We start from the raw sequence: 55,696 nt of genomic DNA on the forward strand, positions 1-55,696 counted from the left end.
CCGGACTGTCTGCAAGGCTGTGCTGGAGGCGAAGGAGTGATTTACTGCGTAGGTAGCGGCAGCCCGAACGGCGGCCGGCCATCAGCGTAGATGACAGGACTTCAAGCATGTTTGTACAGGAAGCACAGGCGATCCTGCCTGAACTGGTGGCCCTGCGGCGGGAGCTGCACCGGGATCCGGAGACCGGAATCAACCTGCCCCGCACCCAGGAAAAGGTCCTCGCCGCCCTTGAGGGGCTGGGCCTGGAAATCACCCTGGGCGTGAAGACCACCTCCGTGGTCGCCGTGCTCCGCGGCGCCGAGCCCGGGCCCACCGTCCTGCTGCGCGGGGATATGGACGCGCTGCCGGTGAGCGAGCTGACCGATCTGGACTATGCCTCCACCAACGGCGCCATGCACGCCTGCGGCCATGACCTGCACGTCGCCGGCCTGGTCGGCGCTGCCCGGCTGCTCAGCGCCCAGCAGCAGGACCTCTCCGGCAACGTGATCTTTATGTTCCAGCCGGGGGAGGAGGGCCACGACGGCGCGAGCCTGATGATTGACGAGGGAGTGCTCGACGCCGCGGGGGAACGTCCCGTAGCCGCCTACGGCATCCACGTCCGGCCCGGCCCGCTGGGAGTCTTCCGCACCAAGCCCGGCACGCTGATGGCCGGCGCGAACGAACTGCGGATCACCGTGAAGGGCTCCGGCGGGCACAGCTCGCAGCCGCAGACGGCCATCGACCCCGTTCCGGCCCTCACCGAAATCGCCACGGCGCTGCAGACCATGGCCACCCGCCGGTTCTCCGCCTTCGACCCGATCGTGCTTACCGTGACCCAGCTTTCCGCAGGGGAAGCGATCAACGTCATCCCGGATACGGCCAGCCTCGGCGCCTCGGTCCGCACCCTCTCGGAGGAATCCCTGGACCGGGTGATTGTGGAATCCAAGGCGCTCGCCGAGGGCATCGCCGCCGCGCACGGCTGCAGCGCGGAGGTGGACTTCACCATCCGCTACCCCGTCACCTGCAACGATCCCGACCGGACCCGGGAAGCCGTCACCGGGCTGCGGCAGATCTTCGGCGAGGACCGGGTGCTGGAATCCCGCGATCCGCTGATGGGATCGGAGGACTTTTCGCTGGTGCTCAACGAGGTCCCCGGCACCTTCATCTTCCTCGGTGCGACCCCGCCGTCGGTCAATCCGGTCACCGCCGCCTGGAACCACTCCCCGCGGGTGGTTTTTGATGACGCGGTGCTGGGGGACCAGGCCGCCGCCCTGGCGCAGCTGGCTTACAACCGGCTCACCTAGGCGGCTGCGGTGCGCCCGGCTCCTGCGGGCGTTCGGGGCAGGGTGTAGCGTCGGGCACATGTCCGCCCTGAAGAAGGTCCTTGCCCTTGCCGCCCGCCCCGCGCCGCCGACGTCGAAACCACGCCGCTGGGCCGCCGTCGGACTTGGGACGTTCCTAGCCTTCGCCGGCACCTCGCACCTGACCTTTGCCCGGCAGGAATTCCAGGCGCAGGTGCCGGACTGGGTCCCGCTGAACGAGGACGCCGTGGTGCTGCTCTCCGGGGTGGCCGAAATCAGCCTCGGCGCAGCGTTGATCCTGCTGCCGAAGCGGCGGGTGCCGGTGGGCCTGGCTGCGGCTGCATTCTTCATCGCGATCTTTCCGGGCAACATTTCCCAGTACGTGACGCATACGGACGCGTTCGGTCTGGAGTCCGACGGCGCCCGACTGGCCCGGCTGTTCTTCCAGCCGCCGCTGGTGGTGTGGGCACTCTGGTCCACCGGTGCGTGGAAGGCGCTGCGGGCGGGGCTGAAGGGCTAGTAGTGCGAGGTTTTTTCCCAAATGACCTTCTGATCAACCTCGACGACTATCCAGGGTTCAAGCGGACCCTTTTCCTGAAGCCGGATCCGGCGTCTTTCAGCCCGGGGCAGTTTCCGGAGGCGCTTGCGTCTGGCACGGCGCACTTCCGCCTCCCGGTCGTCGCGCTCGTTGATCGGGTCCTCCCAGTCCCGGTACCACTGAGGCAGCAGGAGGGGCCGGAGGACCTTTGGGAGGAAAAAGACGTGCATCATCGCTATGGGCACGCACAACATAAAAGGAGCCAGGCCGAGATCCCTTGTCACGGAGGCGTCCACCCCCAGTGCCTCCAGTCCGAGGAGAACATCCATCACGGTCATCGGCGCGCCGGCCCAGAACATCATGAAACCCAGCCGGGAGTGCTTTGCCGTCGACTTGGGGCCGGAGGGGCCTACCCAAGACGTCCAGCGGCCGGAATATGCGAGAACACCCGGCACGAGCAGGGCGGGACCGATGCATATGACGAGGGCAGTGAACGCAATGAGGGCAATTTGGGGCGGCGAGTCCATGGCGATCACTCTAGGGGACGGGGGCGGGCCAACCGGGATTGGTGGGCCGGAATCTGTACACTCCTGGTTCAGGAAAGACGGAGGGCAGGGGGGGGGCAGACGCGGGCGGGCAAGCTGATGGCCCGCAATCGCCGGCACCACCCAATTTCCCGGCTCCGCGCTATGGACATGGTCCTGTGGATGCGAGGCCGGGAAGCGGCGTAGCCCGGAAGCCAGCGGAGACGAAGCAATTTGCGCGTGCAGACGGTCTACTGAGTAGATAACGGGCGTATCCGCGCGGAATAACCCCGTTACCTGCTCAGTAGATGCCGCTGGCCCCCGTTATTCTTTGGCGCTCTGCATCGTCCCCGCGACACTTCTATTCATTGGACGAGGATTTCTTCGACACCTGGGCCGGGGGTAGATGGCGCTTCTGTATACGCCCATGTACATGGGACGAAGCTTCATTAGAGCGGTTTTGACTTTCCTGGCGGACGGGGTCGGAAGGCTGCGGGCCCTTCGGCCGATCTTGGAACCCATCTCCCAGTAAACCCATCGAGTACGTCCTCCGGGCCAGGCAAACTCCATCCAGAAACCGTTGCGAAACCGTTCCGCTTTGGTGTCTCTGCGGTGGTGAAGGATGTGACGGCAGGGGTTGCTTGGTGGGTTCCGGCCGCCCGCGATCAACGAGTTGCCCGCAGCATCCCGCCGCTGCTGCAGTCGCAGACATTCATGGCTGGAGGGAGAAGAGGCTTGGGCGCCGCCGGGTGGGGGTATTGCGCATTAGGCTACTGGTCGGTACAGTGCAGAAACCGATAATGTCTGGTGTCTTTCGCAGGCAATGCTGCCCCTGTGCACAAGGAGATTCAATGAAGAATACTCGCGCCCTCACAATCGCAGGCACCGCGCTCGCGGTCAGCCTGTTGACCCTTCCCGGATGCGCCGCATCCGAGGAAGCGGCTGCCGAGCCCGCCGGTTCCGCCGGAGCGGAGTCGAAGGGAGAGATTGCCTTCTTCACTCCGTCCTCCCAGATCGACGTCGTCGCGGCGCTAGCTGACGGCGTGGTCGAGTACTTCGAGGGTGAGGGTTATACCGTCACCATCCAGGACGCGGGCTTCGACGCGGTGAAGCAGGCCCAGCAGATCCAGCAGGCCATCGACACGCGCAGCATCGTGGGGGCGTGGATCATGCCCGTGGCGCCTGAGACCGCCGCTCAGAGCCTCGCGGCGCTGCAGGCGGCGAAGATTCCCGTGGTTGTGGAGGGTCCGCCCATGTCGGTCGGATTGGAGGGACCTCAGCCGGGAATTGCGTTCGACGAGCCGGACTTCATGAAGTACGGGACGATGATCGGCGACACCGCAGCGAAGTGCGCCGTTGACGGCGAAGGGCGCGAGGCGCTGTTCCTGATGCCGCCTGATGCCGCCGGCGGCACAGAGCAGGTCATCGGTGCCATCGAGAATTCCTTTGCAGCCGGAGCCCCGGACGTCCCCATCGTCGCGACCGGCGAGGCTGCGGACATTTCGAGTGCACAGACCACCGTCTCGCAGCTCCTCATCGCCAACCCTGATGCGAACGTCATCATTGCGGCGAGCGACGAGACCGCGCTCGGTGCGGCGGGTGCCTTCAAGGCTGCCAACAAGACTCCGGCCTGCATCGTGGCCGGCGGCGGCGGTGACGGGGCCGTGGCCGCGCAGGAGGCCGGAGACATCACGGCTGTCGTCAGCTGGGACTACTCCAGCGCCGTTGACGAGGCCGGAGCAGACCTCATTCGCCTGATCTCTGACCCCACATCCCAGGGCGGGATCATCGAGACTCCGGTTAAGGCTACGGGCGGTAACTGAATATGGCGCTTGTTACCCGGGCCGACACGGTGAGTCAGCTCTCGCCGAACAACGCCCTGCCGTGGAAGATCCGTGGGCTGCTCCTGATCCGTGACCAAGGCCTCCTGGCACTCTTCCTCGCGATCATCGCCGTCTTCGCGTTCTGGGGGGCACCGTACTTCCTCACCCTGCCCACCGCTATCTCGATATTGAACGCGGCAGCGATCGCGAGCATCTTCGCCGCGGGTGTCGCTGTGGGGATCATGACGGGAGTGCTGGACCTCTCGGTGCCTGGCACAGCCGCATTGGCCGGCGTCGTCACCGGGCGCCTCCTTCAGGAGGGGCTGCCGGTGGGGGCGGCTATCATGTGCGGCTTGCTGGTGGGACTCGTCGTGGGTCTTGTCAACGCCGTGGTCGTACTCCGGGGGTTCAATCCCCTCATCGTCACCATCGCCATGCTCAGCGTGCTCAGCGGTGCATCGCTCCTGATCGCCGGCAGTTACAACATCTCGGGGCTCACCCAGCTGGTGTTCATGGGAACGCGGACATACTTCGGCATTCCCGCACCGGTGTACATCGCGGTGGTCCTCTTCATTATCCTCACTGTGTTCCTCAAGTTCACCCGCGGGGGGACACGTCTGCTGGCCGTCGGCGGCAGCGCCGAGGCCGCCCGCCGCGTCGGCATCGCGGTTAACTGGTACCGCATCCTCGGCTTCGCGATCTCGGGTCTGTGCGCAGCCCTCGGAGGAATCGTGACGGCGGCGTACATCACGACCGCGGTCCCGAGCGCCAGCGTGGGCACCGTCTTCACCGCAATGACAGCTGTTGCGCTTGCGGGGGTGCCGTTCGTCGGCGGTCGGGGGAGCCTCCCCAGGGTCGGTCTCGGCGTGATTGTGGTAGCGACGATCTCTGCCGGACTGTTGCTGGCGAAGGTGCCGGCGGACTGGTCTTCGGTGGTGACGGGCGTGCTGCTGGTCGGCGGTCTCGGACTGAACATGTGGACGACAAACACAACGTCAAAGCTCCTTCTCGCCAGTGGCGACGACGGCGCGAAAAGAGGAACACGATGAGTGACGCCGCATTGGAACTGAAGGACATCTCGGTCCACTACGGATATGCCCGTGCCCTGGAGGGAGTGTCCCTGACCGTCCATGCAGGTGAGGTAGTCGCGCTGTTGGGCGACAACGGTGCCGGCAAGTCGACGCTGCTGAAAGTCATGTCGGGTGCGCACAGCCCCAGTTCGGGGCAGATCCTCGTGCACGGGCGCCCGGTGGATTTCAAGTCGCCGAGGGATGCTTCCGGTGCCGGTGTCCAGATGGTGTATCAGGACCTCGCACTGGTGGAGGCGATGGATATCGCCGGGAACCTCACCCTGGGCCGGGAGCAACTCATGCGTGGGCCTCTCGGGTGGCTCGGGTTCCTCGACCACAAGGCGATGCGGCGTGAATCGGAGCGCGAACTCGACGAGTTGGGCATCCGGACGGCGCCGGTGACCCGCCCCGTCGAGATGCTGTCCGGTGGGCAGCGCCAGGTTATCGCCATTGCTCGGGCAAGCGCGCGCTTGCCCGAGCAGGGCATCCTCCTCATGGATGAGCCGACGGCTGCGCTCGGACACGAGCAGACCGAACTCGTCGAGGAGCTCATCAAGACCCTCGCTGCGCGCGGCACCTCGATTGTCGTAGTCACCCACAACCTTCCACTCGCCTTCGCCGTGTCCGACCGCACCGTCGTCCTCAACCGCGGGCGCAAGGTGGCAGACACTGCGACGGGGTCAGTCGACAAGGAAAGCGTTATCGGCTGGATCACGGGCGCCTCCGTCCAAGAGGGTGTCCTGGAGTCCTGAGCTGAACGCAGAGCGGAAGCTGGGCAGACGTGCTTCCGCTCCACGGCTGTAGCCCTGAAAGCGCGGTCCCGGGTGGAATGAAAGCTCCACCCGGGACCGTCAGCGTTTACCGTGCCGGTTACTTCTGCGCACCCTTGTCCTGCAGTCCACCGGCGAACATCTTGAACGGGGGCTGTCCGAGGAGCCGGCGGCCACTGATCTCCGCAAGGGATTCGAGACGCATTGCACCGTGGGAGAGTATGACGCCCGAGTCGCGCGAGTAACGCTGGAGTGGGTTGGACAGTGCCATGCCTGACGACCCCAGGATGCGCAGGAGGAGGTCGATCGCGTCCTTCGCCAGCTGGCCGGCGAAGGCGAGGTCGGTGCAGCCCTGCGCTTCCTCGTCGCCGGTGTAGTCTTCGCCGCGAACCGCGAGATGGTCGATCTCGTCCGCATACTGGAGCACGGTCGCGCCCGCAACGCCGAGAAGCGCCTTTGCCTTACCGGCTGCGACCTGGCTCGATGCCATTTCGGCAATCGTGTCGTAGGGCGGGCTGAACGGCTTCCGTTTTTGCGCGAGCTCCTGGAACACCTCCAGGGCGCCCTCGGCCATGCCGACCAGGGCGGCCATGTTCAATACCGTTGCGGTCATCATGGATGCCCGTGTCTTCGCCTGGTAGGCAAGACCGGCGAACCGTTCCGCTGCACTGTCCAGGTGCATCGGGAGCTCTGACATATCGATGAAGCGGTGGTCGGGCACGAACATCGGCTTGGTTGTGGTGATGGAGTTGGAGTCGGACGCCATCATGCCGGCCACGTGCCAGTCATCAACCGGTTCGATGTCGGCTGGGTCCATCATGAACAATGCATGGCCGCTGCGGTTTCCGTCCGCCCATGCGGCACCGCCGAAAAGCCAGGCGGCGTCGTGATTTCCCGATACGTAGGTCCACTTACCCTCAACGTTCCATCCCCCTTCCACTCTGACCGCCTTGCCCGTCACGGCAGCGAACGTCGAACCCCCGGCGGCCAGCGGGCCGATATGGCCCTGCTGCCGGCTGTAGAGTTCGTCTACCAAGGGCTTGGGGAAGGTGCTGACCATACGGAGGCTGGTGCCGACGAAGAAGGTCCAGTTTGCCGCGGCGTCGCCTCGTCCCAGTGCCCGCGCAATCTCAGCGATGTCGCGGGCACCCAGAGCGGAGCCGCCGTACTCGATGGGGGCACAGGCGCGGTAGAGGCCAAGCTCGGTGAAGGCCTCGACAATCTCCGGGCTGAGTCGGCCGCGGCGCTCGGCCTCGGGGGCGAGCTCCCGAATGCGGTTCTGGAGGGTGCGCACTCCGGCTGCGAGCCGCTTCCCCTCCGCGCTGAGGTACCTGGATGCCGGTGCATCCAGAGGGGTTGACCGCTCAGGGGGAGGCCCCGGGGGGAGGCCCGGAGTCAGCTCGTCAGGTGGCTGGGGAATCGTGTCAGTCATGTCATCTCCGTCTGTATGGCTGGGGTGTACTGTACGGATCAGTGCGCAAGTTGTCCATGCATGTCTTTCCGTACTGGTCGGTCCAGAGCATAGGATGGCGATGAGCGGCTACCCGCAGGTGTGCGGGTTGAGTCGGAGCGTATACAGAGGAGAGCCGAATGCCACGGGCCAAACGAAGCGGTGGGCGCAGCAAGCGCGACGCGGTGCTCGATGCAGCCGTTGAACTGTTGCTGCTCAACGGGTATGACGGCACATCCATGGACGCGGTGGCCGCTCAGGCAGGAGTGTCCAAGACGACGGTCTACGCGCACTTCGCGGACAAGCTCGAGCTCTTCAAAGCTGTTCTGCAGCATGGAAGCATGGAGCTCGGGCAGCGGTTGCGCGAGCTTCGGCAGCGCGACGGATCAGGCGAGGGGTCCGCTGAGGATCGGCTGGTTGGCGCCCTGGTCGCGGCGACTAGGGCCGGCACTGGCGCACAGGCAATCGCGTACTTCCGCGTGATGATCGCTGAGCACAACCGGCGCCGTGAGATCCAGGCTGCGTTCAACACCATCCCGATGCCTGACGTCTCGGACATCATCAGCATCATCGCGCAGCTGCTCGTTGACTATGGCTCCGAGCACAACTTCGAAGTTGATCGGCCGGAGGCGCACGCCTCAATGCTCCTGCGGATGACGGTGTCCGGCATCGAGTTCGATGCACTGATCTCAGACTTCGACGTCTCCGACGAGCTGCTCGAAGCCCATGTCGAATACATTGTGCGTGTCTTCCTGCGCGGGCTGCGTCCGATTGCGGGGGAGCAGGACTTGGTGCTGAAACCCGGCTACGACTATCCGTGGGGCCCGGCGCTGGGCTAAGAATGACGGGAGAGAGGTTGCGACGGTGAGTGATCCCGCTGAACGGCCTCGGCACAGCCGACTCTCACCGCACCGTGAGGCGGAGATCCTCGCCGAGACCCTTGGCCTCCTCGAGGAGGTCGGTTATGAAGGTCTAGCCATGCCCGCCGTGGCGAAACGCTCCAAATGCAGCACGGCGACGATCTATCGCCAGTGGCACGGCAAGCCGGGCCTGGTGATGGCCGCCCTCCGTTCACACTCCCAACTGGAGGAGCCGGTCGATGTGGATACCGGCACGTTACGCGGCGATCTACTCGCCGTCATGGAGCAGATCGCCCATGTGGCTGAGTCCGAAATGACGCTCCTCGCGGCCCTCGCCCACGCGTCGATGCGCGATGAGGCACTCGCGGAGACGATGCGTGAGCAGATCTCGGCTCCTGCGGGTTCCCCGCTCGACCGCGCCATCGACCGCGCCGTCGAGCGTCGGGAGATCTCCGTCGATGCGACCGTTCGGCGGTACTGCCATCACGCGTTCTTATCCATGCCGCTCGCCAAACATCTGGCGGAGGGGACATTTCCGGACCGCGAGTATTTGGCCGGCTTCGTCGACACGATTCTGATCCCGGTGCTCTCGCACCGCTGACACTTCACCTCTCGCCCCGACGTCGCCCATGCCCTCCACATCGCTCCGGCGGCAACCCCTCCCGAAAACGGGTCGTCGGCGGCAAAACCAGCCGGAGCCGACCGGCCAACCGACTCATCTCCTGCGCCGGGAGCAGGCTTCGAACGTGACGGGGGTTGCGCTCCCTGTGACGTGGCAGTAGCGTGACCCTCGAGCTGATCGAAACGATGGCGTTTCGATGCGGTGTCTGCCCCTGACGCGACGCCGACAGCTGCAGAGAGGATCCGCACCATGGCTGGATTTACCGTCATCAATGGAATCGCAGAGATCAGTGATCCCGCGATTTATCAGAACTGGCTCGACAATGAGGAGTTCAAGGCAGCGGTCGCTGCCGATTCTTCGCCGGAACGCACCGCGGTCAAGCGCCTGCTTATCGACTTCGAAGCAGACATGGCCCGTATTGTCCGCGACGACAAGGTGCAGGAACAGGTCGTCGAGGTCATGACCAGATACGCCGCGGAAGACTACGTCCAGCACGACCCGAACGCGGCCGGTAACGGCCTCGAGAAGCTCATTGAACACTTCCGGCATGTGCCGGTCGTTGGTGAGATCCCGCCGCCGGTGGTGGGCGTCATCCTCGATGGCGAGGTTGCCTGCCTCATGATGCGAAAAGTCGTCCCCGATCCCGTCATTCCGGAGGCCTCCTACGACTGGAACATCCTCACCGTTTTTCGGGTGCACAACGGCAAGCTTGCCGAGCATTGGAGCACTTTCCGCAAAGCGGTCCCCGGCCAGGATCCGCTGGGGGACTGACGATGCCCAAACTGCAGATCATTGTCGGCAGCACTCGCCCCGGCCGCCTCGCCGGACCCATAGCAAAGTGGGCCTTCGAGCGAGCGGTGGCGGATGGGAGATTCGAGGTAGAGCTCGTCGACATCGCGGATTATGAACTGCCCGTCCTCGACGAACGCCACCACCCTGTCCTGGGACGCTACGAGCATGGGCACACGCAGAGGTGGGCCGCGAAAATCAGGGAAGCGGACGCGTTCATCTTCGTTTCACCGGAGTACAACTACGGGCCGTCGGCCGCCCTGCTGAATGCCTTCGACTACCTCGGGCGCGAGTGGACGTATGCTCCCGTCGCCTTCGTCAGCTACGGCGGCATCGCGGGAGGTCTCCGCGCAGTACAGGTCATGAAACAGATCGTCACGACTGTTCGCATGATGCCGCTGCCGGACGGTGTCGTACTGCCGCTTGTTATGCAGAACTTTGAGGCCGGCGACTTCGTGCCGCCGCCTTCCGCCCAGGGTGCCGTCGCACCGATGCTGACGGAACTGCTGCGGTGGACGCATGCGCTGGGGCCGCTCCGTGCCGAAGGCCCGCCGCCCCCGACGCTGCCGTCGGGTCCGGTCGCACCCCGCCCCTGATCACGGAAGCCTCAAAGAAGAGATTGGATCCCTCGATGACAACATCACGCACAATGCCGCCGGCAGGTATCCCCAACGGAGAGCCGATCCTGCCGGACGGGCCTTCCACCACCAGGGCGAAGTTCCCCGAGTCGCCGTACCTGAGTGATGAGGGTCGCCGAATGCGGGACGAGATTGTCCAGCTCCTCCCGTTGCTGCGCCAACAGGCCGCCGAGGGGGAAGCGCTCGGCGCACTGACTCCTGCCACCCTGGAGGCGGTGAATCGGGTCGGTGCCTTCAAAATCACGATCCCCACAGAGTTGGGCGGCTACGCACTCGGGGCCCGCGACACTGCGGAGGTCGTGCGGACACTCGGCCTGGGCGATGCGGCAGCCGCCTGGCTGGTAATCGTCTCGAGCGCAACCCGGAACATCCTTGGATTCGATGCGAAGCTCCGCGACGAAGTACTTGCGGGAATCGACGAATGGGTCGGTCCGCTCGTGTTCGGTGCGACCGTCTTCGCACCGAAGGTCGGCGACGGCCGCAAGGTGGCCGGCGGCTACCAGGTGAAGGGCAAGTGGTCGTTCGGCAGCGGCAGCAAGCACGCTGCCTGGGGCTCCGTTGGTTTCGAGTATGACGACCCGGCAAGCGGCGAGCGGCGACGCGCAATGGGTGTCCTGTCCAGGGACCAGTACACGATCGTCGACGACTGGCATGTCATGGGGCTTCAGGCAACGAACTCGAACAGCATCCGGGCGGACGAGGAGATCTTCGTCCCCGACTACCGCGTCGTCCACACCGCTGACCTTCCGCGTCTGAGCGATTCACTTCGCGGCGCCTACTCGGGGTTGGGCTTCAAGCACGGAGCGTTCGGGATGATGATCGGCAGCAGCGGCGCGTTCGCCGCCTTGGCCATCGGGATCGCACAGGGGGCACTGGACTCGTTCCTTGCGCAGGCCGCGAAGCGTCCGCCGTTCAATCTGCCCTACCCGACTATGTCGGAAATGGCCTCGATCCAGATGGTCGCCGGCAAAGCGCGTGCGGCCATCAACTCGGCGGACGCCGTTCTCGCCCGGCACATGGACGAGGCGGATCGGCGGGCGCTCGCAGGTGAGGACTATCTCCCGTCTGAAGAACCCGAAATCACGATGGATCTCGTCCACCTGATCCACCAGTGCCTCCACACAGTGGACGGGCTCCTCCTCGCTCTGGGATCGTCGGCGGTTTCCCTCTCCAATCCGATCCAGCGCGCGGTCCGGGACATCCACGTCCTGGCCACGCATGGGGCGTTCCGGATCGATCCGATGGCTGAGATCAATGGCCGGGCGATGTTCGGTCTTGCACCTTTTCCGATGATGGCGGCGATAAGTTCGCCCGTCACTGCGCCCAAGGGCGGGCGTCCTCCGGCAGTACCCCCGCGCCACTAAGTCGTGTCCCGGGGGTTCGCCCTCGTGCCCCAGCAGGTGAAAGCGCAGGCGTCAAGGTCGACGCCGGCGACAACCGACCACAAGGAGTCCCGATGCAGAAAGATCATCCAGTTGTGCCGGCGTCGAGCGTTCCGCAGCCCGTGCCCCTGCTCGACGACGCAGCGAAAATCAGCTTCAAACAATACGCCGTCGACTTCCTGAAGGCCCCGGGTCGGGCCAAGGCGGCGCTGATCGGCAGTCTTCTGCTGGTCGCCGTGAGTCCTGCAGCCCTGGCTGCGATGACCCCCTTTATTGTTCCGGCCTACGCGATGAGCACAGGTACACGGCCGCAGGACGGGATACTTCTGTTCGTCAGCATTCCGCTGCTCGTCGGACCATTGTTCCTTCCCTTCCTCGGACGCTGGGTCGACCGCCACGGCGCCCGGACGGTCGCTTTGCCGTCCATCATTCTCTATGCGGTTTTTATGGCCTTGGTTCCGGTCGCCGGCACCACCACATGGCTGCTCGGTGTGCTTCTTACCCTCACAGCAATCTGTGGCTTCAGCGCGAGCCTGGGGGTGGTGTTCAAAGTCATCTCCGGGTGGTTCCCGGCGCATCGTGGTATTGGTTTCGGCCTCGTCGGCGTGACGTCCGGCGTGATCGCAGCGATCTCATCTCCTCTGTTCCAGTGGCTTATTAATGGGAACGCCGCGCCCCAGACAGGTGGGGTACCCCCGGCAGGCGAGGCGCCGGCGGGAGCCGAGCCCCCCGCAGACTCCGGAAGCGGCGGTCTGGTTCCGCCTGGCGACGCGGGCGGTGCGCCTATGCCTAGCGTCGACGCCGGGGTCTTCGCGGGGCTTGGCTGGGACGGCACCTACCTCGTCACCGCCATCGCGGTCGCCGTCATCGGAATCCCCACCGTGCTCTGGCTCATCTCCGAGCCCAAGGTCACTGCGCACGTTCCTCTGCCCAAGGCAGTCGACGCTTCTCTTCCGGGGGTGCCGTTCCGGAAGGCGATTTTGACACGACCGTGGATTCTACTCATCCTCTTCCTCGTCCTCGCTGGGACCGGGCCTATCGCGATGCGTCAGAACGCAGTGGATTTCTTCGGTCAGTCCGGTGTCAATCCCGCCGCCGTCTCGGTCTCGCTTTCGGTACTCGCCAGCACGTCAATCATTGGACTGCTTGCCGGGGGTACCACTCTCGACCGCACACGCCGCCCGTGGGTCGTGGCGCTGCTTCTCCTCGGCGCACCGCTGGGTCTCCTGCTCGCACTCGGTAACGGTGGTTCCCTGGTGCTCGTCTATCTCTCTATGGGACTGCTCGGCATCATCGCGGGCGTGGAGTCGGCCCTGGGTCCGGCGCTGATCGCCAAGTATTTCGGGATGAAGTCCTTCGCAGCGCTCCAAGGCATGACGCTCGCGGTTACGGGTGTTGCGCTTGCGGCGTCCCCGTACCTCTTCAGTGCGCTTCAGGCAGCTACGGGAAGCTACGCCGCGCCGATGCTCGTACTCGTTGTGCTGGGCGTCATCGCGGTAGCGTGCGCCGCCCTTCTGCCGAAGTTCCCCGCCCCGTGGACGGGACCTGCCGTTCATAACGAGGAAACGCTGGTCGAGCCCCGACCTGCTGACTGAGTCCCCGATACGTCACCCCGCTGGCGGACACCCGCCGGCATCCGTGACGCGAGCAGCCATCTCACCACTCTCTCTATCACCCACGTCCCATCACCAAGAAAAGGTTCCCCGTTATGTCCCCTCTGCTTACCGCCCCCCTCCCTGCCGAACTCCTGTCGAATGCCGAAGCACTGGTGCCCCTGCTGAGGGAGCGTGCGGCCGAGACCGAGGAGCTTCGCCGCCTCCCGGACGAAACGATCTCCGACTTCGAAAGGGCAGGCCTATTCAGCGCGATGCTCCCAGCCACGCTGGGCGGCTCCCAGATCGACCTCATCGAGTACGTGGACATCGTCCGGACCCTGTCCCGGGGCGACGCGTCAGCCGGGTGGGTCGGCGCGTTCCTCATGGCCCACAATCTCCTGCTCGCTCGTTATGGGGCACAGGCGCAGGCCGACTTCTTCCAGGGCGGCACGTACGCGCTGGCAGCGGCGGCGGCCACCCCTCCCGGAACGGCGGTGACGACCGAGGGCGGCTACCTGGTCAGCGGTCGCTGGCGCTTCGCCTCCGCTGTGATGCACGCCCAATGGGTGATGGTCAGCGCCGTATCTCCATCCGGGCCGCTCTCGGTGGCGGTGCCCATCGAGGACGTGACGGTGATCGACACGTGGCAGGTCCCCGGTATGAAGGGCACCGGGAGCAACGATGTAGAGGCAAAGGACGTCTTCGTTCCCGCGCACCGAACGATTGAGTTCGCGTTGTTCTCCGCTGACTCGGAACGGGCTGCTGCGCTACACCCCGGTTACCCGCTCGCTGCGTACCCCGTCAACCGCATTCTGCCCGTCATCCAGGCTGCAGTTGCGCTCGGCACCGCGGATGCGGCCCTGGAGCTGTTCCGTGGAAATGCCGGTAAGCGTGTCCGCATGCAGACCGGGCAGCGAATCGTGGATGAGCCGCTGGTGCGATCGGCATACGCCCACGCCTGGGACCTGCTGCACGTCGCGGAGCTGCAGATGAGGGACGCACTCGAAATGACGGCCGCCATCTACGGGCCTGAGCGCTCGCAGGAGGCAAGCCTTGAGAACCGCGCCGTGATCAACCTGGGTCTCACCGGGGCGGGCACCAAGGCATTTGCTGCAGTGGACCTGGTGGTGCGCTCGTCGGGGGCCTCTATCTTCCGCACGGGTGACCCGCTGGAGCGCATCTGCAGGGATGTGCAGGTCATCCGCAATCATGCGTCCGCAGATTTCATGACCATGAGCGCTGTTGCCGGCGGTGTCCTCCTCGGGCAGGATCTCGGCGACTTCCCCGAGCCCCTCTTTTAATCGACGTCGCCCCTCCATCCCCTCCGTTACGAAAGGGCATCATGTCCGAACTCGCAGATATCACCCGCCGACTGGAGCGCCTCGAAGCTGTTCATGAAATCGAAAACCTCATGGGGCGCTATGCGTTCTACCACTCGGCCTATCGGGATGACCTGATTCCACCGCTGTTCGCGGACCGGGAGGACCTGGTTGTGGAGATGCCGTTCGGTACGTTCACCGGGCCGGACGCCGCCCGGAGAGCGTGGGCGCCGCCCCCGATGAAGGCGCCCTCGCGCGATCTGACCGGTGAGTACGTTGAGCACCTGCTCACGACTCCGGTGGTGGAAGTTGCCCAGGATGGGCGCACCGCTTCGGCGGCATGGATCTCACCGGGCGCCGAGGCGCATCACCTCGGCTGGGTCGAAGGCAACCCGCTTCGGGCGCTTTGGTACTGGGGACGTTACTCGGCGGATTTCGTCCGTGAAGACGATGCCTGGCGGCTCTGGCACTTCCGGCTCTCGGCCACCTTCATCACGGACTACAGCGCCAGCTTCACGGATGCCGCTGCGCAGCTGATCCCGCCTCTGCCGCCCTACGACGAGAACGGACCAGATGCTCCGCCCCGCGGTCAGGTGCCCTACTCGCCGGTCTGGGACCCCCGTGAGCTCCCGCTCGCCCCGGAGCCGTACGACACGTTCCCCGGTCCGCCGGAATAAACCCATTGCGCTTATCTGCACTACACCGTACAGTACGACTATGAATCTCAATGAGGAGGTACCGGTGGATACGCATACAGAAGTTTCCGTTGATCCGCAGGCATTCCGGGCAGCCATGGGAGCCGTCGCCACGCCCGTCTCCATCGTGACGACCACTCTCGGTGTCCCGCATGGGACAACGGTCAGTGCGTTCGCATCGTTGTCGCTGGATCCACCGATGGTCCTCGTGTCGCTTCAACACGACTCAGACCTGCTCGAGTTGATCACGCGGTCCGGGCGGTTCGGTCTCAATGTCCTCGCCTTCGACCAGGCGGGGATCGCCTCGACCTTCGCAAGGCGTGGTCTCGACCGGTTCGCCGGCGTGGATTGGGTGATGGATCAGGGATTGCCGCGTATTGCCGGCATCGCGTCGTGGGCAGCGTGCCAGGTCGTGGACCTGGTGCGGGCGGGGGATCACACGATCGTGACGGGTCTCGTCGGTGCTGCGGACAGCTTCGATGTCGCCGGCCTCGTTTATCAGCACCGCCGGTTCGGTCACTTCACCCCCGTGGAGCCGGCGGCCTGAGGGCCCTCCTTACAAAACCGAGCCGCAAGTACAGCAATGAATCGGCTGCAGCGCAGCCGCCGAGTGAAGGAACAATGATGTCCCAGTCCGTCTATGCCACCACGCCGAAACCGCGCCCTATCCGCGCCCCCAAACTCCACCACGCGACCTTCATGACCATGGAGATCGACCCCATGGTGAAATTCTACGAGGCCGTTTGCGGCCTCCAGCCGATCTTCTACTCGGAGAACGCCGCCTGGCTGGTTAACGATGAGGCGAACCACCGCATCGCACTTCTCCGCATTCCCGGCACGGTCCCGCCGGTGGACAAACCCCACTCGGCCGGGATCCACCACACGGCGTTCGAATACCCCGACTTCGACTCGTGGCTGGACAACTACGTCCGCCTGCGGGACCAGGACATCCTGCCCGCCTTCAACATGGACCATGGCATGACGATGTCCATGTACTACACCGACCCGGACGGGAACGGCATCGAGATCCAGGTGGACAACTTCCATGACTGGGGCAAGTCGAGCGAGTGGATGTGGGCATCACGCGAGTTCGCGGAGGACCAGCTCGGACCGCAGTTCGACCCGGACAAGCTGGTTGCCGCACGCGAGGCGGGGATGGATCACGAGGAGATTCACCGCCGGGCTTATGCCGGTGAGTTCCGTCCCGCCGTCGAGGTTCCCAACCCGTCGTTCCCCGACCGTTGGGCAGAGAAGATCGCGGCGAACCCCGAGCTCCTGCGCGGAGTTCCCTTCCCGCTCGCAGCGGAGGCCTGACACATGCGTATAGCCAACCTGAATGGCCGTGCCTCCCTCGTGACCGAGGGGGGAGCAGTCGACATCGCCAAAGCCTCCGACGGCGCTTTCGGGCCTGACCCGATGGATGTCTACGAGCGCTGGAGTGACTTCGCCGCCTGGGCGGCCGCGGCCGCCCTGCCGGCGGCTGTGCCCTTCGAGCCGGCCGATCTCGGCATCCCGGTCCCGAGGCCTCCGCAGGTGCTCGCCATCGGCGTGAACTACAAGGACCACGCCGCCGAGGCCAACATCCCGGCACCCGATGACCTGATCGTCTTCACGAAGTTCCGCTCCAGCCTCGCAGCGCCCAACGCACAGGTCGAACTGCCAAGCGACGACGTCGATTACGAAACCGAGATTGTCGTGGTTATCGGTAAGGAAGGCCGCCGGATCGAGAAGGCCGATGCATGGCAACATGTGGCCGGCATCGCCGTCGGACAGGATTATTCGGAGCGCACTGTGCAGCGCCGTCCCCCCGTACCGCAGTTCTCGATGGGCAAGTCGTTCCCGAATTTCGGACCGTTCGGACCGTACGTGGTCACACCGGACGAATTCCCGAACCGGGACTCCATCTCGTTCCACGCGGTGCTCGAGCGCCCGGGCGAAGAGACGATCACTCTTCAGGACGGCGACACGGATCAGCTGTTTTTCCCGATTGACGAGAGTATCCACAGGCTCTCGCAAATCGTGACGCTGCTGCCCGGTGACATCATCTTCACAGGCACGCCCGCGGGTGTGGGCCTCTCGCGCGGGATACTGATGCGGCCGGGCTATCGCCTCACCAGCACCCTCGACGGCTTCGGCTCGTTTACGAACGAGTTCACCGCGGCATCGTGACCGAGACGTCCGGGGCGCCCGAAGTCACCTGGGCGCCCACCGAGGAGAGCATCCGGAACACCCAGATGTGGGCCCTCCGTGAGCTCGCCCTCGAACGCCACGGGGTGCTCCTCGACGACTACCCTGCCTTCTGGCGGTGGTCGGTCGAGGAGCCCGGGGAATTCTGGGATCTCGTACGTGAGCATGCGGGCCTGATAGGCGACGGGCTGGTGGGACCTGCCCTTTCGGAGCGCCGCATGCCCGGTGCGGTCTGGTACCCGGAGGCGCGGCTGAACTATGCCGAGAACGTCCTGCGGCATGCGGACACCCGGCCGGACGAGGTGGCGATCGTAGGACTGTCCGAGGACGGGCGCATCGAGTGGACCTGGGCCGGTCTCCGTGATCGTGTCGCGGCCCTCGCCGCCCGCCTCCGCGGCCTCGGCGTCGAGCAGGGCGACGTCGTCGCGGGCGTCTTTCCGAACATCCCCGAGGCGATCGCTGCGATGCTCGCGGCCGCGTCCCTCGGCGCGATCTGGTCGGTGTGCTCGCCCGACTTTGCCAAACCTGCCATCGTCGACAGGCTGGCGCCGCTCGAGCCCCGCGTGCTGCTGGGTTTCTCCGGCTACACGTTCAAGGGCCGCGCGGTCGACTCCCGGCCGCTGGTGGACTCGGTCGGCTCCGCGCTGCCCACGGTGACCGACGTCGTGTACCTCGACGACCTCGATGCCTTGCCGCCTGCACCCGCGGACTACCGGCGCCTCCCGTTCGACCACCCCTTGTGGGTCCTCTTCTCCTCCGGAACCACCGGCACGCCGAAGGGAATCGTGCACGGACACGGCGGAATGCTGCTCGAATCCGCCAAGGGAATCGGGCTGCAGTTCGACCTCGGTCCGGGTGACCGCTATTTCACCGCAGCGAACACCTCCTGGATGGTGTGGAACACTCTTCCGAACACGCTCAGCGTGGGGGCATCAGTGGTTACCTTCCCCGGTGCGTCCGTGTGGCCGGACGCCGACCGCCAGTTCGCACTCGTCGCTGAGACGCAGGCGACGATGCTCGCCACCGGGGCCGCATATCTCGCCCTCGTGGAGAAGTCCGGGCTGCGCCCGGGAGACCGTTACGACCTCTCGTGCCTGGACACGATCATGTCAACGGGATCGGTTCTCGCCCCCTCGACCTGGCGCTGGGTCCACGCCGCGGTCAAGGCCGACGTCCACCTGTCGAGTGATTCCGGCGGCACCGATATCTGCAGCGGTTTCATCGGGGGCAACCCGTGGCAGCGCGTGCACCTCGGTGAACTGCAGGGACCGACGCTCGGAACTCCCGTCCAGGTCCGCGCGGAGGGCGGCCGGGAGGCGGCGGACGACGAAGTGGGCGAGCTCGTGCTGACCGGGCCGATGCCGTCAATGCCGGTCCGCTTCTGGGGCGATGAGGATGGCGCCAAGTACCACGCGGCGTACTTCGAAGCCGACCCGTCCGTCTGGACGCACGGCGACTGGATCAGCCGCACCCCGCGCGGGGGTGTGGTGGTGCACGGAAGATCCGACGCGACGCTCAACCGCGACGGCGTGCGGCTCGGCAGCGCGGAGATCTACGCCGCGCTGCAAACCCTGGATGAAGTGCGTAACGGCGTCGTTCTGGGGATCGAAATGCCGGGCGGGCGGTACTGGATGCCGCTGTTCGTCGAACTGGCCGACGGCGTCGAACTCAGCGACGACCTGGCCGCGCGGATCCGGACCGCGATCCGTTCCCGAGCGACGGCGCGGCACGTTCCGGACGCGATCGAGGCAGCGCCGGGCATTCCCGTCACGTACTCCGGTAAGCGGATCGAGGTGCCCTTGAAGAAGGTGTTCCTGGGGTATGACCAGGCCAAGGCGGTCAACCGCGGATCGCTGCAGAACCCAGGCACGGTCGACTGGTTCGTCCAGCGGGCCCGAGTATTCAACGAACAGAATGGAATCGAAGCCAAATGAGCGACAACGATGTCGATGTGCTTGTTGTGGGGCAGGGCGTGGTTGGGCAACTGACCTCGCTCTACCTTGCACAGCGCGGGTACCGGGTGCTGGCCGTTGAGCAGCACCGCGAGCCGTATTCTCTGCCGAGGGCCGTCCATTACGACCCGGATGTCAACCGATTCCTAGCCGGAGTAGGCCTGGATGCGGAGGAGCAGGCCACATTCAGCGAGCCTGCCCTGAGCTACGACTGGCTGACTGCCGATCGGAAGCTCCTGCTGACCTTCCCCGCACCCCTCGACGGGCCGCAGGGCTGGCCGGAGTCCACGATGTTCGCCCAGCCCGACCTCGAAGCCGCGCTGCGGCGGCACCAGGAGATGGCCGAAGAGCTCGAGATTCGCTGGGGGACCGCTCTTACCGGGTTTGACCAGGATGCCGAGGGGGTATCGGCGTTCATCCACGGCCCTGCCGGCGGGGCCACGGTCCGTGCCAAATTCCTCGTGGGATGCGACGGTGCCAACTCAGCTGTGCGGGAACTCGCCGGGCTGGCAATGACGGATCTGGACTTCAGTTCGGACTGGCTGGTGATGGATCTCCAGATGGCCGAGCGTGAATGGACGCCCGAGAACGGCCAGATCTGCGACCCCCTGCGTCCGACGTCTGTCGTCTCCGGTGGTCCTGGCCGGCGCCGCTTCGAATTCATGCTGATGCCCGGGGAGGACGCTGCGGCATTCGCCAGCACGGAGAACGCCTGGGAACTTGTCGCTCCCTGGGAGGTCACTCCCGAGAAGGCGGACCTCGAGCGCCTGGCGATGTACACGTTCAACGCGCGGTGCGTCACCGAATGGAGCCGCGGGCGCGTGTTCGTCGCCGGCGACGCCGCGCACCAGATGCCGCCCTTCTTCGGGCGGGGCATGGTGTCGGGGGTCCGGGATGTCGCGAACCTCGTGTGGAAGATTGACCACGTGCTGAGCGGGCTCGCACCGCTCAGTCTGCTCGACACCTATGGGAGCGAGCGGGGTGCGCACGTTCAGCATGCGCTGATGATGTCGCTCGAACTCGGCCGGATGATCTGCGAGACCGACCCCGCCAAGGTCGAGGCGCGCGACACCCACTTCCTCAGTGCCGGGCCGTTCCCCTGGAATGCACTTCCTCCCATGCCCCCGGAGATCCTCGGTCCGGGCTTCTTCCCCGGCGGTGCGCCCGGGTCCGATCCGGTCGCCGGCCGAATCGGCGTGCAGGGACGGTTGCGTGGCCTCGACGGCAGCGAGACGGCCGCGGACCGGATTACCTGGGGTGAGTTCGTGGCCTTCGTCGACGGGCGCGTGGTGAGTGAGGACGATGCGGAGCGTATCCGTGCGGCCAAACCCGCCGGATTCCCGTGCAAGGTCATCGAGGTCATGCCCGCCGACACCGCGGCCCGCAACCGGCACAGCGGCAGCGACGTCGATGGCCGATACGGGGAGGTCTTCGATACGGCCGTGGCCGTCGTCTACCGTCCCGACTTCCACGGGTTCGCCTCTGCAAAGACCGTTGACGACGCCGTAAACCTCATGGCCGCCCTTGAACCAACCCACCTACGGGAGTCCGCATGACCATCCTCACTGACAACGACGCCGTCATTGTCTCCATTGCCCGTACCGCCATCGGCCGTGCCCGCAAGGGCGGACTCGCCGACGTGCGCGGCGACGAACTCGCCCGCCAGGTCTTCGCCGGCGTCATCGACCGTGTACCAGGATTGTCCATCGACGACGTCGATGACCTGATGCTCGGCACGGCGGCCCCCGACGGGGAACAGGGTTTCAATATGGCCCGGGTCGTGGCGACGCTGCTCGGTTACGACACGCTGCCGGGCACGACTGTGAACCGCTTCTGCGCGTCCTCGATCCAAACCACCCGGATGGCGTTCCACGCCATTAAGGCCGGCGAAGGGGACGCGTTCCTCGTCGGAGGTACCGAGTCGACATCGCACGCGGCCCCTCCGGCCGGGGCGGGCAATGCCGCGTTCGACGCAGCGGCCGAACGCACCGCGCAGGCGATGCTGTCGGGGGCGTCGTGGCACGACCCGCGCACCGACGGCGCTATGCCCGACGCCTATATCCAAATGGGTCACACGGCTGAGTATGTGGCGCGGCTGACCGGAGTCAGCCGGGCCGATCAGGACGCCTTCGCTGCGCGCTCGCAGCGCCTGGCAGGGGAAGCGCAGGCCAGCGGCTACCTGGCGCGGGAGATCGTGCCCGTGGTGCGGCCGGACGGGTCAATCTTCGACCAGGATGACTCGCTTCGTCCGGGGACCACGGCGGAGGTGCTGGCCGAGCTGAAGCCCGTGTTCTCGCCCGTCGGAACGGTCACGGCAGGCAATGCCTGCCCGCTCAATGACGGTGCATCCGCCGCAGTGGTCGTCTCCGGACGGTATGCGAAGGCGCACGGTCTGCAGCCACTGGCACGCATCGTCTCGACCGCTGTCTCAGGTCTGTCGCCGGAGATCATGGGGCTCGGACCCGTGGAATCGTCGCGGCGGGCGCTGCGTCGGGCCGGCCTGACCATCGCCGACCTCGACCTGATTGAGATCAACGAGGCATTCGCCGTCCAGGTCGTTGCTTCTGCGAGGGAGCTCGGGATCGACATGGACCGCCAGCTCAACACGCACGGCGGGGCGATTGCCATTGGACATCCCTTCGGTGCGACCGGCACCCGCCTCATCGGCACGCTGATCAACGGCCTGTCGACCGAGGACAAGACGCTTGGCATGGCCACGCTGTGCGTCGGCGGCGGGCAGGGAATGGCAATCGTGCTGGAACGCCTCAGCTGATCGGCAGAACGGAAAGCGGCCGGGGGAATTATTAACCCGGCCGCGGTTAGGTGTTTCGGCGGGGTTATAAAAGGGGCACATACACCAACGTGGCGTAGGGCTCGGGTGCGTGCACGAGTTCCTTGGGATCCCACGACGGGGTGTACTCGACCTGGAATCGCGGAGCACTGTCCGGTCCACCGTTCCCGATCGGCGCTGGCGGTCGGGGGAGGCTGCCGTCCGTGAAGCTCTTGTAATAATCGGCAACGAACGTGAGGGAGTTCCGGTACTTCCAAATCTTCCAGGCACCATCTTCCTTGCGGAAGACCAGGTGGTAGCGGCCCCAGTACCAGAACCCGTGGAGGGGATTGCCCTCGACCCAACCGAGGTGGTGAGCCTCGGCGCCCGGCGTGATCCACGCGGCCTTCGCCGTTTCGAGGTCATCGGCAACCTCGATGACGGGTGTGGACAGGAGGTGCTCGACGTACTCACCGCTGAGGTCGCGGGGCGGGAGGCCCTCGTCGAGCGCGCCGACGAAGCAGCGCTGCGCGGCGTCGGAACCGGTGTAGCGGCCGAACGGGAGTTCGATCACGGTGTCGGGCCGTGTGCTGAAGTACGGCACAATCGGTTCGTTCGCGTATGCGGAGTGGAGGAACTCAATCCTTCCCATGATGTTCGAGATCTCGATGTAGGCCTCGGTTCGGGAAATCCGGCGTTCAAGTGCAGCAATGTCGGTCATGCGGTCTTCCTTATCAGTAGGTGGAGGGCAGTCGGGTCGACTTAGAACATGGGCTCGGCGTAGTCGCCGATACCAACACCGAGCAGCGCGCCGCCGGCGACGGACGCCATGGTTTCGAAGTCGACTGCGGCGTGATTGCGCATGACCTGTGTATCGCGGACGATCCGCTCCAGCGGGTCGCCGGTGCGGAAGATGGAGGCACCGGCTGCCCGCACCACGAGGTCGATGGCTTGGAAAGCTTTCTGCCCGGATCCGGTCAGCCCCAGATTGATGCGGGCGCGGTCTGCGAGCGACGCGGGACCGGTTGAGTGCCGGCCGTAAACCCGGTCAGTGTGCGCAAGTGCGTCGTGTAGCTGGAGACCAGCGACCTGTACTAGGTCCCATGCCTTGCCGTAGGTCTGGCGGGTGATCGGCTCGTCGATCTGCTTCTGCTGCGTCTGCATCCGGACCCGCTTACCGAGACCGCCCGCGAAGAGCTCGAGGGCCGCGTCTGCGGTTCCGATCGCGACAGCGGAATGGATGAGGTTGAGCGTGCGGTTCATGGGGTAGCCGATGAGCGGGTATTCAGTCAGTGCCGCACCCTCGTTGTGCTCCGACGAGTATGTGGGGAAGGAAACCGTGCGGTGGCGGGGAACGAAGAGTCCCTCTACCTTGATGTCGTTGGAGCCCGTCGCCTTCATTCCGGGGACGTGCCAGGTGTCGACGATCTCCGTCTCACTGACGGGTACCACAACGCTGAGAGGGCCATCGGGGGACATTGCACTGAGTGCGGCCCACTCAGCGTGTAGAACACCCGAACCGAAGCGCCAGGTGCCGGAGAGGCTATATCCGCCCTCCACAGGGGTTGCGGCTCCGGGCGGGCCCGCAGCGGCGACGGTCAGTCCGTACGGTTTTTCCGCGAAGAACTCGCCCTGTGCTTCCGCGCCGTAGCGATAGAGGAGGGTCGAGTGCGAGATGAGGAATGCGGCGATCCAGCCGGCAGAGGCATCGCCCCGCGAGAGGACGCGGACGAGGTCGGCGAACTCGCTGAGGCCGAGTGCGGAGCCTCCGTGTTCGGCGGGCACCATCGCTGTGAAGAACCCGGCGGATTTGAAATCCTCGATGGTCTCATCGAGCTGCCGTCGGAGGTTCTCGGCCTCGGATGCGCGCTCCCGTAATAGCGGGACCAGCTTTTCCGCGCGGGCGATGAGCTCGCTTGCTGTGGGGGCGGTCGTTGTCGTCGTCGACATCGGTATACCTCTCGTGGGTGACGTGATAACCGAACTATACTGTACGTACCAGTTCAGTAGTACACAATCGTCTCCCGGTGTTCAGCGTTGCGGAAACTGCGGCGGCGAGTCCAGAGCGATCACCCCTGGCCGATGCCGTGAGATGTCCTTCCCCTTACGGATGGGTCTCGGCTGCCGAATGTATATAGGGGCGTGCATCCGAAAGCGGTCGCGCGTGCGGCAGCGGGTGTGCGCACCCGCCTCGATCCGCACCAGCGAAAAGACCCACGAATGTCGCAGCAGCACCCCAGTCAGTCCACCCCGGAGCAGCCGCCGGTTGCAGAACCAGAAACCGCAGAGATGGTGACTGCCGGCTCAGTACCTCCTCCGCCGCCTGCCCCGGAAACCGATACCCCGGCGTCCCTGCGGGGTAGGAAAGCACGAGGAGACCGGCTCAAGGCCACGAACCCGGCGGACGAACCGCGGGCGGACCGACAGGCGGCGAAGCGCAAAGCCGCACGGATCTGGCTGGCGGCTGCCGGCGTCGTACTGCTTGCCGGCGGCGCTGTAGGTGGACATTTCCTGACCGACCCGACCCGGAGCGAGGAATACATCGCGCTTTCGGAAGAATCGGCGCAGCGCCAGTCGATGCTCGAGAAGTCCCAGGACGACTACAGCGTCATGAAGGAGGACTACAACAAGCTCTCCAGCGGCATGTACGCCCGGGAGATGAAGGTAGGGGAGCGAGAAGAAGCTGCCGCAAAGGCCGAAGCCGATGTGGAAAAGCGGGAATCTGCTGTCTCCGCCGCGGAGAAGCAGAAGGCAGCTGACACTATCAGCGACGGGACCTGGACGGTGGGCACCAACGTTTCGCCGGGGACCTACACAACCGCGGCTGACGTCGGCTCCAGCTGCTACTGGGGAATTTACCGAAGCGGTTCGAACGGCGACGACATCCTGCAAAACGATCTCCCCGGCGGAGGCAGGCCCACTGTCACCCTGTCCGAGGGCCAAGACTTCAAATCCAGCCGATGCGGAAAGTGGGAGAAGCAGTAATGACGCAGGATGACGCACCGTATCCGCATCCGCAGAACCCTGCCGGTGGCACGGAGAGTGCGCGGATGAAACCCATGCCGCCGCTGCCTCCGGCCCCTCCCGCTCCTCCCGCGCAGTCCGGGACCGGACCGGAGAATCGCGCGGCACTGCCGTTCGGTATGACGCCGTACCCGCCTACGGTCCAGTTGCCTCCGTCGCGGCGGAACTACGCGTTGTTCGCCGGTGCTGGACTTGTTGTTGGTCTGGGCGCGGGGCTCCTGCTTGCGCAGATTGATATGTCCGGGTCCCCCGAGCCTTCCACCGTACTGTTTGACGCGGTGGAGAGTTGCGGTGTCAGCGGCCATACGGGCATAGAGCTTGGCGACGAGGGACAGAGCCTCACGATGGACAGCGCGGGCACTGACTACCTCGACGAGGGGACCGAACTATCAGAAATCAATTGTGTTCTCCGTGGGACAGACATGCCCGATAGCGTCAGCAGTCGGATGGACAATACGAGGGCCTTGGACGGACGGCAATTCGCCGAGTGGAATGGTATATCCGCCTCTTGGAACTACCACCCGGACACCGGAACAAATGTGGTCCTAGAGATAATGGCGCCTGCCGAAAAATAGCCACGACTGGCGGTTGCCGCCTGCGTTATGCCGTAAGCGTCCCCTCCGGACTTCGGAGGGGGCGTTTATTATCGACGGATTGGGGGGAGTGACTGCTGCCCTGTCGACTATTGGGGGATCCATACCGTGCACATTCCAGAAATACTGACCGAAGAGCAGACCGACAACGCCGTTACGTTGCTCAAGAACTACTACACCGAACCCGTTTCCAAGGGCCGGGTCCGCACCGGAGCGCGCTTCGACACCTGGGCCGGAGGTGGAGACGCACCCGAGGTCGTCAACACCATCTCGGCCGACGATATGCTCGCCGCCTCTTTCCTCTCCGTTCGCTTTTCCCCGACGGCGGTCATTGGCGTCCTTGAGACGCGCCGCGAAGACATCACCGCGCTGCTTGCCCAGATCCCCGTTGATCTGGACCTGACGGCCCTCAGTCGCGACGAAGTGGAGAAAGTCCTCGGTGAAGATGGCCCGGCCTGGCAGCTCTGGAACATCCTCCGCGGAAAGGATCTCCAGAAGAAGGAAAAATGGGGAATTGGACCAACCAAGGCGAGCAAGCTGCTGGCCCGGAAGCGTCCCCGACTGATCCCCATCTGGGACTCAGTGGTGAAGAACGAGACGAAGCTGAAGGGCTCCCTGACCCAGTGGGATGACTGGTACGAGGCGCTCACCCAGGACAGCGGCGCTCTCGGCCTCCACCTCGATGAAATCCAGCGCCGCGCAGAGCTCCCGCACCCCGTTTCCCGGCTCCGCGTCATGGACGTGGTTCTGTGGATGCACGGTACCGGCGGCGGCGCGACCCAGCCCCCGACCGGCGAAGACGAAGAAGCTTAGCCCCCTCAATGTGCATCTACTGAGCAGATAACGGGGTTATCCCCGCCGGATAGCCCCGTTATCTGTACAACCGGCGCGGCTGTGCCCCGGTATCTGTACAACCGGCGCGGCGAAACCCCGTTATCTGTACAACCGGCGCGGCGAAACCCCGGTATCTGTACAACCGGCGCCGCCCGCACGTTCATAGTGCAGTTGATGCAGCCTCCCGGCTGGCCCGGGGGCATCTACTGCACTATGAACGCGCCAGAGCCAGTGAATCGCGCAGAACTTCCCACCCAAATGGGGCTTCGCACAGAACGTAAACCCTTGTGAAGTGCCGATGTGACCGCAAACACAAATTGCATTAGCGTTGTTCTTCCGTCAACGCAGCCGGAGCCACTCTCCGCACCCATGCTGCGTCATCACTTGCCCCCTTGAGGCGGCACGACATGGAAAGGGGTGCCGGGTGGGAACCTCGCTCCACGAAACCGAGCCCTCGCTCAAGAAAGTCCTCGGCCGGATTGACGTTTTGGCGCTCGGTTTCGGCGCAATGATCGGTTTCGGCTGGGTGGTGCTCACCGGCGACTGGCTGATCAATGCCGGCACCCTCGGCTCGGTGCTGGCCATGCTGACCGGCGGCGTCATTATGGCGGTGGTCGGACTGACGTACGCCGAGCTCTGCGCGGCCATGCCCAAGGCCGGCGGCGAGCACAACTACATCATGCGGGCTATGGGTCCGCGGACCTCCTTCATCGGATCCTGGGCCATCATCGGCGGCTATGTGACCATCGTGGCATTCGAAGCCGTGGCCCTGCCCCGCACCGTGCAGTACATCTTCCCGGACCTCAGCCAGATTCACCTGTGGACCGTGGCGGGCTTCGACGTGCACCTGACCTGGGCGCTGGTAGGTGCGGTTGCCGCCGTCGTAATCACCTGGATCAACATCCGCGGCGTGAAGGAAGCGGGCGTGGTGCAGACCTTCGTGGTGCTTTTCCTGCTGGCCATCGGGCTGGTGATGATCGCCGGGTCCTTCGCCGGAGGGTCCGTGGCCAACATGGAGCCGTGGATCAACAACGGCATGACCGGGTTCTTCGCGGTCCTGGTGGTGGTGCCCTTCCTGTTCATCGGCTTCGACGTGATTCCGCAGTCCGCCGAGGAAGTGAACATCCCCGCCAAGCAGATCGGCAAGCTCGTAGTTGTCTCCGTGGTGCTGGCAACCATCTGGTACCTCATGGTGGTGCTGACCACTTCGTCGGCTATGTCTGCCGGAGACCTGGCGCAGACGGACATAGCGACGGCGGACGCCGTCGGGGCCATGTTCGGCTCGGACATCATGGCCAAGATCCTGATTGCCGGCGGCATCGCAGGCATCCTCACGTCGTGGAACTCGCTGTTGATGGGCGCTTCCCGGCTGATGTATTCCCTGGCCCGTTCCGGCATGCTCCCGGCCTGGTTCGGCCGCCTGCATCCGAAGTATCACACCCCGCACAACGCCCTGCTGTTCATCGGGGCACTGAGTTTCCTTGCCCCGTTCGGCGGCGCGGAGATGCTCGGCTGGCTGGTGGACTCCGGGGCGCCCAGCATCGTGCTGGCCTACACCCTGGTAGCGATTTCGTTCCTCATCCTGCGCCGCCGCGAACCGGCAATGGACCGTCCGCTGCGGATCGGCGGGCGCGGCAACGGCGGCATCGCCATCGGTATTGCCGCCGCCGTCTTCGGCCTGGCCCTGTTCAGCCTCTACATGCCGGGCATGCCTGCGGCGTTGGGCGTCGAGCCGTGGGTACTGTTCGCCGCCTGGTGGGTGGTCGGTCTGGTCTTCTTCTTCCGGGTGCCGACCGGCATCAAGGCGGGGCCCGACGCCGAGGAGCACCTCCTTGCCGGTCTTCGGTCCCGCGTGCGGCAGGGCTGATTTGGGCGGGCCGTTTTCTTTGCCGGCGGAAGTCCGGACCGAATAACTTAACGCCGACAATGATGGGGGACGAATGACACTGAACAGGATGCTCACCGACGAGGAAGTCTTCGCAGAGCACCGGAGGCTCCTGGCCCGGGGCGAGAAGCGATTCCTTCATCGGACGGAGTTTGGCAATCTCCACAGCTACGCCCCGGACGAACTCGGGTTCCGGCCGGACGGTGCTCCGCCGTCGGACCACCCCAATTCCTGGGTGGTGGGGGTGCTCCTCCTCATCCTGTATTTGGTGTTCATTCTCTTTTTCGCCGGGGTTGGCCTTTTCCCGTCAGACGACTGGGTCTTGAGAGTGACCGCACTGATTCTCGTGGCGGTGATGCTCGGTTGTTCCTTCCGGCTTGTTGCGGCGACCCGAAGGGAATACCGGGCTGCGAGGGTGCGGAAGCAGCTAGGGCTTCCGCGGCCCGGCCGCCAGGGTGCGGTAGCCCTGCCGGACGTTGTCGATGGGCGTTTCGGTTTCCGGCGCTGACCGGACGTCGCCCGCTGCACAGGGATCCTCGTCGCGGAGGGGGCTGGGGCTGTTTCCGAAAATCCGGTGTACAGATAACGGGCCTATGCCGGCCGAATAACCCCGTTATCTGTACAACCGACCCCGGTAAGCCCCGTTATCTGTACAACCGGCGCCGCTAAGCCCCGTTATCTGTACACCGGACGAGGGTAAGCCCCGTTATCTGTACAACCGACGCCGCCCGCACGTTCATAGTGCAAGTAGATGCTGCCTCTGGACCGGCCAGAGGACATCAACGGCACTATGAATGCGTCCGGCCGCTGAAGCCCCGGCAGAACGTCAAGCCCACCCGGCCCGGCCCGCCCCGGCTCACCCCGCCCCCGGCTCACCCCGCGGCCCGCCCCGCCCCAAGCCCACCCGTCACCCCGCGGCCCGCCGCACCCCGCCCGTTGCAAAAACATCACGTTAAGCCGGGTTTGGGGCTCCTCGGGGCGCTTTGTGAAGCAGGTAACGGTAAGGTTGCTTGGTAGTTTTCGCCCGGACACCAACCCCGGACACCAACCCCGGACACCAACCCCGGACACCAACCCCGGACACCAACCCCGGACACCAACCCCGGACACCAACCCCGGACACCAACCCCGGACACCAACCCCGGACACCAAACGCCGGGCGGCGACAAGAAACAGGCGACAAGAAACATACGCAACCAAAGTGAAGAGGTCTTGATGTGTGGGAATTCGTGGCGGACCGGTATCAACAGATCCTGTTCGCCGGATGGCAGCACTTCAGCCTAGTTATCCAGTGCCTGATCCTCGCCACGGTCATTGCCGTGGTCATTGCGGCCCTCGTTTACCGCAATAAGACCCTCAGCGGAGTGGCCAACGGCGTCTCCGCGGTAGGCCTCACGCTGCCGTCCTTCGCCCTGATCGGCCTGCTGATCGCGCCCTTCGGGTTCGGCGCCGTGCCGGCCGTGATCGTCGTGGCGTTCTATGCCACCCTGCCCATCCTGCGCAACGCGGTGGTGGGCCTGGCCGGGATTTCCCCGACCGTCGTCGAATCCGCCCGCGGTGTCGGCATGAGCCGGCTGCGCACACTGCTGCGCATCGAACTGCCGCTGGCCTGGCCTGTCATCCTCGCCGGCGTGCGGGTGTCCGCCCAGATGGTTATGGGTATTGCCGCCATCGCGGCCTACGCCCTCGGCCCGGGACTGGGCGGCTTCATCTTCACCGGACTCTCCCGCCTGGGCGGTGCCAACTCCCTCGAATCCGTGGTGGTCGGCGTCGTCGGCGTCATCCTGCTGGCCCTGATCCTTGACCTTCTCCTGGTCGGCCTCGGCCGGCTCACAACCCCGCGAGGTATCCGTGTCTGAGACTCTCTCCCCAACCACCGGCGATAAAGCCACCGCCACCGGCATCCTGCTCGAAGACGTCACCAAGCGCTTCCCCGGGCAGGACAAACCGGCGGTCGGCGGGCTGACCATGGAAATCCCGCGGGGCAGCATCGTGATGCTGGTTGGTCCGTCGGGCTGCGGCAAGACCACCACGCTGAAAATGATCAACCGGCTCATTGAGCCCTCCAGCGGGCGGATCATCCTCGACGGCGAAGATGTCACCGGGATCGACGGCGACCAGTTGCGCCGCGGGATCGGCTACGTCATCCAGGCCGGCGGGCTCTTCCCGCACATGACCGTGGCGGCGAACATCGCCGTCGTCCCCAAGATGCTCAACTGGGACAAGGACCGCATCCAGTCCCGGGTGGACGAGCTGCTCGAACTGGTCTCCCTCGATCCGGCCCTCTACCGTGACCGCTACCCGAAGGAACTGTCCGGCGGGCAGCAGCAGCGCGTGGGCGTGGCCCGTGCCCTGGCCGCCGATCCGCCCGTGCTGCTTATGGATGAACCGTTCGGTGCCGTGGACCCGATCACCCGCCAGCGGCTGCAGGACGAACTGCTGCATATCCAGTCCGAACTGAACAAGACCATCGTCTGCGTCACCCATGACTTCGACGAAGCGGTGAAGCTGGGGGACTGGATCGCCATCTTCGACGAGGGCGCGCAGCTGGTGCAGTATGACTCCCCGGAACGCATCCTGGCGAACCCCGCCAACGAGTTTGTGGAAAACTTCATCGGTTCCGGCGCCGGCCTGAAGCAGCTCACGCTGACCCGTGTGAACGAGGTGGAGCTGGCCTCGCCGATTACGGCCGGCATCGGGGACCTTGCCAGCGACACCCTCTCCCTGCTGCAGGGCGCGGGCGAGCAGAACGCCGTCGTCCTGGACGAACGGGAGCGGCCCATCCAGTGGCTCTCCCGCCGCCAGCTCAGCCGCCTGGACCGGCATACCGATGCCGTTGATCCCAAGCTTCCGGTGATCAGCGAGCAGTCCACGCTCAATGACGCGCTGGACACCATGCTGGTCTCCAGCACCGGCGCCGCCCTCGTGACCGGTCCACGGGACCGGTTCCTCGGGCTGGTCACCGTTCAGACCGTAATGGAAGCGATCACGGCAGCGAACGACGCCGCGCAGCAGGGCTCTTCCAGCGCACCGGTGGGCCTCAACAGCGGCGGCATCCGACGCGGCACAGAGACGGACGCGCAGGCAGCAGTGCAGGACGACGCCGGTGCTGCCGCCGGCCAGGGCACCCGATGACCGCCGTCCCCACGGCCGCCCAGGCCCGGACCGAAGCCGAAACCGGTGCCGGCCCGACATCCTGGCGCCCGCTGCTGCTGCAGCTGGCCGGCATCGCGGTGGCCTTCGGGCTCCTGATGCTCTGGCTGACCACTGCCGAGCTCAGCGTCACCGAGCGCACCACCCTGGATCCCGCGGCGCTGTGGGACTACACCGTGCAGCACCTCCTGCTCACCGGGGTGTCCGCGGTGATCGTGCTGGTGGTCGCCATCCCGCTGGGCGTGCTGCTCACCCGCGGACGGATGCGCCGGGTCACCGGACCGATCATGGCGGTGGCCAACATCGGCCAGGCGGCACCGGCCATCGGGCTGCTGGTGCTGCTGGCCTTCTGGGTCGGCTTCGGTTTCCGGGCCGCCATCGGCGCGCTGGTGGTCTACGCCCTGCTGCCGGTCATGCGGAACACGATGGTCGGCCTGCAGCAGGTGGATCCGCGCGTCGTGGAGGCCGGCCGCGGCGTCGGCATGAGCAACGCCCAGGTGCTGTTCCGGCTGGAACTGCCCCTCGCGGTGCCCGTGATGCTCTCCGGGGTCCGGACCGCACTGGTGCTCCTGGTGGGCACCGCCACGCTGGCCACGTTCGTCAACGGCGGCGGGCTGGGGATCCTCATCACCACCGGCGTGAACCTGAACCTGACCACGGTGCTGGTGGCCGGAGCCCTGCTGGTGGCGCTGCTGGCCCTGGTGGTCGACTGGATCGGCCGGCTGGTCGAGCACATCGCCCGGCCGAAGGGACTCTGATGAAAACGCAGCCAAACGCACGCGTCCGCCTCGCTGCCGCAGGAGCCGCCGCCGTCGGACTGCTGCTGGCGGGCTGCGGACTGCAGCCCGCAGCGTCCTACGTGCCGGACGCGGACCCGGGGCTGATCCAGCCCGTCGAGGGCCTGCCCGACGACGCGGAACTCACCATCACCAGCAAGAACTTCACCGAACAGCTCATCCTGGGCAAGATCGCGGTGCTGGCCACCAAGGTCGCCGGCTTCGACGTCACCGACCTGACCAACGTGCCCGGCAGCCAGCCGGCGCGGGAGCTGCTCCTGTCCGGGCAGGCCGGCATGACCTGGGAATACACCGGCACCGGATGGATCGCCTACCTCGGCCAAAGCGAAGGCATCCCGGACAAACAGGAACAATGGCAGGCCGTGCATGACGCGGACCTGGCAAACGGTGTCACCTGGGGCGATCCGGCGCCGCTGAACAACACCTACGCCATGGCGATCCGCAGCGAGGCCGCCGAGGAACTGGGCGTGGCCAGCATCTCCGACATCACCACCCTGCCGGTGGAGGAGCGCACGTTCTGCCTTGAGGCCGAGTTCAACTCGCGTCCGGACGGCATGAACCCGCTGCTGGAAAAGTACGGCATGCCGCGCGGGGCACCCAACGGTGTGCCGGACGCCAACATCGGCATCTATGACACCGGTGCCGTGTATTCAGCCACCGACGCCGGGGAGTGCAACTTCGGCGAGGTCTTTGCCACGGACGGACGGATCGATTCGCTGGGACTGACCGTGCTCGAGGACGATCTGGCCTACTTCCCCGCCTACAATGCGGCGCCGGTCTTCAACACCGAGGCGCTGGAGGAATATCCGGAGCTGGTGGACATCTTTGCGCAGGTGTCCCCGTTGCTTACGGACGAGGAACTGCGCAAGATGAACCTTGCCGTAGACGTCAACGGCCAGGAGCCCGCCGACGTCGCCTTCGACTGGATGGTCGAGAAGGGCCTGATTACCGCTCCCGAGTGAGGTGGACCCCGTGGACCTTCCAGCCATCCTCGACGCCGGCCACGTTGACGACGCCGCCGGCCTGCTGCGCCGCTACTACACGCAGAAACTGACCTCCGGGCATGTGCGGACCGGGGCGAGGTTCGACACCTGGGCCGGCGGGGGAGACTCCCCGGGGGCCGCCGACCGGATCACCGCCGACGACCTGGTTGCACTGGCCCTGCTGGGCGAGGAAATCAAGGGACCGGCGGTGGTGGGACTGCTCGAGACCAAGGCACCGGAGATCGGCGAGCTGCTGGAACTGATTCCGGTGAGCCTGGAGCTGGCGGACGTTACCGGCGTCGAATACGTCCATGTCCTCGGCAAGGACAGCCCGGCGTGGCTGCTCTGGGAGATTTTCCGCGGCTACCGGGGCGGGCAGTGGAAGATGGGCCCCACGAAAACCAGCAAGCTGCTGGCCCGCAAACGGCCGAAACTGATTCCGATCTGGGATTCAATGGTGGCCCGCAGCATCGGAGCGGGGACCTCCCTCACGCAGTGGGAGGAATGGCATGCGCTGCTGACCGCCAATGACCGGGAACTGGTCCGCCTCCTGGACGAAGTCCAGGACCGGGCTGCGCTGCCGGTGCGGGTGTCAGCCCTGCGGGCCATGGACGTGGTGCTGTGGATGGACGCCAAGCAGCGCGGTTTCCGGGCCGCGCCGGGCGACGACGACTGAGCCGGACTCCCCGAAGCCGCCTAGTTCCGGTAGGTGAACACGGTCAGCCCGCCGGTCGCGAAACGAGGGATGTCGGCGTTGGCGGCCTGCCCCTCGGCGGTGGTAAGGGACTCCTGCATGGCCGATTCGTCGTCGAAATCGGCTTCAAACAGTGCGAAATACGGCGGTTGCTCCTCCGCCGACCTCAGCTCCTCGGACGCCCGCAGCTCACGGAGGCCGGGGATGTTGCGCACCAGCGGCAGGTGCACGTTGCGGTAGTGCCGGCGGAAGGCAGCCGGGTCCCGCGGCTGCCGGAACAAAACAACGAGGGTGTGCATGCTGAAAAGGTAACGCTCTAGGTGGCAACGGGACAGGGGGTTTGCCCGACGGCGGTTAAGGACACCGGGTGCCGCACCGGACTAGAGTCCTCAGTACGCCGGGGCCGCCATGCCCGCGGACCCGCAACGAAGAGGAACCCTAATGTCACTTTCCACCAGCGCCGCCGCCGAGATCCCGACGCCGGAGCTTCCGGACAGCATGCGCGTCTCGGTCCTGCGCGTCCCGGCCACCCGCGGCGGAAACGACGGCCCCGCGGACGAAACCGCCCCCAACCAGCTGTCCGTCGACGAACGCCCGCTTCCGCAGCTGGAACCGAACGAGGTGCTGGTCCGGGTGGCCGCCGTCGGCGTCTGCGGCAGCGACGTGCATTATTTCCGGCACGGGCGGATCGGGCAGTTTGTTGTGGAGGACCCGCTGGTCCTGGGGCACGAAGCGTCCGGGACCATTGCCGCCGTCGGCGCCTCCGTGGATCCGGCCCGGATCGGCCAGCGGGTATCCATCGAGCCGCAGAAGCCCTGCCGCCGCTGCGAGCAGTGCAAGCAGGGCCGCTACAACCTGTGCCCGGACATGGCCTTCTACGCCACCCCACCGGTCGACGGCGCCTTTGCCGAATACGTGGCGATCGAGTCCGATTTCGCCCACGCCGTTCCGGACACGGTCTCGGACGAGGCCGCCGCCCTGATGGAGCCGCTCTCGGTAGGCATCTGGGCCTGCCGGAAGGCCGGCGTCGGGCCCGGACAGCGGGTGCTGGTAGCCGGTGCCGGACCGATCGGCGTGATCATTGCCCAGGTGGCCCGCGCCTTCGGCGCCAGCGCCGTGTACATCAGTGACATCGCGCAGGACCGGCTGGACTTCGCCGCCGCGCACGGAGCCACTCACACCCTGCATGCCTCCCAGCCGGTGGACGGGCTGGGAGTGGATGCGTTCATCGACGCCTCCGGAGCTCCCAGCGCGGTCCGCGCCGGCATCCGGGCGGTGGCTCCCGGCGGCCGGGCCGTGTTGGTGGGCATGGGCGCCGAGGACGTCGAACTGCCGGTCGGCGTGATCCAGAACCGCGAAATCTGGCTCACCGGCGTCTTCCGCTACGCCAACACCTGGCCGACGGCCATCTCGCTGGTCGCAGAGGGCAAGGTGGACCTGGACGGTTTGGTCACCCATGAGTTCGGGCTCGGCCAGGTGCGGGAAGCGCTCGACGCCGGCCAGGAACCGGGGACGCTGAAGGCCATGGTCCAGCCGTGGCGCTGACGGGCGCGGCGGTGCGGGCACCGGATCCGGTCCGCGTGGAACGGAGCGGGAAAAGAAAATTCCGCGGCGCACCTCGACACTAAGTTACTGAGCGGTAATATAGCGGGCATGCACCTCATTCTGCGCACCATCCTGACCCTGTTCCGCGCCCGACGCCGGCCCAAGCTGGGCTTCTTCGAGACCTCCTCGGTACCCATGAAGGTCCTGGTCACGGACATCGACTTTGCGATGCACCTGAACAACGGCATGTACTTCTCGCTGATGGACCTGGGCCGCTTTGACCTGCTGGTCCGCAGCGGCGTCTGGGACATCATGAAGAAGCGCGGCTGGAGCCCGGTGGCGAACAACGAAACCATCAGCTTCCGCAAATCCCTGCAGCTGCACCAGCAGTACAGCATTGAAACCCGGGTCATCGGGTTCGATGAGCGGGCCATCTACATCGAGCAGCGCATGGTGGCGGACGGAGAGATCTACGCCAGCGCAGTCATCTGCACCCGCCTGGTATCCAAGAACGGACCGGTGAGCAACGAGGAGATCTTCGAGGCCGTGGGCGCCGTTCCGCCGTCGGACCTGGAACTGCCGGAGTGGATCAGCGAGTGGCGTGCCGCCGTCGCCCTGCCGAGCACCCGCCGCCCCGCTCCGCACACCTGGGCCTAAGCGGAGCTGCCGCCCCGGGCGTTGTCCGGAGCCGTTGACACCCCCGGATGCCGGGCCGAACCTAGAAGCAGGGGGACCTAGGAACGGGGTGCTCGGTGAAGCTGACGGTCAACACTTTTCTGACGTTGAACGGCGTGATGCAGGCCCCGGGCAGCAGGGAGGAAGACCCGTCCGGCGGGTTCACCGGCGGCGGGTGGCTGACGCCGCTTGCTGATCCTGACCTGGAGCAGATTGTCTCCGAGTGGTACGGCATGGCCGATGCACTGCTGCTGGGGCGCAACACGTACGACATGATGCAGCCCTACTGGGAGGCCGCGAACCAACCCGGGGACGTCATTGCCACAGCCTTGAACAACCTGCCGAAGTATCTGGTCTCCGCGACAATGCCGCCGGTGCCCTGGCACAACACGCTCCTGCTCGAAGGGGAGCTGATCTCCAGCGTGGAACGGCTGAAGTCCCGGCGCAGCGGCGAACTCCAGGTGCACGGCAGCTATCAGCTGGTCCAGGCGCTGGCTGCGGCCGGGTTGGTGGACGCGTACCGGCTGCTGATTTTCCCGGTGGTGGTGGCCCAGGGCAAGCGGCTCTTCGAAGACATCCGCGAGACGGCCTCCTACAGCGTCTCGCAGCCGCAGACCACGCGGTCCGGCGCTGTCTGCGTGACGCTGCACCCAGCCGGGCTGCCGGCCGAAACCGGTTCCGGAAGCGGACCCGGGATCTCCGTTTGATGCCTTTTCCGCGGTGCTGGATAAGGAAGAAAGTTTCCGCTCTGCGATAAAGTGGGGGCAATTCGTGGGGAGGGGCAATCATGGCTGAACGGTCCGCCGGATCCGGCGTGCAGTCGGTGGAACGGGTCTTTGAGCTGCTGGAGCTGATTGCCGACGCCGGCGGGGCTGTGACGCTGAGCGAACTTGCCGCCTCCACCTCCCTGCCGCTGCCCACCATCCACCGGCTGCTGCGCACCCTCGTGGGCCGGGGCTACGCCCGACAGCTGCCCAACCGGCGTTACGCCCTCGGGCCGAAGCTGATCCGGCTCGGGGAAGGCGCCAACCTGCAGCTCGGTGCGCTGGCGATGCCGCAGCTCAAGGGGCTGGCGGATGATCTGGGGGAGACCTCCAACATGGCAGTGCTCGACGCCGACATGGTGGTCTATGTGGCCCAGGTTCCCTCGCGGCATTCCATGCGGATGTTCACGGAAGTCGGCCGCCGGGTGCATACGCACGACACCGGCGTCGGCAAGGCGATCCTGGCGCAGCTGCCGGAGGAACAGGTCCGCAGCATCGTGGGCAGGGCGGGAATGCCCACCCCGACCGGGCACAGTCTGGGCAGCGTCGATGCGCTTCTGGCTGATCTGGATGGCATCCGGGAACGCGGCTACTCCGTGGACGAGCAGGAACAGGAACTCGGGGTGCGCTGCTTCGCCATGGCCGTTCCCAACGCACCCACGCCGTCGGCGGTTTCCGTCTCGGGGCCGGTCTCGCGCGTGGATGAAGCCTTCGCGGACCGTGCGGTGCCGCTGCTGCGCGAAGCCGTGGAGCGGATCTCCGCCGAGCTGAAGCGCTAGGACATTTCCCGGGAGCCTTCCCGGGCACGGAAAAGGGCAGGTGCCGCGGCTGCGGTACCTGCCCTTTTCTCAGTGATGCGAGGTGATGCGGTGCTGTCTAACCGTGTGCTGTCCGGACCCTAGTGCTGGGTGCCGCGGCGGGTGCCGGCGATCAGCATGCCGATCGGAATCAGCAGCAGGAGCAGCGGGATCAGTACGGCCAGGATCTTCGGGGAGGTGAAGATTTCGCCCGGGGTCAGCGCCGTGGTGCTGGCCCGCATGGTGTCTGCACCTTCGGAGATCTTGCCGTTGCCGTCGGCCAGGGTCTTGCTGCCTTCGGCCAGTTCGGTGTTGCCGTCGGCCAGCTTCTCGGCGCCTTCCTTCAGGTCGCTCGTGCCGGCGGTCAGCGTCTTGCCGCCGTCGTCGAGCTTCACAACGCCCTCGTCCAGGGACTCGGTGCCGGTGACCAGGCGGCTGGTGCCGTCGGAGAGGCTGATGGTGCCGTCGTAGATCTTGTAGTTGCCGTCGGCCAGCGTGTAAGCGCCGGTTTCCAGGGTGTCCAGCCCGGTGGCGAGGGTTCCTGCGCCGGTGGCGAGCTTCTGAGCGCCCGTATTGAGTTCCCCTGCGCCTGCTGCGATCTTGCTGGCGCCAGCAGTCAGCTCGGGAGATTTCGAGGCAAGCTCGTTGGCCCCGGCGTCCAGCTGGGTAGCGCCAGCCTCGATCTTGCCGTTGCCAGCCTCGAGAGTCTTGGCACCGGTACGCAGAACCTGGATGCCGTCTGAAAGCTGCTTGACGCCGCCCTTTACCTTCGCCGTTCCGCTGGCAATTTGCTTCGCGCCGGACTCGAGCTTCTCGGAACCCGCTGTCATTGCGATTGTTCCGTTGTGCAAGGCTTCAGCACCATCTGCCAATCCGGGGTTGGTCCCGTCACCGATGTTGAATCCCACCTGGACTTGCTTGATTCCTCCGTCGAGCTTTGCGGCGCCGTCGGCCGCGTCAGCCGCGCCCTGCTTGAGGGCCTGGAGCGTTATTCCACTCACGCCTGCGCTGTAAGCGGTGGCACCCGCCGAGAATTGTCCGGCACCCGTGACCAGCTTGTCCATGTTAGGAGCCAGCTGATCATAACCGCTCTTGACGGCGGTTGCGCCCTGAGAAATGCCGTCCACGTTTGCCTTGGCTGACTGGGCAGCGCCCAGCGCATCGGCGAGTGCTGCGTTGAGCTCATCATCAGTCATGGTGCCGGCTTTACCCTGAAGGGCGGCCAGCGAGTCGACCATAGCTTGGGATGCATTGACCGAGTTGGTGTTCGCTGTAGCAAGGTCTGCCGCTCCATCGGCCATGGTGGTGGCACCAGCCTTAATTAGAGGCCAGCCCAACGCCAGATCGGCCGCCCCGGCGCTCAGCTGCGGGGGAGCAGCAACGAGGCTATTGATGGCATTGGAAATCGTACGGGTGCCCTCTGCAAGCTTGGGCGAAGCGTCCTCGGCAGCAAGCTGGTCCACGCCGGCCTGCAACTTTGCCGCTCCGTTCTTCAACCGAAGTGCTCCCGCTTCAAGATCCTTCGCGCCAGTTACAGCCTCTTTCGCTCCGGTGACCAGTTGCTGGGCCCCCGCATCAAGGAAGGGAACGCCGGTTTTTTGATCGTTGAGCTGTTCCGCACCTGCTGCGAGCTGGTCGGCCCCCGAGGCAATCTGGCCGGCTCCGACCTTGGCATCTCCGGCACCCTTCTTGAGTTCACCTGTGCCGGCAGCTAGTTGACCAGTGCCATCCTGGATGCGGATGGCACCGTCTTGAAGGGCGGTGCCGCCGGTAGCGAGCTGCGATGCGCCTGCTGACAGGGTAGTGCCGCCGGTGGCGAGCTGCTGTGCCCCGCCGTTTGCCGTGGTGGCACCGGCGGCCAGCTTGTTGGCACCTTCATTGGCAGCCTCGGCGCCGGTGAGAAGCTTCGCGGCTCCTTCATCCAGCGTGGTGGCGCCTTCCTTGAGGGTGGTGACGCCCGCCTTGGCGGAGCCGATTCCCTTTGCCAGGGTGTTGGCGCCCGCGTCAACCTTTTCGGTGCCCGCTGCGAGGTCCTTGGCACCGGTCTGTGCCTTCTCGGCGCCGGCCTCCAGGTCTCCTGCGCCGGTGGAGGCGCGCTCCGCGCCATCGCTCAGCTCCGATGCGCCGCTGGCAACCTTGCCCGTAAAGAGGACGAAGAAGGCGAGGAGGAGGACCAGGAACAACGCCAAAAGTACGGTTAAAAGTGTATGGGGGCGGCTGGAGGCGCGCCCGGACGTGGAACTCGTCATTGAATATCCTTCTTCTGCTTCTTACGATTCGAGACTGACTAAGCGGCGAGCAGCACGCCTGTGGGCGCAGCCTCCGCGGATGCAAGGTGACCGGGTCCGTCGCTACGTTGAGACGTAATCGGTCAAGACCAGTGTGATGTCTGTTACATCTAAGCTACCCGCGGGTAACAAAGCAAGGCTTTTTCGAAATTAGTTACCGACGAGTAGGTTGCGCGGTATGTTTTGCTGCGCTAAAGGGAACCAGCGTGTCGAAGCTGCGTAACCCAGCTCACACCGGGCATCGTTGGGTGCAGACAGGATCGGCCTTAGATCAAGGGAGTCCGTATGAGCTGGCTGGACCGCGACCGAACCATCGCCCCACCCGGATTCAACCGGTGGCTGATCCCGCCGGCTGCGCTGGCCGTGCACCTGTGCATCGGACAGGTCTACGCCACCAGCGTCTATAAGACGGCGCTCGTGGAATACTTCGGCGCGAGCCTCACCCAGATCGGCATCATCTTCTCCATCGCCATCGTGATGCTTGGACTGTCCGCCGCCGTGATGGGCACCTGGGTGGATGCCAACGGACCCCGCAAGGCCATGTTCGTTTCGGCCATGTTCTGGGTGAGCGGCTTCCTGATCGGAGCCGTGGGCATCTTCACCGGCCAGCTCTGGCTGCTGTACCTGGGCTACGGCTTCATCGGCGGCATCGGCCTGGGCATCGGCTACATTTCCCCGGTCTCCACCCTGATCAAATGGTTCCCCGACCGGCCCGGCCTCGCCACGGGCATGGCCATCATGGGCTTCGGCGGCGGTGCGCTGATCGCCAGCCCGCTCTCCTCGGCCCTGCTGACGTTCTTCGACCCTGACTCCGGCACGCCAGGCTGGGTGGCCAGCGGCGACGCCGTGGGCAAGCTGTTCCTCACGCTGGGCGCTCTCTACCTGGTGTACATGCTCTACGGCGCCTGGAGCATCCGGGTGCCGGCGGCGGACTGGAAGCCCGAGGGCTTCGACCCCTCCACCGTTGCCTCCAAGTCCCTGGTCACCACCAATCACGTCTCCGCCGCCAACGCCATCAAAACCCGGCAGTTCTGGCTCGTCTGGATTGTGCTCTTCTGCAACGTCACCGCAGGCATCGGCATCCTGGAACAGGCAGCGCCCATGATCCAGGACTTCTTCCGCCAGCCCGACGGCGCCTCGCTGGTGACAGCCGCCGTCGCCGGCGGATTCGTCGGCCTGCTTTCGATCGGCAACATGGGCGGGCGCTTTGTCTGGTCGGCCACCTCGGACGTGATCGGACGCAAGCGCATCTACATGCTCTACCTCGGTGCCGGCGCCGTCATGTACGTCCTGTTGTCCTTCTTCGGAGACACGTCCACCATCCTCTATGTGGCCCTAGCGTTCGTGATCCTGTCCTTTTACGGCGGCGGGTTTGCCACCGTTCCCGCCTACCTGCGTGACCTCTTCGGCACCTTCCAGGTCGGTGCCATCCACGGCCGGCTCCTCACGGCCTGGTCCGCTGCGGGTATTGCCGGTCCGCTGATCGTCAACTCCTTCCTGGACGCGCAGGGCACCCCCGGGGAGCTCACAGCAGCGGCATACTATCCCGCCCTGCTGACCATGGTGGGACTGCTGGTGGTGGGCTTCATCGCCAACCTGCTGGTGACGCCGGTCGCGTCCCGCTATCACGAACCGCAGAAGCCCGCGCAGGCGGACCCGGCGCAGGCCGCTACCCAGGACGGAGAACGCTGATGACCAAGGCAAAGTTGACGGTGAGCTGGCTGCTGGTGGGGATCCCCCTGGCCTACGGGGTATTCCAGACCCTGACCCGGGCCGCGGCGCTTTTCGGCTGAGCATCGCCCGCGACCAGGGTAAAGGAGAGGACATGCCCGGCAGCTGGAATGAAGTTCGGATCCTGCCGCCGGAAGCAGAGCCGGACGCGTATACCCAGCTGCCGTTGACGGGCTGGTTCCTCATGATGGGATGGGCGGCGCGGGCGCAATACACCTACCGCCGGCCTGGCACGCTGTATGAAACCCTGCCGACCCAGGAGCTGTTCGCCCCCGAGGACGAGGAACGGGTTTACCAAATGACCAATGACTATCTGCAGCTGGTCGGCATTCCGCCCGTGCCGCGGGGATACGCCTGGTTCCTGGCCCGGCCCGCAGGGATCGCTTCCGATGAAGCCCTGTGGCGGCGGCTGAACGAAATGATCGATGAGGTGGGAGGCATACCCCACTTCGACGGCCCCGCCTACGTGACGGGGGCCTATCCGGTCATCGCGGAAGCGGTACGCCGGCTCTACTGACTGGGCTTCGAATCCTTGGCGTCCTTTGAATCCATCACCCAGTCAATGACCAGGGAATAGAGCGCCGCTGCCATTGCCATAACGCGACGGGGACGGGCCACCCCGCGCCGAACCAGCCACGTTTCGACAGCCTCATCCAGCACCAGGGTCAGTGCCGTGATCCCGCTGACGGTTGCCCCCATCAGTGCAGCCATACCCGTCAGCGCAATTTCCGGCATCCGCGTCTGGGACCCGGCCGTGGGCGCGGCAACGTAGGAAGGCACGGTTGCGGAATCGCCCCCGGCCCCTGCCGTGAACGGGGTGACGAGGTCAACGGTCCCAGCGGCAGCCAGTTCCCTCCCTTTCCGGCGGCCTTTTCGGAGTGCCAGAACGACGACGGCACCCGCGGCTGCGCCGGAACCAAGAACGTAGGCGCGGCGCAGGCCCGGGGACCAGTCCGCCGGCCGAGACAGGGTGAACGCCCCCACGGAAGCGGCGAGCGCGAGGGACAGAGGAAGATTCTTCATGGCCCACACGCTACCTGCTGCCGGAAGGGCTGTGGAACCGGGGACGCGGGTGCAACGATTAACGTGCAAATCCAACCATCGTGCCGTCGCGGAACGGTGCGGAGAGCAGGAGTATGCCATGAAGGCCCTTCAATACCGTGCCATCGGCCAGCCGCCCGAAGTGGTGGAGATCGATACCCCCGAGCCCGGCCCCGGGCAGGTCCGGCTGAAGGTGACCGCCGCCGGGGTCTGCCACTCCGACGAATTCATCATGAGCCTCCCCGAGGAGGAGTACATCTACGGTCTGCCCCTGACCTTGGGGCACGAGGGTGCCGGCGTGGTGGACCGGGTGGGCGACGGCGTGCAGTACATCGAGGAGGGCGCGTCCATGGCCGTCTACGGGCCGTGGGGCTGCGGGATTTGCTACGAGTGCTCCAGCGGCCGGGAGAACTACTGCCGGAACGCCGCGAAGTTCGGCATTGTCCCGCCCGGGCTCGGCGCACCCGGGGCCATGGCCGAATACCTGATTGTGGACAGCCCCCGGCATCTGCTCCCGCTCGGGGACCTGGATCCGGTGCAGAACGTGTCCCTGACCGATGCCGGGCTCACCCCGTACCACGCGATCAAAGGCTCGCTGGAGAAGCTGCCCTCCGGTGCGACCGCCGTCGTCATCGGCGTGGGCGGGCTGGGGCACGTGGCCGTGCAGATCCTGCGGGCCATGACCGCAGCCACCGTGGTGGCGCTGGACATTGACGAGGCGAAACTGAACCTGGCCACCGACGTCGGCGCGCACTACACCTTCCCGTCCGAGCCCGGCGCGGTGGACATGGTCCGGGACCTGACCGGCGGGCGGGGCGTGGACGCCGTCTTCGACTTCGTGACCAACCAGGCCACGCTGGACCTGGGCCAGGCGATGGTGGGATCACAGGGCGACCAGGTGCTGGTGGGCGTAGGCGCCGGCACCCTGCCGGTGGGGCTGGGCGCCACCGCGGCGTGGGAAACCTCCATCCGTGCCCCGTACTGGGGCTCCCGGTCGGAGCTGTTCGAGGTGCTGGACCTCGCGCGGGGCGAAGGCATCAACGTGCACACCGAGGTGTTCAGCCTGGACGAAGCGCCGGCGGCCTACGAAAAGCTGAAGAACAACCAGCTCCTCGGCCGCGCCGTCGTCGTGCCGTAACGCCGGAAGCTACAGCGGTGCCGCTGCCAGTCCGGCGAACCCGGCGGCGGCCCGCAGCAGCTGCGGCACGCCGGCCTCCAGCGACGGGGCGAACACCCGGTCATTGGGGCGCTCGCCCTTGAGCCAGCGGGTGTAGATGGCCTCGCAGAAAATCGATGCCTTCCACAGGGCCAGGGCCTGGTACCAGGGCAGCGCTTCCAGATCCAGGTCCATCCGCTGCCGGTACGCCTCAATGACTTCCTCCCGGGAGTAATAGCCCGGGTTGCGGGTAACCCCGGTCAGCTCCAGCGGCGTAGCGACGCTGCCGGGTTCGGAGTAGGTGGCGGTGAGGTAGCCCAGATCCGCCAGCGGGTCGCCGATGGCGGACATTTCCCAGTCCAGGACGGCAATCACCCGGGCGGGGGACTGCGGGGCGAACATCAGGTTCCCGGGCCGGTAATCCCCGTGCAGCACCGAGGCGGCCTGGCTGTCCGGCACGTTGTCCGCCAGCCAGCTGCCGATCCGGGCCACCTCGGGAAGGTTGCGCATGGTGTTGACCTCCCACAGCCCGGAGAACCTGGCCACCTGGCGCTGCAGGTACCCCTCCGGCTTGCCGAACGTGGCCAGGTCCCCGCTGCTGACATCCACGGAGTGGATGCGGACCAGGGCGTCGACGACGGCGGCGCTGGTGGCCCGGCGTTCCTCCATTGAGGACAGCACGGGCGGGATGGTGTTGGTGATGACCAGCCCGTCAAGGAAACCCATCACGTAGAACGGCACCCCGAGCACCGACTCGTCTTCGCACACCGCCAGGATTTCCGGCACCGGCACACCCTGCACGCGCAGCAGCTGCTGGATCCGGGCTTCGCGGACCATGTCATGGGTGGAGCGGGGCAGCGGCGGGCGCGGGCCGCGGCGCAGCACAAAGTCGTCGTTCCCGCGCCGGATCCGGTAGGTGATGTTGGACTGCCCGTCCCCGATCTGCGCCCAGGACAGTGGCCCCGAACCCAGCCCGTGCGCGTCGAAGAACGCGGTGACCTCATCCAGGATCAGCAGCGGAGGGGAGGCCAATGCCTCAGCCTCGGAACGGGTGGCTACAACTTCGGTGCCGTCGGCAGTAGTGTGCATGGGGTTCAGGCTTTCGCTTCGGCGGGGGTTCCGGCGTCGGACGCCGGGCGGGACACATCGGCAAGATCCGGAGCGCCGCGCTCCGCTTCCCGGCGGCGGCCGGCGGAAGCGCGGCGGGCTATGGCCCACTTATGCGTTTCGTTGGAGCCGTCATAGATGCGGAAGGCGCGGACCTCGTTGAGGTAGGAGGCCAGCGGCAGCCGGTCGGTGACGCCGTCGCCGCCGCACAGCTGCAGGCTCCGGTCGATCACCCGGTACACCGCCTCCGAGGTGTGGGCCTTGGCCACCGAGGACAGCGCCGAGCCGGCCTTGGCATCGGTTTCCAGCAGGGCGGCGGTCTTCGTGATGATGGCGTCGGAAGTCTCAATATCGATGACCGACTGCGCGATCATTTCCTGGGCCAGGCCGAGTTCGTTCATCACCGAGCCGAAGATCTCGCGCCGGTTGGTGCGGTCCAGCGCGATGTCCAGGGAGCGCCGGGCCAGGCCGAGCCAGCGCATGCAGTGGGTCAGCCGGGCCGGACCAAGCCGGACCTGCGCGTAGCGGAAGCCCTCGCCGGGTGCGCCGAGCACGGCGGCGTCCGGCACAAACACGTCCTCAAAGTGCACGTGCGGATGCCCGCCGCCGATCGCCCGGTCCATGGTGTGCAGCTGCTCGCCGATCCGCACGCCGGGGGCGTCCATGTCGACCAGGAGCATGGTGGCCCCGGCGGGCGCACCGTCCACCGCGTCGGTGCGCACCATGGCGATGCAGAACGTGGCGTTGTTGGCGCCGCTGGTGAAGCGCTTTTCCCCGTTGATCAGCCAGCCCCCGTCCACCTTCGCGGCGCTGCTGCGCAGGGCGGCGGGATCCGATCCGGCACCCGGGTGCGGCTCGGTCATGCCGAAGCAGGAGCGGGCCTCGCCGGAGACCAGCGGGGCGAGGTAGCGGCGCTTCTGCTCCTCGCTGCCGATCAGGTTCAGCATGTGCATGTTTCCTTCATCCGGGGCCATGCAGTTCAGTGCCGAGGGGCCGATCAGCGAATAGCCGGCCTCCTGGAAGATGGGGGACCAGTACGCCAGCGGCACCCCCTGTCCGCCGTACTCGCGCGGTGCGTGCGGGGCGAAGACCCCGGCGGCCTTGGCGGCGGCGCGCAGTTCCTCCAGCAGTGCCTCCGGAACGACGGCGCCCGGCCGCGGTTCTGCGGGCATCACGGTGCCACGGATGAACTCGCGGGTGCGCAGGCGGAGGTCTTCGATTTCCGGAGGCAGGGAAACAGTGCTCATGAGGGGTCCTTAGGGGATGCGGTGGGAGCGGTCAGGCCGCGCCGCCGGCCACGAGCAGGCCGCCGTCGAGGTTGATGATCTGCCCGGTGACCCAGGCGGCGTCGTCGGAAGCCAGGAAGGCGGCCGCACCGGCCACGTCCTCCGGGGTGCCGAGCCGCTTCAGCGGGTAGGTGGAGCTGACTTTTTCTTCGCGGCCCTCATACAGGGCGCGTGCAAACTGCGTCTTGACGACGGCGGGTGCCAGTGCGTTCACGCGCACGGTGGGGGCCAGCTCGACGGCGAGGGTACGGGTGAGCTGTTCCACGGCGGCCTTGCTGATGCCGTAGAAGCCGATGCCGGCGGCCGGGGTCTGCGCCGAGACCGAGGAAAGATTCAGCACCGATCCGCCGCGGCCCAGGAAATCCAGTGCCTCATGCGCACAAACGGCGGAAACCCAGGCGAGGGTGCCCAGCACATTGACGTCCAGGATCCGGCGGGCGGCCTCCGGGTCCAGCTTGCTCAGCGGACCGTACACCGGGTTCACGCCGGCGTTGTTGACGAGGATGTCCAGCCGGCCCCAGGTCTGGGCAACGGTGTCCAGCACCTCCGTGCGGTGGTCCGGGTCATCGGACTTGCCGGCTATCGCCAGGACGCTGCCTTCGGGGAACTCTGCAGCGGCTTCCTTCAACGGACCGATGTTGCGGGCAGTGATGCAGACCTTCGCGCCCTCGGCCACCAGGCGGCGGGCAATGGCCAGGCCGATGCCGCGGCTGGCCCCGGTGACAATGGCGGTCCTGCCCTCGAGGCGGGGCCTGCCCGCAGACTTCTCCGGTTCGGTCATGTGCTCCGCCAACTTCCGTTTCCATCCACTACCGAGCGACCGCTCGGTATGGTTAGTCTGGTGCAGGGCCCGGAAAGTGTCAAGGATCACATCCGGGTATTCGACCATCGAGGGGACGCCATGACCGCAGTCCGTACGCAGCCCGACTGGCGGGACTTTTCCGTGCCCGCCCTGCCCCCGCTGCTGCGTAATGCCCTGGACTGCTTCGTGGAGCACGGCTACCACGGAACCAGCATCCGCACCGTGGCCACCCGGGCCGGCTTGTCGGTGCCGGGGCTCTACCACCACTATCCGTCCAAGCAGGCGCTGCTGGTGGGAATAGCCGAATCCGCGATGGCGGATCTCTACGTACGGAGCACCGCCGCCCTCGCGGAGGCGGGCGAGGACGTCGAAGACCGGTTTGCCCTCCTGATCGAATGCCTTGTCCTGGTCCATGCCTACCGCTGGGAACACGCATTCATCGCGGCCAGCGAGATCCGCAGCCTGGAGGGGCCGGCCCGCGACGGGCACATAGCGGCCCGGGACCGGCAGCAGAAACTCCTCGATGACGTGGTGTCGGCAGCGGTCAGCAGCGGCCGCTTCGCCACCGGGTATCCGAAGGACGCCAGCCGGGCGGTCACCACCATGTGCACCGGAGTGTCCCAGTGGTACCGCGCCGGAGGTCCGCTCAGCCCGGAGGAACTGGCGGTGCGCTATGTGCAGATCTGCCGTGGCGCGGTGGGAGCGTCCTAGGGCTCACCGGTACCGGCGGTGCAGGTTCTCCTTCGGTTCGCCGCCGCGGGCCGTCTCCGAAATCCACGGGCCCGTGCCCTCCGACGCATCCAGCACGCCTTTCTCCTGCCAGGTGTACCGCCCGGCCAGAATGCCCTTGGACAGCTGCCGGTCGGCGTCGTCGGAGTTGTGCCACAGGCCGTCGAACAGGGACTCGATCCGCACCCGGGACTGCCGGCTGAAAGCGTCCGCAAGTTCGAACGCGGCCGCGCCCTCCGCCGGATCCTCACGCCGAATGTTCAGGGCACGGACGCACGAGGCCGAGATCGCGAAGATTTCCGCACCGATGTCCACAATCCGCCCCAGGAAGACCTGATGGTGCTCCAGTCCGGCCTGCCAGCGGGCCATGCCGAGGAAGGTGGAACGGGCCAGCCGGCGGGAGGCCCGCTCGGCGTAGCGGAGGTGCCGGGCCAGCAGGCCGAACTCGTTGTAGGACGTGGGGACGTTGCCCTTGCCGGTGGCGAGCGTCGGCAGCCACTTGCCGTAAAAGCCGCTGGCCTTCAGCGCGGCCCGTGCCTTGGCGCCCACCGGGGCGTCCGCCACCGCCAGGTCCCCGGCCGCGGAAAGGTGCGCATCCACGGCTTCCCGCGCAATGAACAGGTGCATGATCTCGGTGGATCCCTCAAACACCCGGTTGATGCGCAGGTCCCGCAGCTGCTGTTCGGCCGGGACCGCGCGCTCGCCGCGGGCGGCGAGGGAATCAGCGGTCTCGAAACCGCGCCCGCCGCGCACCTGCACCAGCTCGTCGGCCACGTTGTACGCCATTTCACTGGCCCAAAGCTTCGCCAGCGCCGCCTCGATGCGGATGTCCTTGGTGCCGGCGTCGGCCAGTTGGGCGGAGAGTTCGAAGACCGCCTCCAGCGCGAAGCTGGTGGCCGCAATGTAGGCCAGCTTCTTGGCCACAGCCTCGTGTCGGCCGATCGGCCGGCCCCACTGTTCCCGGGCGCCGGACCAGCCGCGGGCAATCTTCAGCGACCATTTCCCCGAGGCCGCGCACATGGCCGGAATGGAGAGGCGGCCGGTGTTCAGCGTGGTCAGGGCAATCTTCAGGCCCTGGCCTTCGCGGCCCAGCCGGTTGGCCGCCGGAACGCGGACATTGGTGAAGCGGGTGACCCCGTTTTCGATGCCGCGCAGGCCCATGAAGTTGTTGCGGTTCTCCACCGTGATGCCGGGGGAGGACATTTCCACCACGAACGCGCTGATGCCGCCCTTTGAGTTGCCGTGCGGCGGAACGGCGGCCATGACTACCACCAGCTCGGCAATCACGCCGTTGGTGGTCCACAGCTTGACGCCGTCGATCACGTATTCGCTTCCGTCTTCGGAGGGGATGGCGGTGGTGCGCAGCCGCGCGGGGTCGGACCCGACGTCGGGCTCGGTGAGCAGGAAGGCGGTCACCGCCCCGGCGGCGCAGCGCGGCAGGTACTCTTCCTTCTGTTCCTCGGTCCCGAAGACCTTCACCGGCTCCGGCACGCCGATGGACTGGTGGGCCGAGACCAGCGCCCCGAGGCTGGGGTGCACGCTGCCCAGGACCATCAAGGCGCGTCCGTAGTTCAGCAGGGACAGTCCGAGCCCGCCGTAGTGCCGCGGAATCTTGATGCCGAACACCCCCAGGTCCGCGAGTCCGCGCAGGTTCTCGTCCGGAATCAGTCCGGTGCGTTCAATCGCCAGGCCGTCCATGGTCCGGCAGTACTCGGTCAAGGCTTCCAGGAACAGCTGGGCCCGGGCCTCTTCGTCGAGGTCCGCCGGCGGCAGGGAGCCGACCAGATCCAGGTTGTAGTTGCCGAGGTAGATCCCCTTGGCGAAACTCGGGCGGGATTCTCCGGTGTCGCGTGCTGCTTCGGTGGCGTTGCGGGCGTCTTGTTCAGTGACCACGCGCTCTTTGATTCTGCGGGCACTTCGGTTGCGGCTGGCATCTTGGGAAGTGTCAGTGGTGCTCATGGGATTTCTCCTCCGTCATGGCTGCACCGTGGATCCGGCACCGTGTCCGGCCTCGCAGCCCACTGTGGGGACCATGCTACGCGTCAGTAGGTAGGGGTAAAGGGCGTGCGGTGGCTAATGTTGGCCGCAGGCCGCAAAGTCGGAGGAAAGCTCCCGGATGAGGGAGAAACCCGGCGGGGTTCAACATGAAGGAGATCGACATGGCATGGGTGGAAACGGAACGCGCGGAATTGGTCCGGACGCTGCGGGAGGCGGATCCGCTGGCGCCGACGTTGTGCGAGGGGTGGGATGTGCGCCGGCTGCTGGCCCATCTGGTGCTCCGTGAGCAGGCGCCCTGGAAGATCGCCGCCGATGCGGTGCGCCGGCCCAAGCCGGGCCAGGAAAAGCAGCTGGGCGTCTGGGCTGCCGCCGCGGGAACCCCCGAAGGCTATGCCTCATTGGTGGACCGGTTCGCCGCCGGACCGGCCCGTTTTTCACCATTCCGGCTGGATGCGGCGAACCTGGTGGAATACGTCATCCACCATGAGGACATCCGCCGCGGGGAATCAATGGCAGCGCCGCGGGAACTTCCCGCAGGACAGCAGCAGGCCCTGTGGAAGCAGTTGGGCCTCATGGCCCGGCTGGGCTACCGCAGCAGCCCGGTGGGTGTGGAACTGGCGGCGCCCGGTTCCGGCCGGCGCCGGGTCAAGCGCGGCACCCCGTCCGTGCTGATTTCCGGAGATGTGGTGGATCTCGCCCTGCACGCCATGGGAAGGCGCGCGGCGGCCAATGTGAGCATTGAAGGCGGGGGTGAGACCGTCCGGGCGTTCCGCGAGTGGGCTGCCCGCTAACTTCACCGGCTTGACAAGTACCCCCTCTTTGCCGTTGAAATAGTAAGCACACTGATTGTTTCAGCGGAGCAGAACCGCCTACCAATGACGTATCAGGGAAGCAGGAAGATGCAGAACGAGGGGGACTGGGAACCCGTGCGGCTGCTCTCAACGGCTGCAAGACTGGTAAGACGAGAAGTAGATAACAAGCTCCGCGCCGTGGGGCTCACCCAGGAGCGCGTGACAGTGCTGCGGGTGCTCCTGGCCGAGGGGCCCATGCGGCGCGCGGAACTGGCCAGGCGCCTGCGCGTCACCGCGCAGACCCTGGGTACGGCGTTGGTGAGCATGGCGGCGCAGGGTCTCGTGGAAGAAGTGTCGGCCGAGACCGTAGGCCGCTCCGGACGGTGGATGGCCATCTCCGAGCGCGGGCAGAAGCTCCTGGCCGACGCCGAAAACCTGGAGCAGGACAATTCCACGGCCGGGATCGGCCCGGAGCTGCGCTCGGAGTTGATCACGCTCATCCGCGGTCTGGAGCACGGCAAGCAGCAGCGACCCTCCGGTACGCCGCTGGCTGCTGCGCAGCAGGACGGGTCCCCGTTGAGCGCGGCCTCCGAGCCCCCGCTGCCGGGGTAACGTGTTGACCTAAGAGCAGCACGTTATTGGCCTGGGCGCCGGGGAAGGAAGGCATGAGCGAGGGTATCCGCGTTGCCGATGTTGACGAGATAGACGAGGGCGAGGCCCTGACGGTGGACGCCGAAACGGCGGGCACCTCGGACGATATAGCTGTATTCCACAGCGACAATGGAAACTTCTATGCCCTGAATGACACCTGCACGCACGAGGATGCCTCCCTTGCCGACGGCTGGATCGAAGGGGACGAGGTGGAATGCCCCATCCACTCCGCGCGGTTCTGCCTCCGCACCGGGGAAGCTTTGTGCCTGCCCGCCCTCATCAACACCAAGGCACACCGCGTTGACGTGCGCGACGGTGCGGTGTGGCTATACCCGAACGAGAGCCCGCTCAGCGCTTGATGGTCCTCGCAGCCCCCGCGTCCATTGCTGTGGTGGGGGGCGGAGTCGCCGGCTTCAGTGCCGTCCGTGAGCTCCGCCGGCGCGGCTATGCCGGCGCCCTGACCCTGGTGGACCCTGCGGGGCTGCCCTACGATCGGCCGCCGCTGAGCAAGGCGTTCCTCGCCGGGAGCCTGGACCGGCTCCGCCTGCAGCTTGCCCCGGAACAGTGGTACGAAGACAACGGCATTACGGTGCTCGCCGACGCCGTGGACAAGCTCGACGCCGGCAACGGCACCGAGGCGCCCGTCCTCGCCCTGGCCTCGGGCAGGGACCTCGCCGCCGACGTCGTCCTGCTCGCCACCGGTGCCCGCGCACGCCGGCTGCCGCTGCCCGGCATGGACCTGCCCGGAGTCTTCACCCTGCGCAGCGCCGACGATGCCCTGGCCCTGCAGGGGCACCTGGCTTCCGGCGCACATCTGGTGATCCTCGGCGCGGGACTGGTCGGCGCCGAGGTGGCGGGTACTGCCCGCGGACTGGGAGCCGGCGTCACTCTGGTGGATCCCGCCGAGCTTCCGTTCGCGCAGGCCGTGGGCCCCGCAATGGCCGGCTATCTGCATGGCCTCCACGCTGCGCACGGTACCGAATACGTGCGGGGTGCGGCGGCAGGGATCACCCCGGACGGGAACGTCCTGCGGGTGGAACTGGCGGACGGCAGCAGGCTCTCCGGAACCGCCGTCCTGGTGGCCGCGGGCAGCGAGCCCGAAACGGCGCTCGCCGAAGCAGCAGGACTCGCCGTGGACGCCGGCCTGCTGGTGGATGCATCCGGCCGCACCTCTCATCCGCGCATTTTCGCCGCCGGTGATTCCTCCCGGCGACTAGGCCCCGACGGTGCGCCCGGCCGACGGTTCGAACACTGGGACGCAGCCCGCCGCACCGGTGAAGCGGCCGCCGCCGGGATGCTCGGCGCCGAACCTCCCGCCGGCACGGCGGACTGGTTCTGGTCCGACCGCTATGGCGTACACCTGGAAGTGGCCGGCAGCATGGCCGTTCCCGGGCAGACCGTGCTCCGCGGCGAGCCCGGTTCCGGTTTTATGGTGTTCTGCCTGGACCAGGACGGGTCGCTGGCGGGGGCGGCCGCCGTCGACGGCGGAACCGCTGTCCGGGCAGCCCGGAAGCTCATTGAATCCGGCCGCATCCTCGACCCGGTGCTGCTGCAGGATCCGGCCGTCGACCTGCGCCGGCTGGCCCGCGCGAAGCCGTAAAACAGGCGCGCAGACGGGGTCGGAGGGGCAATTACAGTGCGCCGGATGGATTACGAAAGATTAGCGTTGCGTAATTGGGGAAAACCTAGGCTAACCTTACTTTTGGATCCGCGACCGCCGGGTCCGTTCCGTCCGTTTGAGTGATCCAAGGAGCCCAACATGGCCCTGACCCGGATGCGCCGCGTCGCCGCTGCGGCCGCCGTCGCCGTTCTGTCCCTTTCCGCCTGCTCCACCGGTGCTGCGGGGGAAAATGAATCCTCCGGCAGCGCTGCGGCTGCGGAAGACCAGTTCCCCGTAACCATTAAGCATGCCTTCGGTGAGACCACCATCGAAGGCGTTCCCGAGCGGGTAGCCGCGGTGGCCTGGGCCAACGCAGAAACCGCACTGGCACTGGACGTGGTTCCCGTGGGGATGCCGCTGATCGAGTTCGGCGGCAATGACCAGGGCACCACCCCGTGGATTGACGAGGCACTCGAAGACCTGGATGCTCCCATCGGGTCCGAAAACGCTCCGGTGCAGTACTCCGAGGCTGACGGCATTGCCTTCGACGACGTCGCCGCCACCGACCCCGACGTCATCCTCGCCGCGTACTCCGGCCTGTCCCAGGAAGACTACGACAAGCTGAGCAAGATCGCTCCCGTGGTCGCCTACCCCGAAACCGCGTGGGGCACCTCCTGGCAGGACACCGCCACCATGATCGGCGAAGCCCTCGGCAAGAGCGACGAAGCCGAGCAGCTCGTGGCGGACACCGAGCAGGCCATCACCGACAAGGCGGACGAATACCCGCAGCTCGAGGGCAAGTCCTTCATCTACGGCAACCTCGCCCCGGGCGCGGAGAATTCCGTCTACACCGCCCTGGACAACCGGCCCAAGTTCATGGAATCCCTGGGCCTCACCATGGCGCCGGTGGTCGCGGAGAACACCAAGGGCGACGAGTTCTACATCCCGTGGTCGGATGAAAACCTCAACCAGCTGGATTCCGACATCTTTGTCAGCTGGGTGGCCAGCGACGAGGTTGCGGACAGCATTGCCTCCGATCCGCTGCTGGGGCAGATCCCCGCGGTCAAGAACGGCGGCCTCGTGGCCGACGCCGACCCGACGCGCGTCTTCTCCACCTCGGCCATCAACGTGCTCAGCATCCCCTATGCCCTGGATAACGTGGTGCCGATGATCGCCGACGCCGCGACGGCAGCCGACGAAGCGAAGTAGGACCCGTTACAGCTCCCTTCTCCAAAAAGGTACGGCGGACACCCCGGAATCCTCCGGGGTGTCCGCTGTTTAACCGCCCGGCAGGCATAATCCGCCCGGCCCGCCGCGGGACCTGATTGGACAGCCACCCACGGCTGTTTGCAATGATCGATTCCATGGAAGACCTGCTCTCGCTTGCTGTCAGCTTCAAACCTCTCTTTGCCGTGCTGGTGGCAGTGGGTGTCGCCCTGATCCTGGCCCGGATCCTGCGGGAGGTGGTCCATCGGGCCTTCCGGAAGACGCCGGGCATCCGGGAAATCACCGTGAAGGCCCGCAACCCGCTGCGGCTGGGGCTCTCGCTGATCGGCGCGCGGATTGCCCTCGGAGCCACCGCAGCCGGCACCTTGTGGCTGCCGGCGGTGGACTACGTACTGGTGCTGGGACTGATCGGTGCCGTGGCGTGGCTGGCAGTGGTCCTGCTGCTGGTGATCGAGGCCATGATCCTCACGAAGTACAGCACGGACACCCGGGACAACCGCAGGCTGCGGCGGTTGAAGACGCAGGTGATCCTGGGCAGGCGCGTGGGCATCGCAGTGCTGATCATGCTGGCCGTTGCCTGCGTGCTGCTGACCATTCCCGAAGTGCGCGCACTGGGTGCCGGCATCCTCGCCTCCGCCGGCGTACTCTCCATTGTGGCCGGCCTCGCCGTGCAGGGGACGCTGACCAATGTTTTCGCCGGGATGCAGCTGGCCTTCACCGACGCGATCCGGGTGGACGACGTCGTCGTGGTGGAAGGCGAGTGGGGCACCATCGAGGAAATCACCATGACCTACGTGGTGCTCCACATCTGGGACGACCGGCGCCTGATCCTGCCCTCCACCTACTTCACCACCACACCGTTCCAGAACTGGACCCGCCGCCAGTCGGACATCCTGGGCACGGTGGAACTGGACCTGGACTGGCGCGTACCGGTGGGGGACCTGCGCATCCTGCTGAAGGAAATCCTCGCGGACACCGACCTGTGGGACCAGCGCACCAGCGTGCTGCAGGTGACGGACGCCGTGAAGGGCATGGTGCGGATCCGCATCCTGGTCAGCGCAGCGGACAGCGGAACCCTGTTCGACCTGCGCTGCCTCATCCGCGAAAGCATGGTCGCCTATCTGCAGGAATGGCATCCGGAGGCACTGCCGCGCCAGCGGTGGGAAGAAGTCCGTCCCGCCGGCGCCGCCGTGCACAGCGGCCCGCGCGCCGCGTCGGTTCCCCGCAACGAGGACACCAGCGACTCGCAGCTTTTCACCGGAAGCATCGATGCCGTGGAGC

54 protein-coding genes (1 of these 54 only partly in view) are annotated in these 55,696 nt (G+C 66.2%); 43 read left to right on the top strand and 11 right to left on the bottom strand.

All coding sequences use genetic code 11. The features are described from left to right. Positions 1 to 107: 107 nt before the first annotated feature. On the top strand, positions 108 to 1,283 hold the full coding sequence (locus NNX38_RS03095) for a M20 family metallopeptidase (RefSeq protein WP_255796674.1): 1,176 nt from the start codon (positions 108 to 110) through the stop codon (positions 1,281 to 1,283). 58 nt (positions 1,284 to 1,341) lie between these two features. Next, positions 1,342 to 1,800 (top strand): hypothetical protein, encoded by a 459-nt coding sequence (locus NNX38_RS03100; protein ID WP_255796675.1) that lies wholly within the window; start codon positions 1,342 to 1,344, stop codon positions 1,798 to 1,800. Here NNX38_RS03100 and NNX38_RS03105 read toward each other — a convergent pair. After that, positions 1,797 to 2,345 (bottom strand): hypothetical protein, encoded by a 549-nt coding sequence (locus NNX38_RS03105; protein ID WP_255796676.1) that lies wholly within the window; start codon positions 2,343 to 2,345, stop codon positions 1,797 to 1,799. The genes NNX38_RS03100 and NNX38_RS03105 overlap by 4 nt on opposite strands. 848 nt (positions 2,346 to 3,193) lie before the next feature. Here NNX38_RS03105 and NNX38_RS03110 point away from each other — a divergent pair. From NNX38_RS03110 to NNX38_RS03120, 3 genes are read left to right on the top strand one after another with little or no spacing between them, the layout of a single operon-like run. Beyond that, positions 3,194 to 4,165, top strand: coding sequence for a substrate-binding domain-containing protein (locus tag NNX38_RS03110; RefSeq protein ID WP_255796677.1), 972 nt, complete (start codon positions 3,194 to 3,196; stop codon positions 4,163 to 4,165). Between the two features lie 29 nt (positions 4,166 to 4,194). Beyond that, positions 4,195 to 5,214 carry an ABC transporter permease gene (locus NNX38_RS03115; RefSeq protein WP_255796678.1) on the top strand — a complete coding sequence of 340 codons (1,020 nt, stop codon included), beginning with the start codon at positions 4,195 to 4,197 and terminating at the stop codon, positions 5,212 to 5,214. Then, entirely contained in the window at positions 5,211 to 5,987 is a 777-nt protein-coding gene (locus NNX38_RS03120; RefSeq protein WP_255796679.1) for an ATP-binding cassette domain-containing protein, read from the top strand. The genes NNX38_RS03115 and NNX38_RS03120 overlap by 4 nt, the downstream gene beginning before the upstream one ends. 118 nt (positions 5,988 to 6,105) lie before the next feature. Here NNX38_RS03120 and NNX38_RS03125 read toward each other — a convergent pair whose 3' ends face one another. Continuing rightward, on the bottom strand, positions 6,106 to 7,437 hold the full coding sequence (locus tag NNX38_RS03125; protein WP_255796680.1) for an acyl-CoA dehydrogenase family protein: 1,332 nt from the start codon (positions 7,435 to 7,437) through the stop codon (positions 6,106 to 6,108). A gap of 158 nt (positions 7,438 to 7,595) precedes the next feature. Between NNX38_RS03125 and NNX38_RS03130 the strand changes: the two genes are divergently transcribed. The 14 genes from NNX38_RS03130 to NNX38_RS03195 all read left to right on the top strand — a co-directional run bounded on the left by NNX38_RS03130 (position 7,596) and on the right by NNX38_RS03195 (position 22,267). After that, the gene (locus NNX38_RS03130; protein ID WP_229950620.1) at positions 7,596 to 8,294 is read left to right on the top strand and encodes a TetR/AcrR family transcriptional regulator; all 699 of its coding nucleotides are present in this window, start codon (positions 7,596 to 7,598) and stop codon (positions 8,292 to 8,294) included. A gap of 25 nt (positions 8,295 to 8,319) precedes the next feature. Beyond that, the gene (locus NNX38_RS03135) at positions 8,320 to 8,916 is read left to right on the top strand and encodes a TetR/AcrR family transcriptional regulator (RefSeq protein ID WP_229950618.1); all 597 of its coding nucleotides are present in this window, start codon (positions 8,320 to 8,322) and stop codon (positions 8,914 to 8,916) included. Between the two features lie 270 nt (positions 8,917 to 9,186). After that, positions 9,187 to 9,708, top strand: a complete 522-nt coding sequence (locus NNX38_RS03140; RefSeq protein ID WP_229950617.1) for a nuclear transport factor 2 family protein — start codon at positions 9,187 to 9,189, stop codon at positions 9,706 to 9,708. A gap of 2 nt (positions 9,709 to 9,710) precedes the next feature. Then, entirely contained in the window at positions 9,711 to 10,322 is a 612-nt protein-coding gene (locus NNX38_RS03145) for an NADPH-dependent FMN reductase (RefSeq protein WP_255796681.1), read from the top strand. Between the two features lie 35 nt (positions 10,323 to 10,357). Then, positions 10,358 to 11,728 (top strand): hypothetical protein, encoded by a 1,371-nt coding sequence (locus tag NNX38_RS03150; RefSeq protein ID WP_255796682.1) that lies wholly within the window; start codon positions 10,358 to 10,360, stop codon positions 11,726 to 11,728. A 113-nt stretch (positions 11,729 to 11,841) separates the two neighbouring features. Further along, positions 11,842 to 13,341 (top strand): MFS transporter, encoded by a 1,500-nt coding sequence (locus tag NNX38_RS03155; RefSeq protein WP_255796683.1) that lies wholly within the window; start codon positions 11,842 to 11,844, stop codon positions 13,339 to 13,341. Between the two features lie 113 nt (positions 13,342 to 13,454). Continuing rightward, complete coding sequence (locus NNX38_RS03160; RefSeq protein ID WP_255796684.1) at positions 13,455 to 14,642, top strand: acyl-CoA dehydrogenase family protein; 1,188 nt, start codon at positions 13,455 to 13,457, stop codon at positions 14,640 to 14,642. Between the two features lie 41 nt (positions 14,643 to 14,683). Next, positions 14,684 to 15,337: a nuclear transport factor 2 family protein gene (locus NNX38_RS03165; RefSeq protein ID WP_229950607.1), complete on the top strand. Its 654-nt coding sequence runs from the start codon at positions 14,684 to 14,686 to the stop codon at positions 15,335 to 15,337. 64 nt (positions 15,338 to 15,401) lie between these two features. Continuing rightward, positions 15,402 to 15,902, top strand: a complete 501-nt coding sequence (locus NNX38_RS03170; RefSeq protein WP_255796685.1) for a flavin reductase family protein — start codon at positions 15,402 to 15,404, stop codon at positions 15,900 to 15,902. A gap of 77 nt (positions 15,903 to 15,979) precedes the next feature. Then, positions 15,980 to 16,669, top strand: a complete 690-nt coding sequence (locus NNX38_RS03175) for a VOC family protein (RefSeq protein ID WP_255796686.1) — start codon at positions 15,980 to 15,982, stop codon at positions 16,667 to 16,669. A 3-nt stretch (positions 16,670 to 16,672) separates the two neighbouring features. Continuing rightward, on the top strand, positions 16,673 to 17,524 hold the full coding sequence (locus NNX38_RS03180; protein WP_255796687.1) for a fumarylacetoacetate hydrolase family protein: 852 nt from the start codon (positions 16,673 to 16,675) through the stop codon (positions 17,522 to 17,524). Further along, the gene (locus NNX38_RS03185) at positions 17,521 to 19,476 is read left to right on the top strand and encodes an acetoacetate--CoA ligase (protein WP_255796688.1); all 1,956 of its coding nucleotides are present in this window, start codon (positions 17,521 to 17,523) and stop codon (positions 19,474 to 19,476) included. Before NNX38_RS03180 ends, NNX38_RS03185 begins: the two co-directional genes overlap by 4 nt. Next, a complete protein-coding gene (locus NNX38_RS03190; protein WP_255796689.1) occupies positions 19,473 to 21,050 on the top strand; it encodes a bifunctional 3-(3-hydroxy-phenyl)propionate/3-hydroxycinnamic acid hydroxylase in 1,578 nt (525 codons plus the stop codon). The genes NNX38_RS03185 and NNX38_RS03190 overlap by 4 nt, the downstream gene beginning before the upstream one ends. Further along, complete coding sequence (locus NNX38_RS03195; RefSeq protein ID WP_255796690.1) at positions 21,047 to 22,267, top strand: acetyl-CoA C-acetyltransferase; 1,221 nt, start codon at positions 21,047 to 21,049, stop codon at positions 22,265 to 22,267. Before NNX38_RS03190 ends, NNX38_RS03195 begins: the two co-directional genes overlap by 4 nt. A gap of 64 nt (positions 22,268 to 22,331) precedes the next feature. On the opposite strand, the gene NNX38_RS03200 is transcribed toward NNX38_RS03195, so the two are convergent. Together NNX38_RS03200 and NNX38_RS03205 are read right to left on the bottom strand one after the other, a co-directional pair. Further along, positions 22,332 to 22,985, bottom strand: coding sequence for a nuclear transport factor 2 family protein (locus NNX38_RS03200; RefSeq protein ID WP_255796691.1), 654 nt, complete (start codon positions 22,983 to 22,985; stop codon positions 22,332 to 22,334). A 41-nt stretch (positions 22,986 to 23,026) separates the two neighbouring features. Continuing rightward, the gene (locus tag NNX38_RS03205) at positions 23,027 to 24,214 is read right to left on the bottom strand and encodes an acyl-CoA dehydrogenase family protein (RefSeq protein ID WP_255796692.1); all 1,188 of its coding nucleotides are present in this window, start codon (positions 24,212 to 24,214) and stop codon (positions 23,027 to 23,029) included. A 270-nt stretch (positions 24,215 to 24,484) separates the two neighbouring features. Between NNX38_RS03205 and NNX38_RS03210 the strand changes: the two genes are divergently transcribed. From NNX38_RS03210 to NNX38_RS03255, 10 genes are all read left to right on the top strand, one after another. Next, positions 24,485 to 25,249 carry a hypothetical protein gene (locus NNX38_RS03210; RefSeq protein ID WP_255796693.1) on the top strand — a complete coding sequence of 255 codons (765 nt, stop codon included), beginning with the start codon at positions 24,485 to 24,487 and terminating at the stop codon, positions 25,247 to 25,249. Further along, complete coding sequence (locus NNX38_RS03215; RefSeq protein WP_255796694.1) at positions 25,249 to 25,863, top strand: hypothetical protein; 615 nt, start codon at positions 25,249 to 25,251, stop codon at positions 25,861 to 25,863. The genes NNX38_RS03210 and NNX38_RS03215 overlap by 1 nt, the downstream gene beginning before the upstream one ends. 126 nt (positions 25,864 to 25,989) lie before the next feature. Next, on the top strand, positions 25,990 to 26,694 hold the full coding sequence (locus tag NNX38_RS03220; RefSeq protein WP_255796695.1) for a DUF6308 family protein: 705 nt from the start codon (positions 25,990 to 25,992) through the stop codon (positions 26,692 to 26,694). 445 nt (positions 26,695 to 27,139) lie between these two features. Continuing rightward, positions 27,140 to 28,582, top strand: a complete 1,443-nt coding sequence (locus NNX38_RS03225; RefSeq protein ID WP_255796696.1) for an amino acid permease — start codon at positions 27,140 to 27,142, stop codon at positions 28,580 to 28,582. A gap of 73 nt (positions 28,583 to 28,655) precedes the next feature. Continuing rightward, a complete protein-coding gene (locus NNX38_RS03230; RefSeq protein ID WP_255796697.1) occupies positions 28,656 to 29,108 on the top strand; it encodes a hypothetical protein in 453 nt (150 codons plus the stop codon). A gap of 709 nt (positions 29,109 to 29,817) precedes the next feature. Beyond that, positions 29,818 to 30,459, top strand: coding sequence for an ABC transporter permease (locus NNX38_RS03235; RefSeq protein WP_255796698.1), 642 nt, complete (start codon positions 29,818 to 29,820; stop codon positions 30,457 to 30,459). Then, positions 30,452 to 31,735 (top strand): ABC transporter ATP-binding protein, encoded by a 1,284-nt coding sequence (locus NNX38_RS03240; protein ID WP_255796699.1) that lies wholly within the window; start codon positions 30,452 to 30,454, stop codon positions 31,733 to 31,735. The genes NNX38_RS03235 and NNX38_RS03240 overlap by 8 nt, the downstream gene beginning before the upstream one ends. Further along, on the top strand, positions 31,732 to 32,511 hold the full coding sequence (locus tag NNX38_RS03245; RefSeq protein ID WP_255796700.1) for an ABC transporter permease: 780 nt from the start codon (positions 31,732 to 31,734) through the stop codon (positions 32,509 to 32,511). The genes NNX38_RS03240 and NNX38_RS03245 overlap by 4 nt, the downstream gene beginning before the upstream one ends. Continuing rightward, positions 32,511 to 33,512 carry a glycine betaine ABC transporter substrate-binding protein gene (locus tag NNX38_RS03250; RefSeq protein WP_255796701.1) on the top strand — a complete coding sequence of 334 codons (1,002 nt, stop codon included), beginning with the start codon at positions 32,511 to 32,513 and terminating at the stop codon, positions 33,510 to 33,512. The genes NNX38_RS03245 and NNX38_RS03250 overlap by 1 nt, the downstream gene beginning before the upstream one ends. Positions 33,513 to 33,522: 10 nt before the next feature. Continuing rightward, entirely contained in the window at positions 33,523 to 34,209 is a 687-nt protein-coding gene (locus tag NNX38_RS03255; protein WP_255796702.1) for a DUF6308 family protein, read from the top strand. Between the two features lie 20 nt (positions 34,210 to 34,229). On the opposite strand, the gene NNX38_RS03260 is transcribed toward NNX38_RS03255, so the two are convergent. Then, positions 34,230 to 34,526, bottom strand: coding sequence for an EthD family reductase (locus NNX38_RS03260; protein ID WP_229950574.1), 297 nt, complete (start codon positions 34,524 to 34,526; stop codon positions 34,230 to 34,232). Between the two features lie 142 nt (positions 34,527 to 34,668). Between NNX38_RS03260 and NNX38_RS03265 the strand changes: the two genes are divergently transcribed. The 4 genes from NNX38_RS03265 to NNX38_RS03280 all read left to right on the top strand — a co-directional run bounded on the left by NNX38_RS03265 (position 34,669) and on the right by NNX38_RS03280 (position 37,990). Then, positions 34,669 to 35,772 carry an NAD(P)-dependent alcohol dehydrogenase gene (locus NNX38_RS03265; protein WP_255796703.1) on the top strand — a complete coding sequence of 368 codons (1,104 nt, stop codon included), beginning with the start codon at positions 34,669 to 34,671 and terminating at the stop codon, positions 35,770 to 35,772. A gap of 108 nt (positions 35,773 to 35,880) precedes the next feature. Continuing rightward, the gene (locus NNX38_RS03270; protein ID WP_255796704.1) at positions 35,881 to 36,429 is read left to right on the top strand and encodes an acyl-CoA thioesterase; all 549 of its coding nucleotides are present in this window, start codon (positions 35,881 to 35,883) and stop codon (positions 36,427 to 36,429) included. A gap of 95 nt (positions 36,430 to 36,524) precedes the next feature. Further along, entirely contained in the window at positions 36,525 to 37,154 is a 630-nt protein-coding gene (locus NNX38_RS03275; RefSeq protein WP_255796705.1) for a dihydrofolate reductase family protein, read from the top strand. A gap of 80 nt (positions 37,155 to 37,234) precedes the next feature. Continuing rightward, entirely contained in the window at positions 37,235 to 37,990 is a 756-nt protein-coding gene (locus tag NNX38_RS03280) for an IclR family transcriptional regulator (RefSeq protein ID WP_255796706.1), read from the top strand. Positions 37,991 to 38,109: 119 nt separating this feature from the next. Here the strand turns inward: NNX38_RS03280 and NNX38_RS03285 are convergent, their stop codons facing one another. Then, the gene (locus NNX38_RS03285; protein ID WP_255796707.1) at positions 38,110 to 40,257 is read right to left on the bottom strand and encodes a hypothetical protein; all 2,148 of its coding nucleotides are present in this window, start codon (positions 40,255 to 40,257) and stop codon (positions 38,110 to 38,112) included. A 324-nt stretch (positions 40,258 to 40,581) separates the two neighbouring features. On the opposite strand from NNX38_RS03285, the gene NNX38_RS03290 reads away from it, so the two are divergent. Both NNX38_RS03290 and NNX38_RS03295 read left to right on the top strand, forming a co-directional pair. Continuing rightward, positions 40,582 to 41,988 (top strand): OFA family MFS transporter, encoded by a 1,407-nt coding sequence (locus NNX38_RS03290; RefSeq protein WP_255796708.1) that lies wholly within the window; start codon positions 40,582 to 40,584, stop codon positions 41,986 to 41,988. A 133-nt stretch (positions 41,989 to 42,121) separates the two neighbouring features. After that, complete coding sequence (locus NNX38_RS03295) at positions 42,122 to 42,544, top strand: DUF5956 family protein (RefSeq protein WP_255796709.1); 423 nt, start codon at positions 42,122 to 42,124, stop codon at positions 42,542 to 42,544. On the opposite strand, the gene NNX38_RS03300 is transcribed toward NNX38_RS03295, so the two are convergent. Then, a complete protein-coding gene (locus NNX38_RS03300; protein ID WP_255796710.1) occupies positions 42,538 to 43,050 on the bottom strand; it encodes a hypothetical protein in 513 nt (170 codons plus the stop codon). The genes NNX38_RS03295 and NNX38_RS03300 overlap by 7 nt on opposite strands. A gap of 118 nt (positions 43,051 to 43,168) precedes the next feature. On the opposite strand from NNX38_RS03300, the gene NNX38_RS03305 reads away from it, so the two are divergent. Then, positions 43,169 to 44,206, top strand: coding sequence for an NAD(P)-dependent alcohol dehydrogenase (locus NNX38_RS03305; protein WP_255796711.1), 1,038 nt, complete (start codon positions 43,169 to 43,171; stop codon positions 44,204 to 44,206). 9 nt (positions 44,207 to 44,215) lie between these two features. Here the strand turns inward: NNX38_RS03305 and NNX38_RS03310 are convergent, their stop codons facing one another. From NNX38_RS03310 to NNX38_RS03320, 3 genes are read right to left on the bottom strand one after another with little or no spacing between them, the layout of a single operon-like run. Next, a complete protein-coding gene (locus NNX38_RS03310; RefSeq protein WP_255796712.1) occupies positions 44,216 to 45,313 on the bottom strand; it encodes a phosphotransferase family protein in 1,098 nt (365 codons plus the stop codon). A 5-nt stretch (positions 45,314 to 45,318) separates the two neighbouring features. Continuing rightward, the gene (locus NNX38_RS03315; RefSeq protein WP_255796713.1) at positions 45,319 to 46,578 is read right to left on the bottom strand and encodes an acyl-CoA dehydrogenase family protein; all 1,260 of its coding nucleotides are present in this window, start codon (positions 46,576 to 46,578) and stop codon (positions 45,319 to 45,321) included. Between the two features lie 31 nt (positions 46,579 to 46,609). Continuing rightward, on the bottom strand, positions 46,610 to 47,398 hold the full coding sequence (locus NNX38_RS03320) for an SDR family oxidoreductase (protein WP_255796714.1): 789 nt from the start codon (positions 47,396 to 47,398) through the stop codon (positions 46,610 to 46,612). 120 nt (positions 47,399 to 47,518) lie between these two features. Between NNX38_RS03320 and NNX38_RS03325 the strand changes: the two genes are divergently transcribed. Beyond that, on the top strand, positions 47,519 to 48,130 hold the full coding sequence (locus NNX38_RS03325; protein ID WP_255796715.1) for a TetR/AcrR family transcriptional regulator: 612 nt from the start codon (positions 47,519 to 47,521) through the stop codon (positions 48,128 to 48,130). A gap of 3 nt (positions 48,131 to 48,133) precedes the next feature. On the opposite strand, the gene NNX38_RS03330 is transcribed toward NNX38_RS03325, so the two are convergent. Further along, on the bottom strand, positions 48,134 to 50,107 hold the full coding sequence (locus NNX38_RS03330; RefSeq protein ID WP_255796716.1) for an acyl-CoA dehydrogenase family protein: 1,974 nt from the start codon (positions 50,105 to 50,107) through the stop codon (positions 48,134 to 48,136). A gap of 200 nt (positions 50,108 to 50,307) precedes the next feature. Here NNX38_RS03330 and NNX38_RS03335 point away from each other — a divergent pair, with 200 nt between their 5' ends. From NNX38_RS03335 to NNX38_RS03360, 6 genes are all read left to right on the top strand, one after another. Continuing rightward, entirely contained in the window at positions 50,308 to 50,937 is a 630-nt protein-coding gene (locus NNX38_RS03335; protein WP_255796717.1) for a TIGR03085 family metal-binding protein, read from the top strand. Between the two features lie 108 nt (positions 50,938 to 51,045). Then, on the top strand, positions 51,046 to 51,549 hold the full coding sequence (locus tag NNX38_RS03340) for a MarR family winged helix-turn-helix transcriptional regulator (RefSeq protein WP_255796718.1): 504 nt from the start codon (positions 51,046 to 51,048) through the stop codon (positions 51,547 to 51,549). Between the two features lie 53 nt (positions 51,550 to 51,602). Then, positions 51,603 to 51,947: a bifunctional 3-phenylpropionate/cinnamic acid dioxygenase ferredoxin subunit gene (locus NNX38_RS03345; RefSeq protein ID WP_255796719.1), complete on the top strand. Its 345-nt coding sequence runs from the start codon at positions 51,603 to 51,605 to the stop codon at positions 51,945 to 51,947. Continuing rightward, the gene (locus tag NNX38_RS03350) at positions 51,911 to 53,188 is read left to right on the top strand and encodes an FAD-dependent oxidoreductase (protein WP_255796720.1); all 1,278 of its coding nucleotides are present in this window, start codon (positions 51,911 to 51,913) and stop codon (positions 53,186 to 53,188) included. The genes NNX38_RS03345 and NNX38_RS03350 overlap by 37 nt, the downstream gene beginning before the upstream one ends. Positions 53,189 to 53,347: 159 nt before the next feature. Then, the gene (locus tag NNX38_RS03355) at positions 53,348 to 54,397 is read left to right on the top strand and encodes an iron-siderophore ABC transporter substrate-binding protein (protein WP_255796721.1); all 1,050 of its coding nucleotides are present in this window, start codon (positions 53,348 to 53,350) and stop codon (positions 54,395 to 54,397) included. A gap of 143 nt (positions 54,398 to 54,540) precedes the next feature. After that, positions 54,541 to 55,696, top strand: the 5' portion of a protein-coding gene (locus NNX38_RS03360; RefSeq protein ID WP_255796722.1) for a mechanosensitive ion channel family protein. The gene runs 80 nt beyond the window's last position; the window shows 1,156 of its 1,236 coding nt (coding positions 1-1,156); the start codon lies at positions 54,541 to 54,543; its stop codon lies off the right edge, out of view.

It is taken from the genome of Arthrobacter sp. zg-Y238 (genome assembly GCF_024385525.1).
GTDB classification, from domain to species: Bacteria; Actinomycetota; Actinomycetes; order Actinomycetales; family Micrococcaceae; genus Arthrobacter_B; species Arthrobacter_B jinronghuae.

What these genes read in the sequence shown, in the direction of transcription:
- NNX38_RS03095 (WP_255796674.1), top strand. Translation starts at nt 108, where the DNA reads ATGTTTGTACAGGAAGCACAGGCGATCCTGCCTGAACTGGTGGCCCTG.
- NNX38_RS03100 (WP_255796675.1), top strand. Translation starts at nt 1,342, where the DNA reads ATGTCCGCCCTGAAGAAGGTCCTTGCCCTTGCCGCCCGCCCCGCGCCG.
- NNX38_RS03105 (WP_255796676.1), bottom strand. Translation starts at nt 2,345, where the DNA reads ATGGACTCGCCGCCCCAAATTGCCCTCATTGCGTTCACTGCCCTCGTC.
- NNX38_RS03110 (WP_255796677.1), top strand. Translation starts at nt 3,194, where the DNA reads ATGAAGAATACTCGCGCCCTCACAATCGCAGGCACCGCGCTCGCGGTC.
- NNX38_RS03120 (WP_255796679.1), top strand. Translation starts at nt 5,211, where the DNA reads ATGAGTGACGCCGCATTGGAACTGAAGGACATCTCGGTCCACTACGGA.
- NNX38_RS03125 (WP_255796680.1), bottom strand. Translation starts at nt 7,437, where the DNA reads ATGACTGACACGATTCCCCAGCCACCTGACGAGCTGACTCCGGGCCTC.
- NNX38_RS03130 (WP_229950620.1), top strand. Translation starts at nt 7,596, where the DNA reads ATGCCACGGGCCAAACGAAGCGGTGGGCGCAGCAAGCGCGACGCGGTG.
- NNX38_RS03140 (WP_229950617.1), top strand. Translation starts at nt 9,187, where the DNA reads ATGGCTGGATTTACCGTCATCAATGGAATCGCAGAGATCAGTGATCCC.
- NNX38_RS03145 (WP_255796681.1), top strand. Translation starts at nt 9,711, where the DNA reads ATGCCCAAACTGCAGATCATTGTCGGCAGCACTCGCCCCGGCCGCCTC.
- NNX38_RS03150 (WP_255796682.1), top strand. Translation starts at nt 10,358, where the DNA reads ATGACAACATCACGCACAATGCCGCCGGCAGGTATCCCCAACGGAGAG.
- NNX38_RS03160 (WP_255796684.1), top strand. Translation starts at nt 13,455, where the DNA reads ATGTCCCCTCTGCTTACCGCCCCCCTCCCTGCCGAACTCCTGTCGAAT.
- NNX38_RS03165 (WP_229950607.1), top strand. Translation starts at nt 14,684, where the DNA reads ATGTCCGAACTCGCAGATATCACCCGCCGACTGGAGCGCCTCGAAGCT.
- NNX38_RS03175 (WP_255796686.1), top strand. Translation starts at nt 15,980, where the DNA reads ATGTCCCAGTCCGTCTATGCCACCACGCCGAAACCGCGCCCTATCCGC.
- NNX38_RS03180 (WP_255796687.1), top strand. Translation starts at nt 16,673, where the DNA reads ATGCGTATAGCCAACCTGAATGGCCGTGCCTCCCTCGTGACCGAGGGG.
- NNX38_RS03190 (WP_255796689.1), top strand. Translation starts at nt 19,473, where the DNA reads ATGAGCGACAACGATGTCGATGTGCTTGTTGTGGGGCAGGGCGTGGTT.
- NNX38_RS03195 (WP_255796690.1), top strand. Translation starts at nt 21,047, where the DNA reads ATGACCATCCTCACTGACAACGACGCCGTCATTGTCTCCATTGCCCGT.
- NNX38_RS03200 (WP_255796691.1), bottom strand. Translation starts at nt 22,985, where the DNA reads ATGACCGACATTGCTGCACTTGAACGCCGGATTTCCCGAACCGAGGCC.
- NNX38_RS03205 (WP_255796692.1), bottom strand. Translation starts at nt 24,214, where the DNA reads ATGTCGACGACGACAACGACCGCCCCCACAGCAAGCGAGCTCATCGCC.
- NNX38_RS03210 (WP_255796693.1), top strand. Translation starts at nt 24,485, where the DNA reads ATGTCGCAGCAGCACCCCAGTCAGTCCACCCCGGAGCAGCCGCCGGTT.
- NNX38_RS03215 (WP_255796694.1), top strand. Translation starts at nt 25,249, where the DNA reads ATGACGCAGGATGACGCACCGTATCCGCATCCGCAGAACCCTGCCGGT.
- NNX38_RS03230 (WP_255796697.1), top strand. Translation starts at nt 28,656, where the DNA reads ATGACACTGAACAGGATGCTCACCGACGAGGAAGTCTTCGCAGAGCAC.
- NNX38_RS03245 (WP_255796700.1), top strand. Translation starts at nt 31,732, where the DNA reads ATGACCGCCGTCCCCACGGCCGCCCAGGCCCGGACCGAAGCCGAAACC.
- NNX38_RS03250 (WP_255796701.1), top strand. Translation starts at nt 32,511, where the DNA reads ATGAAAACGCAGCCAAACGCACGCGTCCGCCTCGCTGCCGCAGGAGCC.
- NNX38_RS03260 (WP_229950574.1), bottom strand. Translation starts at nt 34,526, where the DNA reads ATGCACACCCTCGTTGTTTTGTTCCGGCAGCCGCGGGACCCGGCTGCC.
- NNX38_RS03265 (WP_255796703.1), top strand. Translation starts at nt 34,669, where the DNA reads ATGTCACTTTCCACCAGCGCCGCCGCCGAGATCCCGACGCCGGAGCTT.
- NNX38_RS03270 (WP_255796704.1), top strand. Translation starts at nt 35,881, where the DNA reads ATGCACCTCATTCTGCGCACCATCCTGACCCTGTTCCGCGCCCGACGC.
- NNX38_RS03280 (WP_255796706.1), top strand. Translation starts at nt 37,235, where the DNA reads ATGGCTGAACGGTCCGCCGGATCCGGCGTGCAGTCGGTGGAACGGGTC.
- NNX38_RS03285 (WP_255796707.1), bottom strand. Translation starts at nt 40,257, where the DNA reads ATGACGAGTTCCACGTCCGGGCGCGCCTCCAGCCGCCCCCATACACTT.
- NNX38_RS03290 (WP_255796708.1), top strand. Translation starts at nt 40,582, where the DNA reads ATGAGCTGGCTGGACCGCGACCGAACCATCGCCCCACCCGGATTCAAC.
- NNX38_RS03295 (WP_255796709.1), top strand. Translation starts at nt 42,122, where the DNA reads ATGCCCGGCAGCTGGAATGAAGTTCGGATCCTGCCGCCGGAAGCAGAG.
- NNX38_RS03300 (WP_255796710.1), bottom strand. Translation starts at nt 43,050, where the DNA reads ATGAAGAATCTTCCTCTGTCCCTCGCGCTCGCCGCTTCCGTGGGGGCG.
- NNX38_RS03305 (WP_255796711.1), top strand. Translation starts at nt 43,169, where the DNA reads ATGAAGGCCCTTCAATACCGTGCCATCGGCCAGCCGCCCGAAGTGGTG.
- NNX38_RS03310 (WP_255796712.1), bottom strand. Translation starts at nt 45,313, where the DNA reads ATGCACACTACTGCCGACGGCACCGAAGTTGTAGCCACCCGTTCCGAG.
- NNX38_RS03315 (WP_255796713.1), bottom strand. Translation starts at nt 46,578, where the DNA reads ATGAGCACTGTTTCCCTGCCTCCGGAAATCGAAGACCTCCGCCTGCGC.
- NNX38_RS03320 (WP_255796714.1), bottom strand. Translation starts at nt 47,398, where the DNA reads ATGACCGAACCGGAGAAGTCTGCGGGCAGGCCCCGCCTCGAGGGCAGG.
- NNX38_RS03325 (WP_255796715.1), top strand. Translation starts at nt 47,519, where the DNA reads ATGACCGCAGTCCGTACGCAGCCCGACTGGCGGGACTTTTCCGTGCCC.
- NNX38_RS03330 (WP_255796716.1), bottom strand. Translation starts at nt 50,107, where the DNA reads ATGAGCACCACTGACACTTCCCAAGATGCCAGCCGCAACCGAAGTGCC.
- NNX38_RS03335 (WP_255796717.1), top strand. Translation starts at nt 50,308, where the DNA reads ATGGCATGGGTGGAAACGGAACGCGCGGAATTGGTCCGGACGCTGCGG.
- NNX38_RS03340 (WP_255796718.1), top strand. Translation starts at nt 51,046, where the DNA reads ATGCAGAACGAGGGGGACTGGGAACCCGTGCGGCTGCTCTCAACGGCT.
- NNX38_RS03345 (WP_255796719.1), top strand. Translation starts at nt 51,603, where the DNA reads ATGAGCGAGGGTATCCGCGTTGCCGATGTTGACGAGATAGACGAGGGC.
- NNX38_RS03355 (WP_255796721.1), top strand. Translation starts at nt 53,348, where the DNA reads ATGGCCCTGACCCGGATGCGCCGCGTCGCCGCTGCGGCCGCCGTCGCC.